General features: G+C 64.2%; 52 protein-coding genes and 1 pseudogene (2 of these 53 cut by a window edge). 13 read left to right on the top strand and 40 right to left on the bottom strand.

The genetic code is table 11. The features are described 5' to 3' along the window. The 7 genes from tsf to IVB41_RS23485 all read right to left on the bottom strand — a co-directional run. Positions 1-718, bottom strand: partial view of a translation elongation factor Ts gene (tsf, locus tag IVB41_RS23515; RefSeq protein WP_027567156.1) — the 5' portion only. It extends 206 nt beyond the left edge of the window; 718 of the gene's 924 nt are visible here — the first part of the coding sequence; its start codon is at positions 716-718; the stop codon falls past the left edge of the window. A 131-nt stretch (positions 719-849) separates the two neighbouring features. Beyond that, positions 850-1842: a 30S ribosomal protein S2 gene (locus IVB41_RS23510; protein WP_027518198.1), complete on the bottom strand. Its 993-nt coding sequence runs from the start codon at positions 1840-1842 to the stop codon at positions 850-852. Between the two features lie 221 nt (positions 1843-2063). Beyond that, complete coding sequence (locus IVB41_RS23505) at positions 2064-4571, bottom strand: caspase family protein (RefSeq protein WP_247435400.1); 2508 nt, start codon at positions 4569-4571, stop codon at positions 2064-2066. A gap of 209 nt (positions 4572-4780) precedes the next feature. After that, the gene (locus IVB41_RS23500; RefSeq protein WP_247435396.1) at positions 4781-5521 is read right to left on the bottom strand and encodes a carbonic anhydrase; all 741 of its coding nucleotides are present in this window, start codon (positions 5519-5521) and stop codon (positions 4781-4783) included. A gap of 109 nt (positions 5522-5630) precedes the next feature. Beyond that, on the bottom strand, positions 5631-6122 hold the full coding sequence (locus IVB41_RS23495; protein ID WP_247397549.1) for a DUF2846 domain-containing protein: 492 nt from the start codon (positions 6120-6122) through the stop codon (positions 5631-5633). A 143-nt stretch (positions 6123-6265) separates the two neighbouring features. Then, on the bottom strand, positions 6266-9769 hold the full coding sequence (dnaE, locus tag IVB41_RS23490; RefSeq protein ID WP_247435392.1) for a DNA polymerase III subunit alpha: 3504 nt from the start codon (positions 9767-9769) through the stop codon (positions 6266-6268). A 455-nt stretch (positions 9770-10224) separates the two neighbouring features. Then, positions 10225-10950, bottom strand: a complete 726-nt coding sequence (locus tag IVB41_RS23485) for an outer membrane protein (protein WP_247435389.1) — start codon at positions 10948-10950, stop codon at positions 10225-10227. Between the two features lie 252 nt (positions 10951-11202). On the opposite strand from IVB41_RS23485, the gene IVB41_RS23480 reads away from it, so the two are divergent. The 3 genes from IVB41_RS23480 (at position 11203) to IVB41_RS23470 (ending at position 13298) form a co-directional block, all read left to right on the top strand. Further along, positions 11203-11523: a DUF3551 domain-containing protein gene (locus IVB41_RS23480; RefSeq protein ID WP_247435386.1), complete on the top strand. Its 321-nt coding sequence runs from the start codon at positions 11203-11205 to the stop codon at positions 11521-11523. 1 nt (position 11524) lies between these two features. Continuing rightward, on the top strand, positions 11525-11773 hold the full coding sequence (locus IVB41_RS23475; RefSeq protein ID WP_247435383.1) for a DUF3551 domain-containing protein: 249 nt from the start codon (positions 11525-11527) through the stop codon (positions 11771-11773). A 145-nt stretch (positions 11774-11918) separates the two neighbouring features. Beyond that, on the top strand, positions 11919-13298 hold the full coding sequence (locus IVB41_RS23470; RefSeq protein WP_247435380.1) for an MFS transporter: 1380 nt from the start codon (positions 11919-11921) through the stop codon (positions 13296-13298). Between the two features lie 10 nt (positions 13299-13308). On the opposite strand, the gene map is transcribed toward IVB41_RS23470, so the two are convergent. The 3 genes from map to IVB41_RS23455 all read right to left on the bottom strand — a co-directional run bounded on the left by map (position 13309) and on the right by IVB41_RS23455 (position 18311). Next, on the bottom strand, positions 13309-14058 hold the full coding sequence (map, locus tag IVB41_RS23465; protein WP_247435378.1) for a type I methionyl aminopeptidase: 750 nt from the start codon (positions 14056-14058) through the stop codon (positions 13309-13311). Between the two features lie 78 nt (positions 14059-14136). Continuing rightward, the gene (locus tag IVB41_RS23460) at positions 14137-17286 is read right to left on the bottom strand and encodes a GAF domain-containing protein (protein ID WP_247435375.1); all 3150 of its coding nucleotides are present in this window, start codon (positions 17284-17286) and stop codon (positions 14137-14139) included. Positions 17287-17537: 251 nt separating this feature from the next. After that, on the bottom strand, positions 17538-18311 hold the full coding sequence (locus IVB41_RS23455) for a helix-turn-helix transcriptional regulator (protein ID WP_247435372.1): 774 nt from the start codon (positions 18309-18311) through the stop codon (positions 17538-17540). 108 nt (positions 18312-18419) lie between these two features. On the opposite strand from IVB41_RS23455, the gene IVB41_RS23450 reads away from it, so the two are divergent. After that, positions 18420-19499, top strand: coding sequence for a zinc-binding alcohol dehydrogenase family protein (locus IVB41_RS23450; protein ID WP_247435369.1), 1080 nt, complete (start codon positions 18420-18422; stop codon positions 19497-19499). A gap of 83 nt (positions 19500-19582) precedes the next feature. Here the strand turns inward: IVB41_RS23450 and IVB41_RS23445 are convergent, their stop codons facing one another. From IVB41_RS23445 to IVB41_RS23410, 8 genes are all read right to left on the bottom strand, one after another. Then, entirely contained in the window at positions 19583-20284 is a 702-nt protein-coding gene (locus IVB41_RS23445; RefSeq protein WP_027567170.1) for an ABC transporter ATP-binding protein, read from the bottom strand. A gap of 6 nt (positions 20285-20290) precedes the next feature. Then, the gene (locus IVB41_RS23440) at positions 20291-21571 is read right to left on the bottom strand and encodes a lipoprotein-releasing ABC transporter permease subunit (RefSeq protein ID WP_007603606.1); all 1281 of its coding nucleotides are present in this window, start codon (positions 21569-21571) and stop codon (positions 20291-20293) included. 91 nt (positions 21572-21662) lie between these two features. After that, positions 21663-22982 carry a proline--tRNA ligase gene (gene proS / locus IVB41_RS23435; RefSeq protein WP_247435366.1) on the bottom strand — a complete coding sequence of 440 codons (1320 nt, stop codon included), beginning with the start codon at positions 22980-22982 and terminating at the stop codon, positions 21663-21665. A 153-nt stretch (positions 22983-23135) separates the two neighbouring features. Continuing rightward, on the bottom strand, positions 23136-24698 hold the full coding sequence (locus IVB41_RS23430) for a CopD family protein (protein WP_247435363.1): 1563 nt from the start codon (positions 24696-24698) through the stop codon (positions 23136-23138). Further along, positions 24698-25216 carry a YcnI family protein gene (locus tag IVB41_RS23425; RefSeq protein WP_247289510.1) on the bottom strand — a complete coding sequence of 173 codons (519 nt, stop codon included), beginning with the start codon at positions 25214-25216 and terminating at the stop codon, positions 24698-24700. Before IVB41_RS23425 ends, IVB41_RS23430 begins: the two co-directional genes overlap by 1 nt. 32 nt (positions 25217-25248) lie before the next feature. Next, entirely contained in the window at positions 25249-25767 is a 519-nt protein-coding gene (locus IVB41_RS23420) for a copper chaperone PCu(A)C (protein ID WP_247435360.1), read from the bottom strand. Positions 25768-25907: 140 nt separating this feature from the next. Then, positions 25908-28115, bottom strand: a complete 2208-nt coding sequence (locus IVB41_RS23415; RefSeq protein ID WP_247435743.1) for a TonB-dependent receptor — start codon at positions 28113-28115, stop codon at positions 25908-25910. Between the two features lie 84 nt (positions 28116-28199). After that, complete coding sequence (locus tag IVB41_RS23410) at positions 28200-28574, bottom strand: DUF2946 family protein (RefSeq protein ID WP_247289504.1); 375 nt, start codon at positions 28572-28574, stop codon at positions 28200-28202. 478 nt (positions 28575-29052) lie between these two features. Here IVB41_RS23410 and IVB41_RS23405 point away from each other — a divergent pair, with 478 nt between their 5' ends. The 4 genes from IVB41_RS23405 (at position 29053) to IVB41_RS23390 (ending at position 33170) form a co-directional block, all read left to right on the top strand. Beyond that, positions 29053-29457: a globin gene (locus IVB41_RS23405; RefSeq protein WP_247435357.1), complete on the top strand. Its 405-nt coding sequence runs from the start codon at positions 29053-29055 to the stop codon at positions 29455-29457. Between the two features lie 140 nt (positions 29458-29597). Continuing rightward, the gene (locus IVB41_RS23400) at positions 29598-30620 is read left to right on the top strand and encodes a sugar ABC transporter substrate-binding protein (RefSeq protein WP_247435353.1); all 1023 of its coding nucleotides are present in this window, start codon (positions 29598-29600) and stop codon (positions 30618-30620) included. Between the two features lie 6 nt (positions 30621-30626). Continuing rightward, positions 30627-32129, top strand: coding sequence for a sugar ABC transporter ATP-binding protein (locus tag IVB41_RS23395; RefSeq protein WP_247435350.1), 1503 nt, complete (start codon positions 30627-30629; stop codon positions 32127-32129). A 12-nt stretch (positions 32130-32141) separates the two neighbouring features. Further along, positions 32142-33170: an ABC transporter permease gene (locus IVB41_RS23390; protein ID WP_247435348.1), complete on the top strand. Its 1029-nt coding sequence runs from the start codon at positions 32142-32144 to the stop codon at positions 33168-33170. A 253-nt stretch (positions 33171-33423) separates the two neighbouring features. Here the strand turns inward: IVB41_RS23390 and IVB41_RS23385 are convergent, their stop codons facing one another. Further along, positions 33424-34194: an IclR family transcriptional regulator C-terminal domain-containing protein gene (locus tag IVB41_RS23385; protein WP_247398147.1), complete on the bottom strand. Its 771-nt coding sequence runs from the start codon at positions 34192-34194 to the stop codon at positions 33424-33426. Positions 34195-34291: 97 nt separating this feature from the next. Between IVB41_RS23385 and IVB41_RS23380 the strand changes: the two genes are divergently transcribed. From IVB41_RS23380 to IVB41_RS23370, 3 genes are all read left to right on the top strand, one after another. Continuing rightward, positions 34292-34768: a MaoC family dehydratase gene (locus IVB41_RS23380; RefSeq protein ID WP_027518223.1), complete on the top strand. Its 477-nt coding sequence runs from the start codon at positions 34292-34294 to the stop codon at positions 34766-34768. A 27-nt stretch (positions 34769-34795) separates the two neighbouring features. After that, positions 34796-35257 carry a MaoC family dehydratase gene (locus IVB41_RS23375; RefSeq protein ID WP_027567182.1) on the top strand — a complete coding sequence of 154 codons (462 nt, stop codon included), beginning with the start codon at positions 34796-34798 and terminating at the stop codon, positions 35255-35257. An 88-nt stretch (positions 35258-35345) separates the two neighbouring features. Then, positions 35346-36335: a tripartite tricarboxylate transporter substrate binding protein gene (locus IVB41_RS23370; protein ID WP_247435345.1), complete on the top strand. Its 990-nt coding sequence runs from the start codon at positions 35346-35348 to the stop codon at positions 36333-36335. Positions 36336-36410: 75 nt separating this feature from the next. Here IVB41_RS23370 and IVB41_RS23365 read toward each other — a convergent pair whose 3' ends face one another. Together IVB41_RS23365 and IVB41_RS23360 are read right to left on the bottom strand one after the other, a co-directional pair. Further along, positions 36411-37115: an L-2-amino-thiazoline-4-carboxylic acid hydrolase gene (locus IVB41_RS23365; RefSeq protein WP_247435340.1), complete on the bottom strand. Its 705-nt coding sequence runs from the start codon at positions 37113-37115 to the stop codon at positions 36411-36413. Between the two features lie 42 nt (positions 37116-37157). Continuing rightward, on the bottom strand, positions 37158-37550 hold the full coding sequence (locus tag IVB41_RS23360; RefSeq protein ID WP_247435338.1) for a RidA family protein: 393 nt from the start codon (positions 37548-37550) through the stop codon (positions 37158-37160). Between the two features lie 129 nt (positions 37551-37679). On the opposite strand from IVB41_RS23360, the pseudogene IVB41_RS35740 reads away from it, so the two are divergent. After that, positions 37680-38314: pseudogene (locus IVB41_RS35740) on the top strand (LysR family transcriptional regulator). Positions 38315-38364: 50 nt separating this feature from the next. Then, a complete protein-coding gene (locus IVB41_RS23350; protein ID WP_247435335.1) occupies positions 38365-39492 on the top strand; it encodes a serine hydrolase in 1128 nt (375 codons plus the stop codon). Positions 39493-39507: 15 nt separating this feature from the next. Here the strand turns inward: IVB41_RS23350 and IVB41_RS23345 are convergent, their stop codons facing one another. The 19 genes from IVB41_RS23345 to nuoG all read right to left on the bottom strand — a co-directional run. After that, a complete protein-coding gene (locus tag IVB41_RS23345) occupies positions 39508-40560 on the bottom strand; it encodes an ABC transporter ATP-binding protein (protein WP_247435332.1) in 1053 nt (350 codons plus the stop codon). Beyond that, on the bottom strand, positions 40553-41533 hold the full coding sequence (locus tag IVB41_RS23340) for an ABC transporter ATP-binding protein (protein WP_247435328.1): 981 nt from the start codon (positions 41531-41533) through the stop codon (positions 40553-40555). Before IVB41_RS23340 ends, IVB41_RS23345 begins: the two co-directional genes overlap by 8 nt. Continuing rightward, a complete protein-coding gene (locus tag IVB41_RS23335) occupies positions 41530-42351 on the bottom strand; it encodes an ABC transporter permease (protein ID WP_007603580.1) in 822 nt (273 codons plus the stop codon). Before IVB41_RS23335 ends, IVB41_RS23340 begins: the two co-directional genes overlap by 4 nt. Continuing rightward, entirely contained in the window at positions 42348-43271 is a 924-nt protein-coding gene (locus tag IVB41_RS23330; protein ID WP_247435739.1) for an ABC transporter permease, read from the bottom strand. Before IVB41_RS23330 ends, IVB41_RS23335 begins: the two co-directional genes overlap by 4 nt. Before the next feature lie 60 nt (positions 43272-43331). After that, complete coding sequence (locus IVB41_RS23325) at positions 43332-44921, bottom strand: ABC transporter substrate-binding protein (protein WP_247435323.1); 1590 nt, start codon at positions 44919-44921, stop codon at positions 43332-43334. A gap of 132 nt (positions 44922-45053) precedes the next feature. Then, positions 45054-46334: an S-methyl-5-thioribose kinase gene (mtnK, locus tag IVB41_RS23320; RefSeq protein WP_247435320.1), complete on the bottom strand. Its 1281-nt coding sequence runs from the start codon at positions 46332-46334 to the stop codon at positions 45054-45056. 31 nt (positions 46335-46365) lie between these two features. After that, positions 46366-46713, bottom strand: a complete 348-nt coding sequence (locus IVB41_RS23315) for a hypothetical protein (RefSeq protein WP_027518238.1) — start codon at positions 46711-46713, stop codon at positions 46366-46368. Between the two features lie 30 nt (positions 46714-46743). Next, positions 46744-47019, bottom strand: coding sequence for a DUF1467 family protein (locus tag IVB41_RS23310; protein ID WP_027518239.1), 276 nt, complete (start codon positions 47017-47019; stop codon positions 46744-46746). Between the two features lie 9 nt (positions 47020-47028). Beyond that, entirely contained in the window at positions 47029-47433 is a 405-nt protein-coding gene (gene mce / locus IVB41_RS23305; protein ID WP_007603572.1) for a methylmalonyl-CoA epimerase, read from the bottom strand. Positions 47434-47446: 13 nt separating this feature from the next. After that, positions 47447-49117 carry a ribonuclease J gene (locus IVB41_RS23300; protein ID WP_247435317.1) on the bottom strand — a complete coding sequence of 557 codons (1671 nt, stop codon included), beginning with the start codon at positions 49115-49117 and terminating at the stop codon, positions 47447-47449. Continuing rightward, positions 49117-49923: a biotin--[acetyl-CoA-carboxylase] ligase gene (locus IVB41_RS23295; protein ID WP_247435313.1), complete on the bottom strand. Its 807-nt coding sequence runs from the start codon at positions 49921-49923 to the stop codon at positions 49117-49119. Before IVB41_RS23295 ends, IVB41_RS23300 begins: the two co-directional genes overlap by 1 nt. Position 49924: 1 nt before the next feature. After that, positions 49925-51361, bottom strand: coding sequence for an NADH-quinone oxidoreductase subunit NuoN (gene nuoN / locus IVB41_RS23290; RefSeq protein WP_247435308.1), 1437 nt, complete (start codon positions 51359-51361; stop codon positions 49925-49927). A gap of 22 nt (positions 51362-51383) precedes the next feature. Further along, a complete protein-coding gene (locus IVB41_RS23285; RefSeq protein WP_027567194.1) occupies positions 51384-52892 on the bottom strand; it encodes an NADH-quinone oxidoreductase subunit M in 1509 nt (502 codons plus the stop codon). 1 nt (position 52893) lies between these two features. After that, positions 52894-54993 (bottom strand): NADH-quinone oxidoreductase subunit L, encoded by a 2100-nt coding sequence (nuoL, locus tag IVB41_RS23280; protein WP_027567195.1) that lies wholly within the window; start codon positions 54991-54993, stop codon positions 52894-52896. Between the two features lie 61 nt (positions 54994-55054). Continuing rightward, on the bottom strand, positions 55055-55363 hold the full coding sequence (nuoK, locus tag IVB41_RS23275; protein ID WP_007603558.1) for an NADH-quinone oxidoreductase subunit NuoK: 309 nt from the start codon (positions 55361-55363) through the stop codon (positions 55055-55057). Further along, positions 55360-55998: an NADH-quinone oxidoreductase subunit J gene (locus IVB41_RS23270; RefSeq protein ID WP_027518246.1), complete on the bottom strand. Its 639-nt coding sequence runs from the start codon at positions 55996-55998 to the stop codon at positions 55360-55362. The genes nuoK and IVB41_RS23270 overlap by 4 nt, the downstream gene beginning before the upstream one ends. Before the next feature lie 9 nt (positions 55999-56007). Then, on the bottom strand, positions 56008-56496 hold the full coding sequence (gene nuoI / locus IVB41_RS23265; RefSeq protein WP_026232873.1) for an NADH-quinone oxidoreductase subunit NuoI: 489 nt from the start codon (positions 56494-56496) through the stop codon (positions 56008-56010). 14 nt (positions 56497-56510) lie between these two features. Then, on the bottom strand, positions 56511-57578 hold the full coding sequence (gene nuoH / locus IVB41_RS23260; RefSeq protein WP_007603555.1) for an NADH-quinone oxidoreductase subunit NuoH: 1068 nt from the start codon (positions 57576-57578) through the stop codon (positions 56511-56513). A gap of 4 nt (positions 57579-57582) precedes the next feature. Continuing rightward, on the bottom strand, positions 57583-57671 hold the 3' portion of the coding sequence (nuoG, locus tag IVB41_RS23255) for an NADH-quinone oxidoreductase subunit NuoG (RefSeq protein ID WP_247435305.1). It continues 1987 nt past the right edge of the window; 89 of the gene's 2076 nt are visible here — the last part of the coding sequence; its start codon lies beyond the right edge, outside the window; it ends in the stop codon at positions 57583-57585.

Below are 57671 nucleotides of genomic sequence, written 5' to 3'. Positions count from 1 at the left end.
TCTTCAGGCCGGACTCGACGATCTTCTCGATCACGTTCTCGGGCTTGCCCTGCTGGCGATATTTGTCGGCGAGCACGTCCTTCTCGCGCTTGACGACCGCCGGATCGAGACCGGACGGATCGAGCGCCAGCGGGTTGGCGGCCGCGACATGCATCGCGATCTGGCGGCCAAGCGTTGCGAGCTCGTCGGCCTTGCCCGGCGATTCCAGCGCCACGATCACGCCCATCTTGCCGGCGCCCTCGACGACGGCGCCGTGGACGTAGCTCGACACCACGCCCTGGCTGACTTCGAGCGAAGCTGCGCGGCGCAGCGTCATGTTCTCGCCGATGGTGGCGATCGCGTCATTGATTGCAGTTTCGATCGTGACGTCGCCGACCTTGGCGGCCTTGATTTTCTCGACATCGGCGCCGACGTTGAATGCGACCTGGGCGATCATCTTGACGAGGCCCTGAAACTGGCCGTTGCGCGCGACGAAATCGGTCTCGGAATTGACCTCGACCACGACGCCCTTGTTGCCCTTGACGAGCGCACCGATCAGACCCTCGGCGGCGACGCGGCCCGACTTCTTGGCGGCCTTCGACAGGCCCTTCTTGCGCAGCCAATCCTGCGCCGCTTCCATGTTGCCTTCGTTTTCGGTCAGCGCGGCCTTGCAGTCCATCATGCCTGCGCCGGTCGACTCGCGCAGGTCCTTGACCATCGCAGCTGTGATCGTTGCCATCGTTCAAAATCCTTTTTGCCTGCCGGTTTGCCGCGGCGTGGCCAGATCGCCTCGCCGCGGTCCATCTCAGGAATTCGCGTCAACTGAAATGGTGGCCGGAGCTTGTCCGGCCAACCCATCGCTCTTTTTGACTATTCCGCTTCCGCGGTCAGCGCCTTGGCCTTGGCCACCCAGGCGTCCGCGCGGCTCGGCAGGCCGACTTCTTCGCCGATCTTGTGCGCAGTGTCGTGATCGAGCTCGGCCAGCTGCCAGAAGTGGAAGATGCCGAGGTCGTTGAACTTCTTCTCGATCGCGCCCGACACGCCAGGGAGCTTCTTGAGGTCGTCGGAGGTGCCGCGCGGACCGGCGAGGCCCTGGAAGCCGCTCGTGGCGGTCGGCAGCTCTTCTGCGACCGGCCGAACCGAAGCGCCGACGTCGATGCCGGAATCGCCCTGGGCGCGCGAAATGCCGTCAATCGCTGCACGCGCGATCAGATCGCAATAAAGCGCGATCGCGCGGCCGGCGTCGTCATTTCCCGGCACCACATAGGTGATGCCCTTCGGATCCGAATTGGTGTCGACGATCGCGGCCACCGGGATGTTGAGCCGCTGGGCTTCCTGGATCGCGATGTCTTCCTTGTTGGTGTCGATCACGAAGATCAGGTCGGGCAGACCGCCCATGTCCTTGATGCCGCCGAGCGAGCGGTCGAGCTTGTCGCGCTCGCGCTGAAGCGTCAGGCGCTCTTTCTTGGTGTAGGAGGAGGCATCGCCGCCGGCGAGCACGTCGTCGAGATGACGCAGGCGCTTGATCGAGCCCGAGATCGTCTTCCAGTTGGTCAGCGTGCCGCCGAGCCAGCGCGAATTGACGAAGTACTGAGCGCAGCGCTTGGCCGCGTCGGCAACGCCGTCCTGTGCCTGGCGCTTGGTGCCGACGAACAGGATGCGGCCGCCCTTCGCGACGGTGTCGCTGACCGCCTGCAAGGCGTTGTGCAGCAACGGCACGGTCTGCGCGAGGTCGACGATGTGGATGTTGTTGCGAGCGCCGAAAATGAACGGCGCCATTTTCGGATTCCAGCGGTGAGACTGGTGACCAAAGTGCACGCCGGCTTCGAGGAGCTGACGCATAGTGAAATCGGGTAGTGCCATCGTTCTAATTCTCCGGTTGGTTCCTCCGGAAGCGTGTGAGCAGGACAGAGCGTTGTCGCCCCGGCTGCCACCGGACGGCCTTGTGAGCCATGCTTCCGTGTGAGATGGCGCGGTGTATAGCGCGATTTCGACCAGAAGCAAGGAAATAAGGGCCTTTCGGGGCGGCTTTCGCCCGCGAGAGGCCCCCTTCCGTAAAGACCACGCTGCGGCCTAGCCCCTGCCTAGCATCTGGGCTGGTTCGGCGGGCACTTCTTTGCCGCCGGCGGCGGAGCCGGAGGACGCGGTGGGGGGGCTGCCGGGCGCGGCGGCGGCGGTGGCGCGACGGCCATCCGGGGCGGCGGAGGTGGCGCCGGCCGGGCGACCGGCGGCGCCGCGGGTCGCGCCATTGGCGGCGGCGCCGGCCGAGCGACCGCCACGGGCGGAGCTGCCCGTGGCGGTGGCGGCGGCGCAATACGCGGCGGAGGCGGAGGCGCCGGCCGGGCCACTGCCTGAGGCCTCGGTGGTGGTGCCGACGGCCGGGCAGCTTGGGCGGGAGCAGCGGTCGGTTGATGCTGCGGCCGGATCGGCTCCCGCGCCGCCGAGGACGGCGGCGTGACCGGTCGTCCAACTGGGCCAGGAGGCGGAGGCGTGCGGGCAGCAGACGGCGAACCAGCCGGCTCGCGGATCGCGGACTTGCCATGGTCCCCAGGCCCGGTCCCGGGCGGGGTCTGGGCCACCGGCGGCTTCGGCAGTTGGCCGGGGACAGCGGCCGGGTTTGTCGCCGTTGGCGCCGTCGCCGATGCGCCGGTCGGCGCACCGGGATGGGCTGGCGGCGTGGTGCCGGGAGCAGCAGTGGTCGGCGCCCCCGGATGGTTCGGCAGCGGCGCGCCGGGTGCAGTGGCCGTGGGCAGCACGGGTCTGCCGCCCGGCAGAGGCCCGGCTCCCGCTGGCGGTACGGGCGGACCGCCATGGGTGCCGGGAACCGGCAGCGTGTTGGCTTGGGGCAGCTTGGCCGCTGGCGTGGCAAGTGGACTGACAAGTGGACTGACAAGTGGACTGGCAGGTGAAGCGGTCGGTGGCGTCCCGGTCGGCGCGGCATTGGCGGGCGTCGCCGGGGGCGTTCCTGGCCTCGCCGTCGGCTGCATCGTTGCGCTCGCTGGCATCGGCGCCTTGCCCTGCTGAATCAGGGCGGCGCGCTGCACGGCCGCCTGCGGCATGGCGGGACCAGCCGGATTGGTGCGCCCGGCAATGGCCGGCGTGAGATTGCTCGCTCCGGCACCCGCGCCCGCCGGCGGTGCCGGCGGCTGGTTGATCACCGTGTTGATGACCGTCCGATTATGGATGTTCTGATAGATGATGTTGTTCGGCGGCGGAGCAACATAGAGCGGCGTCCTGACGAACACAGGAATCGGCACGAACATCGGCTGCGGCAGCACGAACAGGCCGATCACCGTCATCGGCGGCGACAGCACGACGAAATCCGGCGGCGGCGGCGGCAGATAGTAGACCGGCGGCGGCGGTGGCGGCGCGAAGCCAAAATCCGGATCGCTGAAATACAGCACGGGACGGTCGACATAGACCACCTCCTCCGGCGACGGTGGCGGCACGTCGTAGTCGATCATCGCGAAGCTCGGCGGCGGCTCGGCCGGCGCGGTGAGAATCGCCAGGCGCCGGCGCGCATCTGCCGCATGCGGACCGCGCGAATAGCGACGCAGGTACGACCAATAGGCTTCCGGCGTGTCGGTACGATAGGTTCGCCGCCAGGTGATGGCCTCACGGCGCGCCGCGACGATGGCCATCACGCGCTTCGACAGCGGGTCGCCGGGATAGGCGGTGAGAAATTCTTCGTAGGCCGGCAGCGTGTCGCGCGTGAGCGCGGCGGCATAGGCATCCTGCACGCCGAGATCGCGGATCGGCTTGTTGCGGATCGCGGCGACCTGGTCGGGTGCGGCCTCAGGCGGCGGCGCGTCGGGCCCGCGCTCGAAGAACGAGAATTGGGCGGAAATCTTCTGCTCGTTCCAGGGCACTTGCGCGCCCTTGCTGGCCTCGTTGACGCGCAGGCGAACGCGGTCGAACACCTCGGGCAGCGGCAGGCCGCCGGTGCGGATCATCTCCGCCAGCGACTGCGCATAGATGCCGTAAGGTCCGGGCTCCTCGGGCGCCACCGTGCCCGGCGCGGCGTTGAAAGCGATCAGCATGTTGGCGTCGGGCTCGACCAGCGCAAGTCCGCTCGCGATCTGCTGGCCGCCCTCCACGAAGGGCTGCGCCCGCGCAGCGTCGAGCACGACGATGTTGGCCTTGAGCGGAACGGAAGCCAGCTGGCGGAGATAGTCGCCGATGCGCAGGCCTTCGGTCGGAATGTCGGTGTCGCGGGTGATGTTGGAATCGACCGGGATGAAGTAGTTCTCACCCGCAAGCTGCACGCCATAGCCGGCGAGATAGACCATCGCAACGGTGCCCGGGCCTGAGGCCTGCGCCTTCTGGATGAAATCGCGAAAGCTCTTGCGCAGCGTGTCGCCGTCGAGATCGCGCGCGCCGACGACGTCGAAGCCCGCCGCCTGCAGCGTCTGCGCGATCAGGCCGGCATCGTTTGCCGTCGTCGCCAGCGGCGACTTGGCGTAGGCGCCGTTGCCGACCACGAGCGCGATACGCTTTTCCTGCTGCTGCGCACGCGCCGGATCCGGCGCGCCTGCGGCAAGGACCGCGACCGGCAGGAGGAGGCAAATGAAGGCTTTGAGCGTCCCACGCATGGCTTGCTTGCCCGTTTTTGTTGTTGAGGTGCCGCCACGCATCAGACGCGTGGCCAGCTGAATGGCACTTGAACGAAAGGCTTCCAATTGAACGAAAGGCTTCCAAATAGCGAAGGCTTGGATTGAGGCGGCGGCATGGCGCCCGGCACCAACGCCGGGCGCCTGCGTCAGCCTCGCGACAACGAGCCGGCGCGAGCCGGTCCGTCTCGTCAGATCTGCGCGATCAGGTCGACCGTTCCCGTCGTGAGCCGATAGATGCCGCCGACGACCTTCAGCTTGCCCTGCTCCACGGCCGCATTGAGGATCGGCGCTGCCGACTTCAGCTTCGCGACGTTGTCGATGACGTTCTGCCGGATCGCCTTGTCGAGGACGTCCCCACCCTGCTGCATCGCAGCCTTGGCGGCGGGCGCGATCGCATCGACCAGCGAGGGAATATGGCCCGGCGGCGGCTTGTTGTCCTTGATCACCTTCAGCGTGGCATCGACCGCACCGCAAGCGTCATGGCCGAGCACGAGGATCAGCGGCGTATTCAGCACGGCGACCGCGTATTCCATGCTGGCGATGGTCTCGGTGCCGGCGAAATTTCCGGCAACGCGGCAGACGAACAGATCGCCGCGGCCGGCGTCGAAGGCATATTCCGGCGCGATGCGCGAATCGGCACAGCTCAGCACGGCCGCGAACGGATTCTGTCCGCCGGCCAGCGCCTCGCGCTCGTGCTTGAAATCGTGCCGCCGCGAAACGCCGTCGACATAGCGCGCATTGCCTTCCGTCAGGCGCTTCAATGATGCGTCGGGCGACAGCACGTTCTGCGGCTTTGGCGGCGTCTTGGTCTCCTTGGCGAAGGCTCTGCCGGTCAGGGCGAGGCCGAGCGCCGAGGCGCCCAACAACATCGCGGACCGCCGCGACGGCGCGATCCTCTCATGTGGGGATTCATTGCACTTGTCGCACATGTCACGATCCCTCCCGGCGCGATGGGCCAACGGCCTCACGGTGATCATAGCCGCAACGCTGTGACGACACCACAAATGACGGTGCGGGCGGGACCGAATTCGCGCGGGGCTATTCCGCCAACCGAAGCTCTGCGATCGTCGTCCGGGCGGCCGGTTCATCCAAAGGCAGGAAATCCAGCGGCCCCTGGTTTTTATAGCCGGACGTCATCGCAAGCGTGAGACCCCAGCCCAGCACCCCAGTGCTCGCATTCGCGATCATGGCGCTCTTGCGCTGACTGAAGCGCGCTACGAAGAACACGGTCTGGCCCGACTGCGCCGAGAAGTCCACGCGCGTGACACCGAGCGCTGCTTCCTCTGCTACGAACTGGTGCTGGCCTGCCGGGCGATCGACATAGACATATGTCCCGGTCTTCAGGCCCTTGATCGGCGTACCGTCGAGGGAAAATTCCCAGTCCGGATCGCCGATGCCGCCGAAGCCCTTCTCGCGAAACACGACGACGCGGGCCTGCCCGGCTTTCGGCGGACCCAGCTTTCGTACCGTTTCCGAATATCCCAGCCCGCTCCTCGCCGTCTCACAGCCGCACAGCAGTGCCGCAGCCACGAGCAATACCAGCCCACGCAATAGCATCACGACCCCAGGTTTTTTCCCCGAGCGCATGCTAACGGAAAACAGCGACAGGTTGCAACAGGGCGGCGGCATCCCCCACGCAAAACATGCAATCGCCTGCAACAGCGTGCGTGTGGCTAGAGCTGCTGCACGTCCACGACGCCGGCGACCGCCTTGATGGCGCCGGCGATCTGCGGCGAGACCTTGAAGCGGCCGGGCAGCTTCATCTCGACCTCGGTCTCGAGGTCGAGCATCATGACCAGCGAGACCTCGCCGTCGCCGTTGGAGCGGGGCGCGGTGCCGGGACTGCCTACCTTCGGCGCGGCGCCGTTCGAAGCGGCCATGTCGGGGCCGGCGAGACGCTTGGCGATCGATTCCAGCGGCTTGGTATCGCGCACGAAGATGCGCAGGCCCTTCTGCGTCTTGGCCGCGGCCTCGTCCAGCGGCTCGGCGTGGAGCACGCGCGCGCGGACGTCCTCGCCCTGAAGCTCGGCGCCGAGCTGGAGCAGCACCGCGGCGCCCGGCTCCAGGACGTCGCGATATTGCGCGAGGCCTTCGGAGAACAGCACCGCCTCGAAGTGACCCGTGGGGTCAGAGAGCCCCATGATGCCCATCTTGTTGCCGGTCTTGGTGCGCCGCTCCATGCGCGACACCACGGTGGCCGCGACCTTGCCTGCCGTGGCGCCGGTCTTCACCGCGCGCGAGAACTCGGCCCAGGATTGGACGCGCAGCCGCTTCAGCACGGTGGCGTAATCGTCGAGCGGATGTCCCGACAGGAAGAAGCCGATCGCGTCATATTCACGGCGCAGCCGCTCGGCCGGCAACCAGGGCTCGATCTGCGGCAGCATGATGGTCGGCGCGTCGGCCGAGCTGCCGAACATGTCGTTCTGGCCGATGGTTGCGGCTTCGTTCGCCCGCTGGCATGCGGCGAGAATCGAATCGGCGCCGGCGAAGACCCGCGCCCGGTTCGGCTCCAGCGTGTCGAATGCGCCGGCGGCGGCCAGGCTTTCGATGATGCGCTTGTTGATCGCGCGCGGCGACACCCGCGCGGCAAAGTCGGCGAGCGAGGTGAACAAGCCGTTCTTGGTCCGCTCCGCGATGATCTGCTCGACGGCCGCAATGCCGACGCCCTTCAGCGCCGCGAGCGCGTAGTAGATGGTCTTGTCGCCGACCTCGAAAGTCGCGCCGGAACGGTTGACGTTGGGCGGCTCGACCTTGATGCCGAGGCGCTGCGCCTCGGCGCGGAATTCGGAGAGCTTGTCGGTATTGTTGAGATCGAGCGTCATCGACGCCGCGATGAACTCCACCGGGTAATGCGCCTTCATGTAGGCGGTGTGGTAGGACACCAGCGCATAGGCCGCAGCGTGGCTCTTGTTGAAGCCGTAGTCGGCGAATTTCGCCAGCAGCTCGAAGATGGTGTCGGCCTGCCCCTTCGGCACGCCGTTCTTCACTGCGCCTGCGACGAAGATCTCGCGCTGCTTCTCCATCTCGGCGCGGATCTTCTTGCCCATGGCGCGGCGCAGCAGGTCGGCGTCGCCGAGCGAATAGCCCGACATCACCTGCGCGATCTGCATCACCTGTTCCTGGTAGATGATGACGCCGAAGGTCTCCTTGAGAATCGGCTCCAGCACGGGGTGGAGATATTCCGGCTCCTCGTCGCCGTGCTTGCGCGCGCAATAGGTCGGGATGTTCGCCATCGGACCCGGTCGATAGAGCGCGACCAGCGCGATGATGTCTTCGAAACGGTCGGGACGCATGTCGACCAGCGCGCGCCGCATGCCCTGGCTTTCAACCTGGAACACGCCGACCACCTCGCCGCGCGCCAGCATCTGGTAGCTTTCGGCATCGTCGATCGGCAGCGTGGCGAGATCGACATGGATGTCGCGCGGCTTGAGCAGTTTGCACGCGACGTCGAGCACGGTCAGCGTCTTCAGACCGAGGAAGTCGAATTTCACGAGGCCGGCCGGCTCGACCCATTTCATGTTGAACTGGGTCACCGGCATGTCGGATTTCGGATCGCGATACATCGGCACGAGTTCGCTCAGCGGCCGATCGCCGATCACGATGCCGGCCGCATGCGTCGAGGCGTGGCGGGTCAGGCCTTCGAGGCGCTGCGCGATGTCGAAGGCGCGCGCCACCACCGGGTCCTCGTCGCGGAACGCCTGCAGCTTCGGCTCGCTCTCGATCGCCGCCGCCAGCGTCACCGGCGCGGCCGGATTCTGCGGCACGAGTTTTGTGAGCTTGTCGACCTGCCCATAGGGCATCTGCAGCACGCGGCCGACGTCGCGGAGCACGCCGCGGGCCTGCAGCGTACCGAAGGTGATGATCTGCGCGACCTGGTCGCGGCCGTAGCGCTCCTGGACGTACCTGATCACCTCGCCGCGGCGGTCCTGGCAGAAGTCGATGTCGAAGTCCGGCATCGAGACGCGTTCCGGATTGAGGAAGCGCTCGAACAGCAGGCCGAACTTGATCGGATCGAGGTCGGTGATGGTCAGCGCCCACGCAACCAGCGAGCCTGCGCCGGAGCCGCGGCCCGGCCCGACCGGAATGCCCTGCCCCTTCGCCCATTTGATGAAGTCGGAGACGATCAGGAAGTAGCCCGCGTATTTCATGCGCATGATGACGTCGAGCTCGAACGCAAGCCGCGCGTTGTAATCTTCTTCCGTCGTGCCTTGCGACAGCCCGTGCACGCGCAGACGGTTGGCGAGCCCCTCCTCTGCCTGCCGCTTCAATTCGGCCGCCTCGACGGAGGCGGCATCGGAGCTTGCGGCAGCGCCGACCGTGAAGAACGGCAGGATCGGCTTGCGCGTCATCGGCCGGAACGAGCAGCGCTCGGCGATTTCGACCGTCGAGGCCAGCGCCTCCGGAATGTCGGCGAACAGCACCGCCATCTCGGCGCGGGTCTTGAAGCGATGATCGGGCGTGAGCTGCTCGCGCTCGGTCTCCGCGATCAGCCGCCCGCCGGCGATGCAGAGCAGCGCGTCATGGGCTTCGTAATCGTCGGTCGCGGCGAAATACGGCTCGTTGGTCGCAACCAGCGGCAGGCCCTTGGTGTAGGCGATGTCGATCAGGCTGCTTTCGACCCGCCGCTCCTTCTCGGTGTTGTGGCGCTGCAATTCGATGTAGAGGCGGTCTCCGAACAGGCTGGCGAGACGCTCGCAGCGCGCCGCCGCGAGCTCGCTATAACCGCCGGCAAGCGCCAGCGAGATCGGCCCGTCCGGACCGCCCGTCAGCGCGATCAGGCCTTCGGTCTCGCCTTCGAGCCAGTCGAACTTGATGTGGGGGGCATGAGTGTCGGGCGTCTCCAGGAACGCGCGCGAGTTCAGCCGCATCAGACTGCGGTAGCCGCGCTCCTGCGCGGCCAGCAGCACCACGCGCGAGGGCAGAAGCGCGTTGCGGGCAGTGGGATCCTGGTCGCCGAATTCGATCGCGAGTTCGCAGCCGACGATCGGCTGGATTCCGGAGCCCGCCATCTTGTCGGAGAACTCCAGCGCACCGAACATGTTGTCGGTGTCGGTCAGCGCCAGCGCCGGCTGATGGTCTTTCTTGGCTAGCTCGGCGAGCTTGGCGATCTTGATCGAGCCCTTGAGCAGCGAATAGGCCGAGTGAACGTGAAGGTGGACAAATCCGGCGCTCGGCATGGTCGCGTGACGGCCTCTTGCAGATGAGATGGAGCGGTCGCCGGCACCGGAGGCATCCTGCACTCGCCTGGCCGACTCGCCCCACAATGGTGGGGCGCCACGCTGCCAGAGTCCACGCCGGAGCGGCCGATCAGCCGCGTCGTCCTGCTTTTCCCCAACCTAGGCCCGCGCCTAGAGCTGCGGGAGCACCTGGGCCCAGATCGCGATCATCCCGACAAACAGCGCGATCGAGGCCAGCGCGGCGGCTTCTTCGACGAAAATCCTGAACATGGCTTGCTCCATGGCGAGAACGTATGAAGAACATTGTTCTCATTTCGTTCTCAGGAGTCAAGCCGTCTTCGCCACCTCGAAACCGAATGGTTAACCCGCTGAACTTGAACAACAAAAAAGCCCCGGCCGATGGCCGGGGCTTCCGCCGACCGCTCGAAGTCGAGCGATCGAGATCAGGCTTCTGCTCAGTAACGGCCGAGGCTCGGGCCGCCGAACTTGTAGTTCAGGCGGACGAGGCCCATGTCGACGTCCTGACGGATGCGGTCGGTCGAGGGCACCAGCGCGAAGGTGACGTTCTTGTCCTGCAGGAAGATGTGGTTGTACTCGACGCCGACCGACCAGTTCGGCGCGAAGCCGTACTCGAGGCCTGCACCGATCGTACCACCCCAGCGGGTCTGGTCGGCCGACGAGAGCAGCGCGCCGCCAATGGTCGAGACTTCGTACTTGCCGCCGACGACAGCCGCACCGCCCTTGGCGTAAATGAGGACGTTGTTCCAGGCGTAGCCGATCTGACCGGTGATCAGACCAAACGAGTCGATCTTCGAGCGGTTGCGAGTCCCGAACCCCGGGATCGCGCTGACGTTGTCGCCCGAGAAGTCAGCCCAGTTGCCCTGACCTTCGATGCCGAACACCCACTGGCCCGACTGCATGCGGTAGCCGATCTGACCGCCGACCGTGCCGCCGGTCGCATCGTGCGAACCCTCGCGGCCACCGCCGACGAGATCCCAGGTCGAATGCGCGGAACCGCCGCCGCCGTTGACACCGATGTAGAAGCCGCTCCAGTCGTAGATCGCGGCAACCATCGCCGGCGCCTTGGTGTAAGGCCGCGCAGCGAGGTCAGCAGCCACCGCCGGTGCAGCCGCGCCGAGCGCGACAAGGCTCACAGCAGCAAGCAACAGATTCTTGTTCATTTGATTCCCGTTCCAGTTTCGTCGTTAGGCCCCCGGGCCGTGGCGTCGTCATAACAGCGCTCGATGGAATTGCTGTAACCTCGACGCCACAGTCCGCGCCAAAGGATCGCGCTTCATTAATGAAGATTTACCAGCGCGCGCGAGAAACCCTTTGAAACAAGTGTTTTCATGAGTTCCATCGTCGGCTACACGATATCTGCGGCACGTGCGCGTGACAAAGTCGCGTGCACGTTCGCGTGATTGGAGAATTGAATGCGCAGACGAACTACTCTCCCCATTGTCGCCACATTTTCGCTCGCACTCGCCACATTTGCGCTCACGCTCGACGCAAGCACGCCGGCGCGCGCGTTCGGCACTCACCATGCCTTTTGTCTCACCGGCGATGAATGGCCGGGGCTGAGCAATTGCACGTTCGATACTTACGCGCAGTGCCAGGCGAGTTCATCGGGCCGCGCTCTCACCTGTATCGCGAACCCGTATTTCGCAGGCCAGAGCGACGATCCCTATGCGTATCAGAACAGGCCGCGGGCCCAGGTGCCGGGTTATTCGCCCGGTTATTACGTGCCGCGCTGAGATGCGCCGCGCTCGCCTCGCGCTGTTCGTGATTGGCCTGCTCCTCGCGGGCGCGCCTGCGCACGCCCAGACCTACGATCCGAGCTATCCGGTCTGCATGCAGATCTACGGTCCCGTCGGCTATTTCGATTGCCGCTACAGCTCGCTCGAGCAGTGCAGATTCTTGGCCGTCGGTCGGTCGGCGACGTGCGTGGCGAACCCGTATTTTGCGCAGAAGAAGCCCCCTCGCCGCCCGAGTCGCGTCAACTAAATCGGGACGCTGATATGCGGCCTGCCCTGCATTGAGCGTCCAGTGTTGACGCGGGCTGATCCGGGTTTAAGTACGACAGAGAAATCTTGCAGGGGTGGCGACGTTCGCTGGGCTGGTTCCCGTTGACGCCACCATTGCAGGACATATGACGACATCGAAGCAAGCGACATCGCAGCAAGCGACCTCGCCCCGCGCGACCGCGGCCTCCAGGCCCCCTCATCTCGCCATCGTCCTGTTCTCGCTCGCGATGGGCGGCTTTGCGATCGGAACCACCGAATTCGCATCGATGAGCCTGTTGCCGTTTTTCGCCGCCGACCTTGGGATCGACGAGCCGACCGCGGGACACGCGATCAGCGCCTATGCACTCGGCGTCGTGCTGGGCGCGCCGCTGATCGCCGTGCTCGGCGCACGGTTGGCGCGGCGCGCACAGCTCTTGCTTCTGATGGCCGTGTTCGCGCTCGGCAATGCCCTCACCGCGCTGGCACCGGGCTTTGGCTCAATGATCGCGGCGCGATTTCTCTCGGGCTTGCCGCATGGCGCCTATTTCGGCATCGCCGCGCTGGTCGCCGCCTCGCTGGTTCCCCAACATCGTCGCTCGCAGGCGATCGGCCAGGTGATGCTCGGCTTGACCGGCGCCACCATCATCGGTGTGCCTCTGGCCAATCTGATTGGGCAGGCCATCGGCTGGCGCGCGAGCTTCGGCCTCGTCTCGGTGCTGGCGTTGCTTACGGTGCTGCTCTGCGCCCTGTTCGCGCCGCGCGACCAGGCTGGCCGGTCCGATCCGCTGCGGGAGCTCGGAGCGCTGCGAAGCGGCCGCGTCTGGATCACGCTGGCGATCGGCGCCATCGGATTCGGCGGCATGTTCGCAGTCTACACCTATCTGGCGACGACGCTGATCGAGGTGACCAAGGTCAGCCCCGCGCTCATACCGCTTTTTCTGGCCGTGTTCGGCATCGGCGCCACGCTCGGCAATCTGGTCATACCGCGCTTTGCCGACCGTGCGCTGATGCCGACGGCGGGCGGCATCCTGCTGTTCTCGGCGGTCGCGCTGCTGGTGTTTCCGCTTGCCGCCGGCAATCCCTGGGCGCTGGCGGCAGACGTCTTCGCCATCGGCGCCGGCGTCTCGCTCGGAGCCATCCTCCAGACGCGGCTGATGGACGTCGCCGGAGACGCGCAGGCGCTCGCCGCCGCACTCAACCATTCGGCGTTCAACACCGCCAATGCGCTCGGCCCGTTCCTCGGCGGCCTCGCCATCCGCGAGGGGCTGGGGTGGACCTCCACAGGTCCCGTCGGTGCCGCGCTGGCGATGCTTGGTTTCCTGATCTGGATCGTCGCCTATCGGGACGCCAAGTCTGTTGAAGCCAAGTCTGCTGAAGCCAAGTCTGTTGAAGCCAGGTCTGCTCCGGGCGATGTCAGCTCAGGAAAAAGCGCGGCCCCACCGGGGAATCCTCCGGTGAGACGGGCACCGCCGCTGGCGCCGGATGATCGAAGCCGTTCGGATGCTGCCCGAGATCCGGTGGCTTGAGGACGCCTCCTTAACCAGCCAGCGTCACGATCAACGGTCCGCTTCGAGTTGCGATCACGGTGTGCTCGTATTGAACGGTCGGCGCCTCGGGGCTGCTGTAGAGCGTCCACGGATCAACGCCATCCTGTGCCCATTCGGCGCCAAGGGACAGGAACGGCTCGACGGTGAACACCAGGCCTTCGCTCATGATGCGGCGTTCGGAGCGGTCGGGCCATGTTGCGATCTCCGTCGGCTCCTCATGGAGCGACAGGCCGACGCCGTGACTGGCAAGGTTCCTGACCAGGCTGTAACCGTTCTTCCGCGCAAAGGTCCCGATGGCCTGACCGATACCGGCAATCGATTTGCCGGCTCCGACCTGCTGCAGGCCCGTCCACATCGCGCGCCGGCCATCCCTGCAAAGACGTTCGACGGCGCGGGTTGCGGGCGGAACGGCGAACGACGCTCCCGTGTCCGCAAAGAAGCCGTTCTTCTCGGCTGACACGTCAATGTTCACGAGGTCCCCGCGCGCGATCCGCCGATCGCCCGGGATGCCATGAGCGATCTCCTCGTTCACGCTGATGCAGGTCGCCCCGGGAAAGTCGTAGGCCAGCTCCGGAGCCGAACGTGCGCCCGCAGCCTCCAGCAGTGTTCGCCCGATCCGGTCGAGCTCGGAGGTGGTCATGCCCGGCTCGAGCGCCTTCCCCATTGCCTCCAGGATATTGGCGACGATGCGCCCGATCTCTTTCAGGCGCGCGAGGTCCTCGTCATCCGAGATTGTCATGTCATGCTCTTCCGAAAGCCGGGACATAGCCCTTGGGAAGGCGGCTTGCAAACGGAAGAGATCGCTTCCAAGCCGCGTTCAGATCTCGTCGAGCAAGATGCGGACTTTAGCAGCCAGGTCTTCGATAGCGAAGGGCTTTGGAAGCAGATGCTTGCCGGCATCGAGCACGCCATTGTGAACGATTGCATTGCGCGTGTAGCCGGTGGTGAACAGCACTTTCAGCGCCGGGTATCGTCTCGACAGCTCGGCCGCAAGCTCGGCGCCGGTCATGTCGGGCATGACGACATCCGTGAACAGCAGATCCGGAACGAAACCATTTTCGATCGTCCTGATCGCCTCTCTGGCACTGGCTGCCTCGATGACGACGTAGCCGAGTTCGCGCAGGCTTTCGGAAGACATGCTGCGGACGCGCTCGTCGTCTTCCACGACGAGAATGGTTTCGTTCTGATGGCTCGCACCGGCGGGTATCTCTTGCTGCGACAGGTCCGAGCCCGCCTCCTCGCCGGCGAAGCGTGAAAGATAGATCTTCACGGTCGTGCCAACGTCGACTTCCGAGCCAATTTTGACATGGCCGCCCGACTGCCGCACGAAACCGTAGACCTGACTGAGGCCGAGGCCGGTGCCCTTGCCCACGACCTTGGTCGTGAAAAACGGATCGAACACCTTGCCGAGCACATCGGCCGGAATTCCCGTGCCGTTGTCCGTCACGGCCACCAGAACGTACTGCCCGGGTGCGAGTGCATACTCGCGCGCATACTTTCGATCGATCGAGGCGTTGCTGGTTTCTATCGTCAGCCTGCCCCCCTTTGGCATGGCATCGCGCGCATTGACCGCGAGATTGATCACGGCGCTTTCCAGCTGGGCCGGGTCTACCTTGACCCGCCAGAGGCCAGCCGCCAGCACCGTCTCGAGGCGGATAAGCTCGCCGAGTGACCGCTCGAGCAACTCGCTCATCCCGCCGACCATCTTGTTGATGTCCACGACCTCAGGCGCGAGAGGCTGTTGGCGCGAGAACGCGAGCAGCCTCTGCGTCAACGTGGCTGCGCGATTTGCACCGTCGATCGCGCCCTCGATGAAGCGGTCTATGCTGACCTCTCCCCTGCCGAGCCGCCGCTTGGCAAGGTTCAAGCTGCCGAGGATCACGGCCAGCATATTGTTGAAGTCGTGGGCAATACCTCCGGTCAATTGCCCGACGGCTTCCATCTTCTGGGATTGCCGCAACTGCTCTTCGGCTTTCATGCGCTCGGCGATTTCGTCGGCAACACGTTGCTCCAATCCCGCATTGAGCGCCTCGAGCCGGGTCAAGAGCTGGGCGTTGTCGATAGCGGTGGCGGCATGGCCGGCAATACCAAGCAAGGCGGCCTCATGCTCGGCCTGGAATTTACCCGTCTCGGCGTGGCCGAAGAAAAGTCCGCCGAGGACTTCGCCGGTTCGCGAGATCACGGGGACCGCCAGGTAGGATCGGACCGGAAGATGGCCCTCGGGCATGCCTTTCCGCGGCACGTTCTTGCCATAGCGGGGGTCCTGCAGGATGTCGTCGGACCTCACCACGCCAGAGCCCTCAAAGGTCGGGCCAAAGACCGCGGTGTTGCGGGGCATCGGAAAGTTTTCAAACGCAGATCGCGGCGCACCCGACAGCGAATACAACACGTAGCTGCCGCCATCCGGCGCCAGAACGTTGTAGAAAAAGGCGCCGAATTGAGCACCCGTGAGGCCGACGCCGGCATCCGTCACGATCTGGACGATTGTCTCGAGGCCGCGTTCGCGAGAGACCGAAGCCCCGGTATCATTCAGTATTCTGAGATGACGCTCGGTTTTCTTTTGCGCGGTGATATCCAGAACCGTCCCGATGAACCGAACAGCCTGGCCGTTGGCAAAGATGGCTTGACCGGTCGCGGCGATCCAGCGTTCGACGCCGTCCTCGATGCCGATGGTTCGGTATTCCATATTGTAATGTGCCGGCGCGTGCGGCGTCAGCGCTGCGGACACGGCCTCGTGGGCGCGCTGCCTGTCTTCGGGATGAAGGCCCTTCAGGAACGACCCTTCATAGCTGACTTCGGCGTCCGGCGGTAAACCGAACACCTCCTTGCAGCGGCTGTCCCATCGAAGAACGTTGTTGACCGGGTCGTAGTCCCAGGTGCCGATACCAGCGGCGTTGTTCGCAAGCGTCAGTCGTTCGGCAGCCTCCCGCGCGGCCTGCTCCGATCGGACGCGCTCGATGTGAGCCCACGACCGCTCGGTCACCTCGGTGAGCAAGGCGAGTTCCCGCGGCGTCCACTGGTGCGGGCCCCGGTGATGAATCGCCATCAGGGCGGTCAGGCGCCCTTCTTTCACCAAGGGCATGCAAATCGTCGAGCCTATCCCGATGTTCTGGAAAGTGGCGGCTTCCTCAGGCGCAAGCTCCTTCAAATTATCGTTGATGATAAGGGGCCTGCCGGCGCCGAGCTCTCGCACCGCCTTCTTGCCGAAGTCAGCCAGACTGTAGTGCCCGAGGATATGCACCGCGCCCGGCGCCGCCCAATCCCCGCGGATGGTGAAGCCGTCCTGGTCGGGATCCATATCGGCATAGGCGCAGCTCGATACGTCGAGATGCTCGCCGACCATTTTGGTCGTGACCGCCATCACGCTGTCGGCATCGCGAGTCCTGGCCGTCTCCTTGTTGAGTGCGTCCAGGAAAAGTAGCCGGGCTTCGTTCTCCCGGACGGCCGTCTCCGCACGTCGGCGCTCTACGGCCGTGCGCGTGCGCTCGGCAACATCGCGGATAAGCTCCAGCTCTTCGGGGCTCCATTCGCGCGGCCTGGCATTGTTCAGATACAGCAGCGCCACCACCCCGTCGGGTTCGGAGATCGGCATGTTGACGAGCGCGCGCGCAGAGATCGCCTCGAGAGCCTCGGCACGATCGCCGACGCGAGGGTCTTTTTCCGCATCGGCACAGATGACGGTCTCGCCCCGCTTGAGATCTTCGATGTAGCTGCCATAGTCGCGGAAGCGCAGCACGCCTGCGAGGCTCAGGATGCCCGGTGCGTTCCAGTCGCGGACAATGGTGATGGTCTCGGCTGAGGTGTCGACCGTGCCGTAGCCTGCCCTGCTGACGTTCAGGCTGCGGCCAAGCAGCTCTGCCGCGGCATAGGCGAGATCGTCCGGATTGTTGATCTCTCGGATGTAGTCGCCGAGCGTGGCTAAGACGGAATTGCGATCGGCCGAGCGGACCCCGGTCGCTGTCGTCATTGGTCTTCCCCTGCCACTTTCCTGGCTCCACGATGAGCCAGTGTTTGATCGTCCCGCTGCTGCTCGCTTCGACCGTGAGCCCGCCTGACCCTGTGAGTGATGCAGGCAGGTGGCACAAATTGTCTGCGCGATAACCGCATGATGGCATTTAGGTTCCCGTCATCACCGTCCCCTGGAAGCCTGGCCATCGACCCGGACTTCCACCAGGTCGGTCCAGCTGCCGCCAGGCGGCTCCAAGCCCCACGCCCACCCTACACCGGCGTATAGATCACGAGCTTCAGCGCCGGATCGTCGTTGGCCTGAAAGCTCGTGTGCTCGAACCGGAGCACGCCCTTGGTCGGATGGTTCATGGTCTTGAGGCCCGCGGCAGTGCTGCGGATCTCGTGCGCTTCCCACCATTTGACGAATTCCGGACTGCCCTGGCGCAGCCGCGTCAGCAATTCCGTAAAGGCGGGATCGCCGGCCCAGACGTCGTGAGTGGCGCGAAACATCGCGACCATGCTCTTGGCGACGTCGCTCCAGCCCGCGCCGTAGAACTTTCGCGTCTGCTTGTTCGTCAGCACCAGCAGCAGCGTGTTGCGGTCCTGCTCGGGCAATTGTCCGAACCCAAAGATCTCCTCGGCCGCCGCGTTCCAGGCCAGCACGTCCCAGCGCCGCCCCGTGATGTAGGCCGGCTGCTTCAGGCTTTCGATCATCCGCCGAATTGGCGGCGGCACGATCTCGCGCGTGAACGCGCGCCTGTCGCCGTCGCGGGCCAGTGCCTTGAGATGGGCGTGCTCGGTCTTGCTGAGGCGTAGCGCACGCGCCAGCGCGTCGATGGTGGTGACCGAGGGGCTGACGGTGCGCCCCTGCTCGAGGCGGATGTACCAGTCGACGCCGATGCCGGCGAGCTGCGCCACCTCCTCGCGGCGCAGGCCCGCGGTGCGGCGCCGCCGGCCGGCAGGAAGCCCGACCGTCTTCGGCGACAGCTTTTCGCGGCGGGACCTGAGAAAGTCGCCGAATTCGACGCGGCGTGGGTCGGCCATGGTGACGTGCCTCGATGGAGGGCCTAGGGAATACTAGGATAATACCAGGCCTTCCTGGGCCTGGGAAGGCGGTGCATATGGGCATCACCCGAATATGAGGTGACCACCATGAAAGCCGCCGTACTCAAATCCCTGGGATCTCCGCTCGTCATCGAGAATGCACCCGAACCGGTGCTCGGGACCGGCGAGGTCATCGTGGACGTCATCGCAACGCGGGTGCTGTCCTACATGAACGAGGTCTTCAGCGGCGAGCGGAACTATGCGCTCGAGCTGCCGATCATCCCGGGACCTGGCGGCATCGGCCGGGTGCGCGCCATCGGCCCGGACGCGACGAAGCTCAGCGTCGGCGACTGGGTGTTCTGCGACCCGACGGTGCGTTCGCGCGATGATGTCGTTTCGCCCGACATCGCCCTGCAAGGCCTCACGGCCGCCGGTGCGGGCGGCATGCGCCTGCAACAGCATTTTCGCCACGGCTCGTTTGCCGAGCAGATGCGGGTGCCGACGGAGAACGTCAAGCGGCTCGGCACGATCACGCCGGAGGACGCCACGCGATGGTGCGCGCTGGGGACGCTGCTGGTGCCCTATGGCGGCTTTCTCGCCGCCAACCTTCAGCCCGGCGAGACCGTGCTGGTGAGCGGCGCCACCGGCAATTTCGGCAGCGCCGCCGTCTCGGTCGCGCTCGCGATGGGCGCGGCCTGTGTGGTCGCACCCGGCCGCAACGACGAAATTTTGGCCGACCTCGTCCGGCGTTTTGGTGACCGCGTGAAGCCGGTCAAACTCACCGGCAACGAAGACGACGACCGTGAGCGCATGAAGCGAACGGCGCCCGGACCGATCGACTGCGTGCTCGACATCATGCCGCCCTCGGTGAGCACGAATGTGGTGCGCGCGGCGATCATGACGGTGCGCGCTTACGGCCGCGTCGTGCTGATGGGTGGCGTCGGCATGGCCGGCGGCACTGGCCTCGAGCTGCCTTACCCCTGGATCATGCGCAACTGCATCAGCATCCACGGCGTCTGGATGTATCCGCCGGATGCGGCAGGCCGCCTGATCGCGCTGGTGCGCGCGGGACTGCTCAGGCTGGAGGAGTACGAAGCCACCGCGTTCGACCTCGACCACGCCAACGAGGCGGTAGCCCATGCCGCCGCCAATGGCGGGCCGTTCAAATTGACGGTGATCCGGCCCTGAGCGCCCCGGGCGTGCGGCCGCCCATTTTTTTCGTCAGCCCGGCCAAGCACTTGGCTACTGTGCATGGGGTTGTTTTCGCGGTTTTATTCGAGCTCGATCACCTGGCCGTTCGACAGCGACACGCGGCGGTCCATGCGGCCGGCGAGCTCCATGTTGTGGGTCGCGATCAGCATGGAGACCTTGGTCGCCTTCACGAGCTGCATCAGGGCCTGGAAAACGTGGTCCGCGGTGTGCGGATCGAGATTGCCGGTCGGCTCGTCCGCAAACAGCACCCGCGGAGCATTGGCCACCGCGCGCGCGATCGCGACGCGCTGCTGCTCGCCGCCCGACAGCTCGGACGGACGGTGCGTGATGCGCTCGCCGAGGCCGAGATAGCCAAGGATCTCCTTGGCGCGCTTGACGCTCTCGGATTTCTTGAGGCCGCGGATCATCTGCGGCAGCATGACGTTCTCCAGCGCCGAGAACTCCGGCAGCAGCCGGTGCGACTGGTAGACGAAGCCGATATCGGTGCGGCGAAGCTGGGTGCGCTCGATGTCCGGCAGTTGCGAGGTCGGCGCGCCATTGACGTAGACCTCGCCGGAATCGGGCGCTTCCAACAGACCCGCAATGTGCAGCAGCGTCGATTTACCCGAGCCGGACGGCGCCACCAGCGCGACGGACTGGCCCGCCCACAGCGCGAGCTTGGCGCCGTCGAGGATCGTCAGCGGCACCTCGCCCTGCAAGTACTGCCGCTTTATCTCGTGGAGATAAATGACCGGCACATCTTCCGCCCCCTGCTGCTCCATCAGCCCTCACTCGTACCGCAGCGCTTCGACGGGATCGAGGCGCGCGGCGCGCCAGGACGGATACAGCGTCGCCAGGAACGACAGCGTCAGCGCCATGATGACGACGGCCGAGGTCTCGCCGATGTCGATCTCGGCGGGCAGCTTCGACAGGAAATACAGCTCTGGCGAAAACAGCTCGGTGCTGGTCAGCCAGGACAGGAATTGCCGGATCGATTCGATGTTGAGGCAGATCACCAGCCCGACGATGAAGCCGACCATCGTACCCACCACGCCGATCGAGGCGCCCGTGATCAGGAAGATGCGCATGATCGAACCTTGCGAGGCTCCCATCGTGCGCAGGATCGCGATGTCGCTGCCCTTGTCCTTCACCAGCATGATCAGGCCGGAAACAATGTTGAGCGCCGCGACCAGCACGATCATGGTGAGGATCAGGAACATCACGTTGCGCTCGACCTGGAGCGCGTTGAAGAAGGTCGAGTTGCGCTGGCGCCAGTCCACCAGGAACACCGGCCGGCCCGCCGCCTCCGTCACGGCCTGACGGAACGCGACGATCTGATCCGGATTGGTGGTGAAGACCTCGATCGAGGTGACGTCGTTGCTGCGGTTGAAATAGGCCTGCGCCTCCGCAAGCGGCATGAACACGAAGCCGAGATCATACTCCGACATGCCGATCTCGAACACCGCGGCGATCTTGTACGGTTTTATGCGCGGTGTCGTGCCCATCGGGGTGACCGCGCCCTTCGGCGCCACCAGGGTGATGCTGTCGCCGGCGTGCAGCGACAGCTGGTCAGCGAGGCGCCGGCCGATCGCGACCCCCTGCCCGTCGTCAAAGCCCTCGAGCGAGCCCTGCTTGATGTTCTTGGCGATCGAGGTGAGGTTGTTGAGGTCGTCGGAACGGATGCCGCGCACCAGGACGCCGGAGGCGTTCCAGGGCGATGACGCCAGCGCCTGGCCATCCACCACGGGCGCTGCGAGCCGGATGCCCTGGACCTGGCTGAGGCGGTCGGCGACGTCCTTCCAGTCCGTCAGCGGCGATTCCAGCGGCTGGACCAGGATGTGGCCGTTGAGCCCGAGTATCTTGTCGAGCAGCTCCTTGCGGAAGCCGTTCATGACGGCCATGACGATGATCAGCGTCGCCACGCCCAGCATGATGCCGAGGAAGGAGAACCCGGCGATGACCGAGATGAATCCCTCCTTGCGGCGCGCCCGTAAGTAACGCGCCGACAGCATCCACTCGAATGGCGCAAAAGGCGCGGTTTGAACGGTTTCGGTCATGGTCTCATCCATCGCTCGATAGTCCCATGATTCGGGGTCAAATGTGGCCGGATTGGCGGCCGCGATCTCGGGCGATGAACAATATTCAGCCGACCCAGCCTTATCAGCCCACAAGTCTTGCGACCGCGTCCGCAGGCGACATGGTCTCGCGGGCGCCGTCACTTCGCCGCTTGAGCTCGACCTTGCCGTCGGCGAGCCCTTTCGGGCCGATCATGATCTGCCAGGGGATGCCGATCAGGTCGGCGGCGGCGAATTTGGCTCCGGCGCGCTGGTCGGTGTCGTCGTAGAGCACGTCCACGCCTTTGACGGACAGCTCCGCATAGAGCTTCTCGCAGGCCGCATCGACCGCGGCATCGCCCTGCTTGAGGTTGAGAATCGACACGCGGAACGGGGCAACCGCCTCCGGCCATTTGATGCCGGCATCGTCATGGCAGGCCTCGATGATGGCGCCGAGCAGGCGCGAGACGCCGACGCCGTAGGAGCCGCCGTGGATCGGCACGTCGACACCGTCGGGGCCCGCCACCAGCGCCTTCATCGCGTCGGAATACTTCGTGCCAAAATAGAAAATCTGCCCGACCTCGATACCGCGGGTGTTCACCCGCTTGTCCGCGGGCACTTCCTGCTCGAAGCGCGTGGCGTCGTGAACGTCTTCCGTCGCCGCATAGACCGAGGTCCATTGCTTGATGATCGGCGTCAAATCGCTCTCGTAGTCGACGTCCTCGCCCGGCACCGGCAGGTCGAGCACGTCGCGATTGATGAAAACGCCGGATTCGCCGGTCTCGGCGAGCACAATGAACTCGTGGCTGAGATCGCCGCCGATCGGGCCGGTCTCGGCGCGCATCGGGATCGCCTTCAGCCCCATCCGCGCGAAGGTGCGCAAATACGCCACGAACATCTTGTTGTAGGCGACGCGCGCCGCGGTCTCGTTGAGGTCGAACGAATAGGCGTCCTTCATCAGGAACTCGCGGCCGCGCATCACGCCGAAGCGCGGGCGCTGCTCGTCGCGGAATTTCCATTGAATATGATAGAGATTCAGCGGCAGGCTCTTGTAGGACTTCACATAGGCGCGGAAGATCTCGGTGATCATTTCCTCGTTGGTCGGCCCGTACAGCAGCTCGCGCTTGTGCCGGTCGGCGATGCGCAGCATCTCGGGGCCATAGGCATCGTAGCGGCCACTCTCGCGCCAGAGATCGGCGAGCTGGAGCGTCGGCATCAACAGTTCCAGCGCGCCGGAGCGGTCCTGCTCCTCGCGCACGATCTGCTCGATCTTCTTCAGGACGCGGAAGCCGAGCGGCAGCCAGGCATAGATGCCGGCGGCCTCCTGCCGGATCATGCCGGCACGCAGCATCAGCCGATGCGAGACGATCTCCGCCTCTTTCGGATTTTCCTTCAGGATGGGCAGAAAGAACCGCGACAACCGCATGGCAATACTCGAGGAATCAGTGATGGCTTGCAGTGAAACCGGATTGGGAGCCAAAACACAAGACCGGGAATGAGGAAAACCCGCTAACACAGCGGAATTCCTGTCATTTTTCCGTCGACTTCAGGTTCGGCGCGAGGTGCCGAAGAGCCGGGTTCAGGGCGCCGCCACCTCGAGTTCGTCCTCCAGCGTGATCTTCTCGAAATCGGTCACGAGCGCGTCGATCCGCACATGCCAACGGCCGGCAAAGGGCAGCTCGACCTTGCGCACGTGCCAGTAGCGGTCCGGCCCCAGCAAGGCGTTCCGCTCCATCGGCTCAATGCCGCGTTCGGGCAGGCTCAGCGTCAGCGTCACCTCCTTGGCCTCGAGAACCGCCCCCTCGCCGGTCATGAGCTGCAGGACGAAATCGTCGATACCCGCCTTGCCCGGCGAGACCAGGACCTGAAACATCGCCCTGTCGGTGTGGATATGGATCGCCAGCGGCGTCTCCGGAGCGATCGTTCGCGGCGGCGGCGTGAAGCGCCAACCGGCCACGACGGCGAAGATGCCTAGCGCGATCGCGCATTCGAGTACGATCGAGCGCTTCAGTGCCGGCGCGGCCTTGTGATCCCCCGCCAGAGCTGGAGTCAGGCGGAAGCGGTTGAGCGCGGCAAGCGCCAGCAGCACGAGGACCAGTGCAAGCTTGATCGAGAGGATCAATCCATAGCGGGTCTCGACCAATGCAGACGGCTTTTCGAGCTGGACGATGGCGAGCGCGAGGCCGGTCAATGCGAGAACGCCAACGGCCGGCGCCGCGATACGAGAAAAGCGGTTCACGACGGGCAATGTCGCGACGGGTCGCTTTGACAACAGGGCGCCCAGCGGCGCGAGGGCCCCAATCCAAAAGGCGACACTGAGGCCATGGAGAAAGATTGCGGGCCGGGTCAACAGTTCGGGCGGTGCCGTAGCAGCGTGCCCGGTCATGGCCAGCGACAAGCCGACGCCGACGAAGGCAATGATCGCCAGAGCGCGCGCGCACCACGCGCTGCCTAGCGCCAGCAATGCGAACAGCATTGCAGCGACGGCCACGAGCAAGGCCGGGCCCGCGCTGGTCCCGGATGCGACTTTCCAGGGAGCCATCGTCGCGAGAGCGGATAGCGGTAGGCCGAGGAGATCCAGCCCCAGCACACCAAGGGACACCACCGCGCTCGGGACGCCGATGGCGAGCGCCACGCACGGAATGGTTATGCCGGTCATCGACCACGCAACCCAGCGTGCAAAGAAAACGCCGCCGACGCCGACGAACAGGCCAAGATAGAGACCGACTCGCGCCAGCCAGATCAGCACGTTCAATCCGCCATCGGCGTTTGCGGGAGGTTGCGTCCCCGTCGGCGTGCCGATCGAGAAGACCACCGATCCAGCGATGGGATGGCCATCCTGCGAGATCACGCGATAGCTGACGACGGCCGTGCCTTGCGGCAGGTCCGCCGGCATCGCGACCGAGATGGTCGCGCCCGATGCGTCGACGCGCACGTCATCCCGCGCCGTGCCCGCGCCGTCGATCAGCCGGATCGCGCCCGGCGTCACCGTCTCGTTGAAGCGCAACTCCACCATCTTCGGCGCGCTCGCGAGCATGCTGCCGCTCGCCGGCTCGACCGCGACGAGCGCCGCGTGCGCCGCGGCGCCGGTCGCGAAGCCGACAACGAGGAGCAGCGTCGCGAGCGCGGCGAGCAGGCGCATCAGGGTTTCGGCAGGAGTTTCACGCCCGGAGCCGGCGATTTGCTCTCATGCGAATGCCCTGCGCCCTCCGCGGGGATCTCGATCCAGCGACTGACGCCGGTCTCGCATTCCTGGACGACGGGGAAGTACAGGATCGTGTTCGGCTTGAGCGTGTCGGTCAGGGCCGTGTGCATGACGAACTCGTCATAGTTCTTGTCCGGCAGCTTGCCGCCAGACCAAGTCACCTCCTTGACGCCGGAGGAGAGCTTGTTGCCGTGATAGTCGTATTCGCTGGCGTATTTGCCCTCGACCACGTCAACACTCCAGCCCGCCTTCGGCATCGGCTTTACCGCGATGACGCCTTCAGGAATCTGCACCCGGATTTTCACCGTGGGCGAGCCCGCGCAACCGTGCGGGACGGCGAAAACGGCTTTGTACGATCCCCCCACTGTCGCCTGCTTGCCTTCGAGGAAGACGTGCGCAGTCGCTGGCGTTGCCGCAAATACGCCCAGAAAGATCAGCCAGGTTCGCTTCGACATATTGGGTCTCCCGAAGGTCCAGATCACGCGCGTCACATCTTCATTCCCGAATGATCAGGCATTTTCTTCATCATGTGCCCGCCCTCGCCGGGCGCCTGCGCGCCGACCCCCTGGACGTCGAGAGAGACGGCGACCTTGCCGGCCTTCTCGAACTGAAGCGTCACCGGCACCTTGTCGCCCTGCTTGAAGGGGCCCTTCAGTTCCTGGAGCATCAGGTGGTAGCCGCCGGGGGCGAACTTCACCGTCTTGCCGGGATCGATCACGAGCCCCTTGTCGAGCAGGCGCATCTTCATCACGCCATTGTCCATCGCCATCTCGTGGACCTCAGCCTTCCCCGCGATATCGGCGGAAACGCTGACCAGCTTGTCTGCCACTGTGCCCTTGTTCTCGATGGTCAGATAGCCGCCGGCCACCTTGGCTCCGCCTGGTGTCGCCCGGCTCCACGCCTGCGAGATGACGAGATCGCCGGCCTTGATGTCCTCGGCCTGCGCGACGGCACAGGCGGTCAGCAACAGTGAAATTGCAAGGAGAGTTCGTCCGATAGTCTTCATGTTGATTGCCTCTTTCACGATTGATCGGGCCGAGAATGGCCCTGCATTCTTCCGCGACGATCTTCCGCCGCCACCCGCATCGGCATTCGGAATGCCGGCCTGCCGCGGAGCCGAATATAGACCCAAGCGCCATTTGCACGTCACCATCGATACCTCATTCCAGCATACACTGCCCGTCCCGTGCCCGGCTCAAACAATGCTGACGTCGCCGTCGCTCGATCGATGATGCTCGCGCTGGCTATGTAGGTTTTGTTGGTGAGATTGCGCCCCTCGATGTAGGCAGACATCGGGCCACCATTGTCGAAGCCGGCTTTCAATCCCAACAGGGCGTAAGGCTCTGACGTCAGCGTGTTCATGCTGTCGACGAAGTAGGCCTGTGGCACCCATTCGACGTTGGGTCCAACATAGAACCCGGTAGGGTGTTTGTAGAGAAGCTCCGCGCGCAGGTAGTGATTTGGAGCTCCCGGCAATCGATTGTTTCCGAAGGTCGGATCTTTGTCGAAGCGGAAGTCGTTGAAGGAATAAGCCAGATTCAGCCAGATCTTGTCCGGAGCCGGGCCGTTGACGAAGATGTCACGAAAGATTGCTGCGCCCGCGCCGGCCTCGATGCCTTGATGGATGGTGCGGTCGGCGTTGGTCACATTGCAATTGCCGAAAGTACTATAGAGGCATTGCAATTCGTCGCGAATGTTGGCCCGGTAGGCCGTCAGTTCCCAGGCATAATCAGATCGCTTCATGCGAGTCCCGATTTCGTACGTGGTGGCAATCTGCGGGCGGATGCTGGTGAACGGGATCGTCGGAATGCCGAGACCGATCGCGCTTTCGCCAAAGCTCGGCACCTCGGCACTCCGCGAGACATTGGCGAAGGCTTGCCAGGCCGGATCGATTTGCCACAACAGACCGCCTTTCGGTGACCAGAGATTAAAGCGCGTCGCCCCCGATTGATCCCCGTCGCTGAGGAAACGATCCTGCCGATTGCGGGTCGCGTACAGAAATTGCGTGCCGCCGATCAGCGCAAGATTTGGAAGGACGTAGAAGCTGTCTTCAACGTAGGCGGAGGTATTCTCCGACCGATCGATCGAGGAAGAAAGCAGTGCACCCTTCTGCCCGCCAATGTTGGCGAACTGCTGGTTGTCGATGCTGCCGTTCAGCACATTGACGCCTGCGACCAACTTGTTGCGGAAGCCGCCAATGGTACGGTCATCCGTGATCTTCGCGAATCCGCCGTAGTCCTTGTAACGGTAGTCCAGCCACTGGAAAATCGGGTGCATCAAATGCCGATCGACGCCAAAGGCGCCGAATTCGACTTTGGTGTCATCGAAACGAACGGTGGTTTTGTTGGCGAGCCTGACAGTATCGATGTTGCGCTGCTGATCCATCGCAACATTCGCGGGTGCAGCAGCTTCCGGATCGGTCAAAGCGGACGTTTTGGTCACGGTACCCGGAATTCGCTGCCGCACTTCGTTGGCATTGAGGTAGAACCGTGTCTCGACATCCGGGGAGAACTGATACCCAACATTGCCGCTCAAGCGGTTGCTCGAGCCGAAGCTGTGATCGCGAAATCCGTCTGCGGCCTGCGTGGAAGCGGTCACGAACCCGTCCCACGGCCCGTTGACGCCGCCTGCGTTCGCCTGAAGTCGTTTGTAGCCAAATCCTCCGACATCGAAGGACACACCATTCGGAAACGAGTCGCGGCCGGTCGGGGTCACGAAGTTGATCGCGCCTCCCAGCGAATTGGCGCCGAACTGAAGCGCGTTGCCGCCCTTGAAGACTTCGACATATTTGTAGGCGCTCGGATCGATCTCCTGGAAATCGCCATAGCCATCCGCAGTGTTGATCGGAATGCCGTCCATATAGAGCTGCACACCGCGCAGATGAAAATTGCGCGACAGGCCGGACCCGCGAATCGAAAGGCGGGTGTCGTCGCCCCATTTGGGCTGGGCGTACACGCCGGGCACGTAATCCAGAACATCCTTGATCGTGTTGGACGGCGTCGAGTTCCTGTACGCCTCGGCCGACACGAGCGCCACGCCGCCCGGAGTCTGGTTAATCTCCGCCAGCGCTTGTTGCGCCGTCAGAACCGTCAGGGCACCCGGAGCCCCGGCACTCTGTTCTCTCGCGGTTTGCTGCGGTGATGGGGTCGTTCGCGGGCTTCGCGTGACGCGCGCCGATCGCGCCGTATTGCGTGGCGGTCGGACCCCCGACGCGCGATTCTGCTGAGGCGCCTCGACGGTGATTGGCGGCAGCACTGCGCTGCTGCTTTGGGCAAAGGCGCCGCTCGACGATGCAAGCAGCGCGGCCTGAATGGCAACGACGCTCACACCACGGCGGGCATGACAACGTAACATGGGGCATTCCTGACGCCGGGCGTTCTCTCCGGCCATTCGACAGCATCAATCGCCTGCGGCGGACCGCGGCAATCACGAGAGTCGTCAGGAAAATTGAGGCGGTGCGCGCGCCTGCGCGTTTGTGCCTTTATGGGCCGCGCCGGCGGATGCCTCCGCCGCGTGCCACACCACGCGCTCGGCGTGGCGGAAGGGCACGGAAAGCGCGGCGTGCGGCGGCGAATCGAGCGACGCGCCCACCTGCGCCAGGCAACAGAGGGCGCATGCACCGGCATGTGCGACCGGCGTACCCGCCGGATCGTTCAGGCCGCCTTGCTCGCCTGCGCTGTGGCAGATGACGGCGGCGGACAACGGATCGGCCACGGCTTGGCCGGCCGCCAGACAGGCGGCAATCGGCGCCAGCACCTGCATCACCAGGGCGAGCAGGACCAGAGGTAGGAATTTTTGCAGCCGTGCGCGCATCCGCCGAACCATTCGTTCGTCTACCAACTAAACACCGGCGGATGGCCAAGTCGAGCCCGGTTCCGCCGCCTCCTTAATCCAGCGCAAATTTTCCGGAAAACTGTGGTCCGGCCGCGCGCGGAAGGGAACCTCCGGCATTTGAGGCAGTCGAGCACGCGGCCCCATCTACGGATTTCTTATATTTGTCATATGCTTACAGAGCCAAACGCCCGATCATTTCGTCAATTGCTCGAATTTTGAACATTCGTTGCCGAAAATGATGACAAGTGAGAAAAGTTGATCTAGCATCCTCTTGCTCAGGCTGGCCGCGAGGTCGAAGTCTGGTGGTCCAAGTCTCGGGAGGAGCCCCTGACGCGCAAAATGCAGCGTCGCCCCGCCAATCAAGATCAAATCTTAGAATCGGGGATAATAGGGTCGACACAATTTTCGAGCGGGGCTAGGGCCCCGCTCTTTTTTTGTCTGCGGGGCTAAAGTACCGATGAATGCTTCTCCCAATCCGATCGAACAGAGCTTTGAACTTGCAGCCTCGCGCTGCACCGATCTCACGCCAGACGTCTATCAGCGGCTGTTCGAACAGCATCCCGAAACACGGGCGATGTTCCGCACGCAAGGCAGCGAACTCGTGATGGGATCGATGCTGGCTCTCACGATCGAGGCGATTCTCGACTTCGCCGGTGATCGCCGCGGGCAATTCCGGCTGATCACGTGCGAGGTCGTATCGCACGATGGCTACGGCACGCCGCGCGAGCTGTTCATCGCCTTCTTCGCCGTCGTCAGGGACACGCTGCGCGATCTCCTCCGCGAGGAATGGTCGCCGGACATCGCGCAGGCCTGGGACCAACTGCTCATCGAGATCGACGCGTTCGCGGGTGTCCCGGCCTGACGCTTTGCGCTGCACCAACACGGGCTCGCGGCGACCCGCCGTTGATTGCGGATTGAGTGGCACCAACTCTTGTGAGACACTTTCGGACATCGGTCGCGCAATCAATGACGCGCCGAGATAAAATTGTATGGGAGCGAGCGATGTCCGGGACGAAAGATTTCTCGACGACGAGGCGCGATCTTCTTCAGGCGGCAGCAACCGCCGGCGCCGCGACTGCCATCCTCGGCAGCATGGGCATAAACCCCGCCCTTGCAGCCGAAGTCGGACGAAGCGAGAAGCCGCTGAAGGCGGCGTTCTCCAACGCAGGCCTCCAGGCGACCTGGTGCGCGCAGGGCAAGCAGGCCGCGGAATTCTGGGGCAAGCTGTTCAACGTCGAGGTCACCTGGTTCGACGGCCAGCTCGATGCGGTGAAGCAGCGCGCGGCGATCGACAACATGGCCTCGCAGAAATGGGACTTCGTCGCGATCCAGGCCTTTGGCATCGGCACCCTCACCCAGCCGGTGCAGAAGATGATCGACGCCGGCACGCCCGTGATCGACATGGACACGCTGATCGCGCCGCTGGACCAGATCAACGTCCACTCCTTCCTCGCCCCCGACAACGAGTTCATGGGCGCCTCAGTGACGCAGGCGCTGTGCAACGCCATGGGCGGCAAGGGCAAGATCATCATGACGCAAGGAGCCCTCGGCCACACCGGCGCGCAGGGCCGCGCCAAGGGCTTCAACAATGTCGTGAAGCAATTCCCCGGGGTCGAGGTGCTCGACACCCAGCCGGCCGACTGGGATGTGTCGAAGACCGCGCGTCTCTGGGAAACCTACCTGACCAAGTATCCGCAGATCGACGCGGCGTTCTTCCACAATGACGACATGGCCCTCGCCGCCGCCAACATCATGAAGGCGGGGGGCCGCACCAACATCCTGATCGGCGGCGTGGACGCGATGCCGCCGGCGATCCAGGCCGTCAGCGAAGGCCGCATGTTCGCCACCGTTCGCAATCCGTCCTGCCGGATTCATGGCGGCGCCATCATCGCGGGCGTTTCCGCCGTGGTCGGCGGCGAAAAGAGCGGACAGGGCATTCCCAAGAACGTCGTCACCGACGGTCCTGTCGTGACCAAGGCCAACGCCGCCGGGATGCAGTGGATGCAGGATCACTTCCTGATCTGAGCCTCCATGCGAGAGGATCGTTCGCCTATCCTGGAACTGCAGGGCATCACGAAGAGCTTCGGCGGCGTCGAGGCGCTTCGTGGTGTCGACTTTGCGCTTCTCCCCGGCGAGATCCATGGTCTCGTCGGCGAGAACGGCGCGGGAAAAAGCACGCTGATGAAGATCATCGCCGGCGTGCACACCGAATTCTCCGGCCGCTTCCTGATCGACGGACAGGAGACGCATTTCCGCTCGGCCCGCGACGCCCACAGCGCCGGCATCGCCATGGTGCACCAGGAGCTGTCCGTCGCGCCCGACCTCACGGTCGCCGAGAACGTGTTCCTGGGCAACCAGCCGACCAACCAGCTCGGTCTGGTGCAGTGGCGGCGGATGGCGCGCGAGGCGGGCGAGCAGCTCGCCCGCTTCGGCATCGACGTCGATCCGATGAGCAGGCTCGGCGATCTCCCGATCGGGCTGCAGCAGCTGATCGAGATCGCGCGCGTGCTGTTCTCCGGCGCGCGCATCGTCATCCTGGACGAACCGACCTCCGCCCTCTCCCCACCCGAAGTCGAGCGACTGTTCGCGACGCTGCGGCGGCTGCGCGAGGAAGGCACGGCGATCGTCTTCATCTCGCATTTCATCGAGGACATCTTGCGCGTCTCCGACACGGTGACCGTGTTCCGCAACGGACGGAAGGTCGCGGAGACGGCAAGTGCCGCCACCAGCAAGGGCGCGCTGATCGAGGCCATGATCGGCCGCGGCGGCGAAGCGCTCGAGCACAGCTATAGCGACGATCTGATGCTGCCGCAGCCGAACGACAGCTCGGTGGTCCTGAAGGTCGACCAGCTGTCGCTGGCCCGCAGCCTGAAGGACATCTCCTTCGAGGCCCGTGCCGGCGAAGTGCTCGGCATCTACGGCTTCATGGGCTGCGGCCAGCAGGAGCTGTCGCGCATCTTGTTCGGCAAGCTGAAGCCGGACGGCGGCACGCTCGCGGTCGAGGGCAAGCCCAAGACGTTTGCCAGCACGGCAGCGGCGCGGCGCGCCGGCGTGGCGCTGGTGCCGGAGAGCCGGCGCGCAATGCTGTTTCACCAGGAGCCGGTTTACAAGAACATCTCGATCAGCATTCTCGATCGCATCTCGGCGTTGCTGCTCAAGCCGGCGCAGGAGCGCGACATCGCAAAGCGCCAGGTCGAGCAGCTCCAGATCAGGCCGCCGGTGGTCGGGCTCGATCTCGGCATGCTCTCCGGCGGCAATCAGCAGAAGGTCGCGCTGGCGAAATGGCTGACCTATCCGCCCAAACTCCTGGTGCTGTGCGAACCGACCCGCGGCATGGATGTCGGTGCCAAGAACGACGTCATCAACATCGTCCGCGATCTCCGCGCCAAAGGGCTTGCGATCATCGTGCTCTCGACCGAGCCGGAAACGGTGCTGTCGCTGGCCGACCGCATCCTCGTGCTCAAGCGCGGCGCATTGGTGCGCGAATTCAAGAACGAGCCGGTCAGCAAGGACCGCCTGCTGGAAGCGGCGTGACGGAGAAGCACCATGGCGAGCAGTGACACGGCTTTCGCGGCGGGGCAGCGGGCGCGAGGGCTTGCGCCGTTCCTGCGCTCGCAGATGCGCAACATCGCCCCGTTCCTGACGCTGATCTTTCTGTCCGGCTTCTTTGCGCTGGCCAGTCCCTCCTTCGCGACGCTGGACAATCTCGGCAACATCCTGACCCAGGTCTCGGTCACGGGAATCATCGCCGTCGGCCTCACCTTCGTGATTCTCTGCGCGGAGATCGACCTCTCGATTGCCAGCATCGCCAACGTCACCGGCATCGCGGTCGCCTACTTCACGCTCCAGGAATCCTACGTCAACATTCCCAACATTCCCCTGCCCGGCGCTGCAGCGATCCTGCTGGCCATTTTGCTTTGCGCATTGCTCGGCCTCGTCAATGCGCTGGGGCTGACCGTGATCGGCATCCCCTCCTTCATCATGACCCTGGCGATGATGCAGATCGCTGCCGGCATCTCGGCGCTGCTGGTGCGCGGCCAGATCGCCTACAAGGTGCCCGGCGTGATCATCACGCTCGGCTCCGGATCGATCGGCGGCATCCCATGGATCGTCATCGTCGCCGCGATCATGCTGCTCTTAGGACATCTGGTGCTGACCTACACGCGCTTTGGCCGCTACGTCTACATGGTCGGCGGCAACCGCGAGGCGGCCGAATATTCCGGCCTCAACGTCAAGCTCATCCTCGGCGCCGTCATGGTGATCTCGGCCGTGTGCTCCGGTATGGGCGGCATGCTCGGTGTGGCGCATTTCGGCAGCGCGCAGCAGAACGAGTTCGATACCTATCTGCTCGACTCCATCGCCGCCGTCGTGGTCGGCGGCACCAGCCTGTTCGGCGGTCGCGGCGGCATCGGCAACACCATCGTCGGGCTCTTCGTCCTCGGTGTCCTCAATAACGGCCTCGACCACGTCAACATCGACAGCTTCCTGAAAATCCTGATCCGCGGCCTGATCCTGCTGGCGGCGCTGGTCATCAACGTCTATGCGCAGCGGCTGAGGGAAAAGGCGGTGGAATAGCCACCCCTCAAAACAAAAAGCGCGAAAACAACCCCATGCACAGTAGATACTGTGAGGGAATTCAACGAGTTATAAAATCCGAAATTGCGATGATGCGACCGCAGCGACGGTTTGACTCGTCGGGCAAAACAGGAGCAGGATGTCACGATGGCGCTGGCCAATTGTCTGGTCAGATCTGCCACAGGGCGCGCGGCTTTCCGAAGCGAGCTTTACGCCCGGTTCGCTGCTCCGACTACTGCCGCGCAATCCTTGATCACGACAACGACACTGATTGAGTCCGAATGTCCTGGGCGGTCTTCTGAAGCCGCACGAGATATCGTTTCTTTGCGGCCGCCTCGTTCAGCGTTCCGGAGATCAGATTGATGCTGATCGCCGCAACGACGCTGCCGCCCTGATCGCGAATTGGAACGGCCATGCCGCAAATCGCCGGATCCAGCTCGCCATCGACCCAGGCGTATCCCCGCCCCTCCGTCAGTTGCAGTTCCTGAGCCAGGCGTTTGGGATCGATGATGGTCCGTGGCGTCACTGACTTGAGTGGCGTGGTTGCCAAATATTGGGCTTTCTGCTCCGGAGTAAGGTTGGCCAGAAGCACACGTCCCAACGAGACGAGATGCGCGGGTAGCCGGCTGCCGATCCCGAGATTGGCGGAGAGGATACGCCGCGCCGGAAGTCTCAGGGCATAGACGATATCAGTTTCATCGAGCACCGCGAGCGCGCAGGATTCGCCGATGTCGTTGCGAAGATCTTCGAGCGCACGCTGAGCATAGCCCCAAAACGGCAAGGCGTTCAGGTAGGACAAGCCCAGACCGAGAGCTCGAGGCCGCAAGCGGAAATAGCGGCCGTCGGCTTCGCAATATTTCAGCGTAACGAGGGTGGCGAGCATGCGTCGCGCCGTCGCGCGGTTGAGGCCGGCGTGGACGGCGGCCTCTGACAGCGTATGCCGCCCTGGGGACCGGCCAAGCGCCTCGATCAGGGCGAAACCTCGCTCAATCGCGCGAACGTATCCATCGCTCTCTTTTGGCAATGCCACGGCCCCCTTGCGGAGACGGACAAGCTCCGCGCATAGTGGTTCACAAAACGAATAATCTGTTCGCCTGGCGAACACTATGGGAGGGGACGCGATGACGCAAGCGCCGGCATTCGAGACCGATTTCTGGAAGGACGCCAATCTGCGCAAGGTGTGGGACGACATCGTCCCGGGTGAGCCGCGCAAGACGATCCCCTACAAGCTGACGCTGGAAGCTATCCAGCTCTACTGCCGCTCCGTCGGCGAAGATCACCCGCTCTATTTCGACGAGACCTACGCGAAGAAAACTCCTTATGGCGGGCTGATCGCACCGCCGTCGATCCACATTCTGCTGATGTTCGCCTGCACCCCCACCGACGACTGGATGCGAACGCCGGGGACCATTAATGCCGGTCAATCCTGGAGTTACAACAAGCCTGCACGGCCCGGAGACACCATCACGCTGCAGGCACGCGCACTGGACAAATTCATCAAGCGCGAGCGCCTCTTCGTCGTCCACGACAACGTCTTCTTCAACCAGCATGGCGACGTCATTTGTTCCGGCCGCGGCCAGACGATCCGCCCCGCTTGATCGCAACGGCAGACAAGGAAACATGGCATGAGCACCAGCTTCGAGAACCTCACCGTCGGCGACATGATCGACGGCCCAAAGTTCGACGTCTCGCGCGAATCCATCCGTCTGTTTTGCGACGGGTCGCTCGACTACAACCCCCTGCATCTCGACGACGATTACATGAAGAACAGTTTCGGCAAGACCAATTTCGGCGGCATCATCATGCATGGCATGAACAATTTCGGGCTGATCACCCGGATGCTGACGGATTGGGCCTATCCTGCCGGTGCCATTCAGCGGCGGCTTGAGACGCGCTGGCTCAAGCCGGTCAAGCCAGGGGACACCATCCAGCCGCTAGGCGTGGTGAAGTCGAAGCAGTCGACGCAGAAATCAAATTGGGTGCTGATCGACGTACTGGTCCGCAATCAAAGGGGCGAGCACGTCGCAGCCGGTGAAGCCATGGTCGAATTTCCGACATCCGGTTCAATCGCGGCCCGAGCCGGGTGAAAAGCCCGGCACCGGCGTCGATCTCGCCCAGCCTTTGCGACGACCATAACGAGATGAGCGCATTTCGACCGCTCGACGGGAGGACTTCATGAACCGGATGTCAAGGGTGAGAACGCTCTGGTTCGCTATCGGCCTGGTGCTGCTATCGTTGACGATCCCGCTGGGCTTGGCGTCAGCCCAGCAGTTTCCTCCGAGCCAGATCAAGATCGTCGTGCCGTTCCCGGCCGGCGGCACCACGGACATTCTGGCGCGCTTCATCGCGCAATACCTCGGTGACAGGCTCGGCGTTTCGACCATCGTGGAAAATCGCGCCGGCGCGTCAGGCACCATTGGGTCCGAGATGGTTGCGAAAGCGCCGGCCGACGGCAGCGTGTTGCTGATCGCCGCGACCCACCACGTCATCAATCCGAGCCTGTTCCGCCAGCTGCCCTATGACACGCAGGTAGCCTTCTCGCCCGTGGCCGTCGTCGCGAGCGCGCCCAACGCACTCGTGGTCACAAAGGACTTTCCGGCGAAAAACGTCGCCGAGCTCATCGCGCTGGCGAAGAAGGAGCCGGGCAAGCTTTCGTTCGGCTCCTCCGGAATCGGGGGCGCCAATCATCTGTCCGGCGAACTTTTCAAACAAATGGCGGGCGTCGACATCGTCCACATCCCCTACAAGGGAGCCGCGCCCGCGATGAACGATCTGCTTGGCGGCCATATCCCGATCATGTTCGACACGCTCCCAACCGTGCTTCCGGCCGCCTCGGCCGGCAACATTCGCGTCCTCGCCGTCACCAGCATGACGCGCGCGGCGTCGCTTCCCGACGTTCCGACGCTCGATGAAGCCGGCGTCAAAGATTTTGAAGCGACGGCGTGGTTTGGCATGTACATGCCGGCAGCGAATGGCAATCCTGCCTATGCCAGGCTGGTCGAGGTCATGAGCGAGATTCTGGCCTCCCCGGCAATTGCCGAGAAGTTCGCAACACAGGGGGTCACTCCCGGCAAATTATCGGGCGCTGAATTCACCCGCTTCGTGGATGCCGAGATCAGGAAATGGTCGGCCGTGGTCAAGCAGGCCAACGTGCCGCTCGAATAAGCGCGCGCAAGAACCACGCCTCCTTCAGCAGGCGAGCAATTCAGGGCCACCTGCATTGGAATAAGGGAGCGCGGCCTAACTCTCGGCGTTCTCATCCGGCGCAAGCCGCGAGAACCGGAAATTGCAATGGCTCGCACCGCCCGCGAGCGTCTCCGTCCTCTCCAGGTGGATGCCTCGCGCTGCGTAGGCGACGAAATCGAGCCCGCAAATATTCGGCAGGATGTCCTTGTCTCCATGGCGCGCTGCGAGCTTGCAGAAGCCGCAAGCCTTGTAGTTGATGCCGAACTCAAAACTGTCACCCGTATCGGGCTCGACGAAATCGTAGACGAAATCTTCCGGAAACTCGGTTTGATGGCTTTCGGTTGCGCTTCTTGCCGCCTGCTCGCGTAGCAGGGCCTGGTTCTCAGCCGACATGAACTGACGACCCGAGGCGAGACGTTCGGCTTCCGATACGGCGAGCAATTGCGCCTTGTAGGTTTCCCGCTCGATCTCGCCGATCACGGCCAGCGGCACGCCGTGGCGTCGCAGCACCCGGCTGATTGCCGTGAAGCCCATCAGACGCATGAAGAAATCACTCATGCGACTTGCCGCGCCGCCGACATAGGGCATCTGGGTGAGCACGATTTCGAATTCATCCATCACCTCCTGCCTGATCCCGTCGATCTCGGAAAGCTGCGCGCGCTCGCGCAACATCGCTTCGGCCAGGTCGAGCCGCTCGCGCATGGCAGCCTCCATTGCACCACGATGCGCTTCGTAAAACGGATGAATGATCTCAGCCATGGGACACCTTATATGATTGGCTCATTGCAATGTCGGCCGATTTCAATCGGCGGCGATCGCCTCGATCTCCAGCAGCCAATTGCTGTCGACGGTCTCGACGATCACGACCGTCAGCGCGGGTTGGTGTTCGCCCAGCATCGCGCGACGAATGGAGCGGTTGGTCACGAGTTGATTGCGGTCGGTCAGGAACGTGTTGACCTTGACCAGATGCGCGACGCCAAGACCGGCGGCGGCGAGGACCTCCTTCACGTTGCGCCAGGCCTGCTCGCACTGCGCCTCAAAACCGTCAGGAACGGTGCCGTCGGATCTCTGGGGCACCTGGCCGCTGATGAACAACAGGCGGCGATGCTGCGTCACCTCAAGTCCCATGCAGTAACCACCGGCGGGCGCGTGGACGGTTGCGGGATTGTGGCTGACGATGTGAGCTGGGGGCATAGGGTCTTCTCCGGATTGCGGGTCGACCGTATCCGGAGCCACCGCCGCTTCGCAAAGCATCATTGCTGCGGCTCAGCGCAAGAAAATCTATTGCAAGGCCAAGGTCCGCCGGTGTCAAAATGGAGCCCGATGACCCACGCCCTTCCCCCACTTAACGCGCTCCGCGCCTTCGAAGCCGCCGCGCGGCATCTCAGCTTCAAGCTGGCCGCACACGAGCTGCACGTGACGCCGGCCGCCGTGGGGCAGCAAGTGAAGGCCCTGGAGGCGCGCCTCGGCGTGCAGCTGTTCGAGCGGCTGCACAAGCAGCTCATCCTCACCGCGGCCGGTCAGGCCTATCTGCCCGGGGTCTCCGAAGGCTTTCGCCACATTGCGGAAGCGACCTCGCAATTGAGGCCGGCAGGTGCGGTGCTGCTGCAATTGGGGGTCCATGGCGGCTTCGACCTCCGCCGCCTCGATCTGGCAGAATTTCGCAGCACGCATGCGGAGATCGGCTTGCGGGTGCTGCATCCGGCCGGCCTGCACGAATTGGTCGAAGGCAAGGTCGACCTGCTGATCGCCCGCGGCCTCAGCCGCCATCCGGGCTATCGCTGCGACCGGATCGATGAGGGATCGGGTTTGGGCGATTGGCTGGTTGCGCCTGAAGGCACCGCGGATTGCCCGAGGTCGTCAGTTTTCGCGCGTGGCTGCGGGCGCTGCCGGTCGAGAAGGCGCTCGCAAATCGTCGCCCTCGTCTGGTAGGTGTCAGCGGATGGCGCATCCGGTGAGCGTTTGGCTCACGCTGAGGGCGCAGACTTCTCATATCGGAGACATTCGCATGACGGCAATTGGTCGCCGGGCCCTGCTTATGGGTGGAGGGGCGCTTCTCATGAGCGCAGGTCCGCTTAGCTCGGCTCCGTTCGACTGGCAATCGATGACGCCATCCGAGGCAGGCTTTGTGCCGGATCTCGATGCGCGGCTCGACAAACTGATTGCCGAAAATCGTGCTTGGGGTCTGCATGGTGTCTTCGTCACGCGAGCGGGCAAGATCGTGCTCGAACGCTATTTCGCCGGCGAGGACGAAGCCTGGGGCGCTTCTCTCGGCCGCGTCGCGTTCGGTCCCGACACCCTGCACGACCTGCGCTCCGTCACGAAGAGCGTTCTCGGCCTGCTTTACGGAATCGCCCTCGATCTCGGAAAGGTGCCTGCGCCGGATCAACCGCTGATCGCGCAATTTCCCGACTATGCCGATGTCGCAACCGATGCCCGCCTCAAGCGTCTGACCGTCGCGCACGCGCTCACCATGACCCTGGGGTTCGATTGGAACGAGGACATTCCCTACCAGGATCCCAATAACAGCGAAATCCAGATGGAGAGCTCGCCCGATCGTTTGCGCTACGTCTTCAGCCGACCGTTCATTTCCGATCCCGGAGCGCGCTGGATCTATGGCGCGGCTGGAACCGAGCTTATCGGCAATTTGCTGGTAAAAGGCGTCGGCCAGTCGCTACCCGACTTTGCGCGCACACGACTGTTCGATCCCATCGGGGTTGGTCCGACCGAATGGTCCAAAGGATTCAACGGCCAACCCGCACCCGCATCCGGCCTGCGCATGACGCCGCGCGACCTTGCGCGCGTTGGGCAATTGGTCCTCAACCGTGGCCAGTGGGATGGACGCCAGATCGTTTCGTCGGAATGGCTCGCGAAAGCGTTCCAGCCCTACGTCCCGTGCGACGAGCAGCGTCAATACGGCTACTTTTGGTACAGCGGCAACTTCCAGTACGGCCATCCGCCGAACCGGCCCATCACGCATTGGATCGGCGGCTTCGGTTACGGTGGTCAGCGGTTGTTCGCGATGCCCGACCTCGATATCGTGGTGGCCATAACCTGCGGAAATTACACCGATGAGAGGCAATGGATGCCGCCCATCCGGGTGGTCCGTGACGTTGTGTTGGCTGGACTGAAGTGAACCTCGCCTTCCACCCTAGAGCGGCTGGCCCTCAGGCAAGGCCAACGCCGCCTGCCCCGCAATCTCCTCCGCCCGCCAACACCTCACCGCGTGCCCGTCGGGGCGCGTCTCAAGCACCGGCCCCGGCTCGCTCCGACACGCAGCTTCCGCATACCGGCAGCGCGGGCTGAAGGCGCAACCGTTCGGCGGATTGAGCGGGTTGGGAAGGTCGCCGCCTGTCGTCGCCAGCGGTGCATGACGCAAGGGATCGGGGATGGCGGCGATCAGGGCTTGCGTATAGGGGTGCGCCGGCCGCTCGAAGATCTCGCGCCAGTGGCCGTTCTCGACGATGCGGCCGAGATACATCACGGCGACCTTGTCGCTCATGTGTTCGACGACGCCGAGATCGTGGCTGATCATGATGTAGGAGAGACCGAGGGTTTCCTTCAATTCCAGCAGCAGATTGATGATCTGGGCGCGGATCGAGACGTCGAGCGCCGAGACGGGCTCGTCGCAGATGACGATCCTGGGATTGAGGATCAGGGCGCGGGCAATGCCGATGCGCTGGCGCTGGCCGCCCGAGAATTCATGCGGGTAGCGGTCGGCCTGCTCCGGCCGCAGGCCCACATGCCGCAGCATCTTCGCGACGCGATCCTCGATCTCGCTCTTGGCCGTGACGCCATGCACGCGCAGGGGATCTTCCAGCGTGCGGCGAACGGTCTGGCGCGGATTGAGCGAGGCGTAGGGATCCTGAAACACGATCTGCACGATGCGGGCCAGCGCCTTGCGATCCCCGGATGGCCGGTTGGTCACGTCCTGTCCGTCCAGCACGATGCGGCCGCGCGTCGGGGTCACGAGGCCAAGGATCGACAATGCGACCGTCGACTTGCCGGAGCCGGACTCGCCGACGAGGCCGAGGCATTCGCCGCGCTTCAGGGTGAGATCGACCCCGTCGACGGCACGGAGCAGCCGCCGGCCGCGCCCCAGCAGGCCGCCTCCGAGCGGAAAATGGACCGCGAGATCCCTCACGCTGAGAATGACATCGTCGTCCGGCCGCGTCTCACCCAACCTGTCTTGCGGCTCATGCATGGTGATGACACCTGACCAGACCGCCGGCGTCGAGCAAATCCGCTTCCGGCGGGGTGGTCCGGCAAATATCGGTCGCCTGCGCGCAACGCGGATTGAACCGGCAGCCGTTGGGGAAATTCGTGATGGCCGGAACCACACCCGCGATCTCCGTCAGCCGGGTCCGGCCAAGCGCGGCGCGACTGCCGAGCCGCGGCAGCGAGGCGACCAGGCCTCGCGTATAGGGGTGCGAGGGTGCCCGGAAAATATCGGCCGAGCCGCGCTCCTCGACGATGCGGCCGGCATACATCACGGCCACGCGGCGGCAGACATTGGCGACCAGCCCCAGATCGTGGCTGATCATCAGGATTGCGGTTCCCCGCTCGGCGCATAAATTCCGCATCAGCTCGATGATTTCGGCTTGCACGGTGACGTCGAGTGCCGTTGTTGGCTCGTCGGCGATCAGGAGATCCGGACCGCAGGCGAGCGCGATGGCGATCATCACGCGCTGGCGCATGCCGCCCGAGAGCTGGTGCGGGTAGTCCTTCACGCGCCGCTCCGGCGCGGGAACGCGGACGCTCGCCAGCGCCTCGACCGCCAGCCTGTCGGCTTCCCGCCAGCTCTTGCCCTTGTGCAGCACGAACATCTCGGCGATCTGCCGGCCCACCGGCGAGACCGGGTTCAGCGCCGTCATCGGCTCCTGGAAGATCATGGCGATGCGATTGCCGCGCAGCTGGCGCTGCTTGGCCGCGGAAAGGTGCTGGATCTCCCGCCCCTCAAACCGGATGACGCCGCCGCCGATCGACAATGGCTGCCGCAACAGGCCGATCAAGGCGAGCGCCGTGATGCTCTTGCCGCAGCCGGATTCGCCGACCAGGCCGAAGGTCTCGCCGCGATCGATGCGGAATGAAATGCCCTCGGCCGCCGCAACGCGTCGCGATCCATCGTCGAGATCGATCCGCAGATCCTCGACTTCGATCAGCGGCGCGCCGGTCATGTGCGCCGGCTCCGCGATTGTGGATCGAGGATGTCGCGCAGGCCGTCGCCGAGCAGATTGAGCCCGAGCACCGTCAGGAAAATGGCAAGGCCGGGAAACACCGAGAGCCACGGTGCCGTCGTGATCTGGTCGCGGGCATCCGACAGCATGCTGCCCCAGCTCGGAAACGGCGGGCGGACGCCGAGGCCGAGGAACGACAACGCGGCTTCGGACAGCACCGCGCTGCCCATGCCGAGCGTGCCGATGACGACGATCGGCCCTAGCATGTTCGGCAGCAGCTGCGTGATCATGATGCGCAGATCGCCGTAGCCGAGCACGGTCGCGGCCTGCACATAGCCCTGGCTCCTCAGCGACAGCGCCGAGGCCCGCGCGATCCGGCATGTGAAGGACCAGTTGGTCAAGCCGAGTGCGATCAGAAGGCTGGTGAGGCCGGGACCAAGCACCGCCATGATGGCCAGCGCGAAGATCAGGGATGGGATCGCGAGCATGAGATTGGTCAGGCCGTTGACGACATCATCCCACCAGCCGCCCCAATAGCCGGCGCTCAGGCCCAGCGCCACGCCGATGACGCTGTTGATGAGCTGCGAGACGATGCCGACCGTCAGCGAAACGCGCGCGCCATAGACGACGCGGGAATAGATGTCGCGGCCCTGGTCGTCGGTGCCGAACCACCAGGTCCAGCTCGGAGGCTCCTCCGCGTTGAGCAGATTGGCATCCAGGACGGGATCGGTATGCGCCAGCCAGGGCGCGAGCAGACCGACCAGGATCGCAAGCGCGAACAGCGCGCCACCGATGATGAGATTGGCGCGCAGCTTCATGCGTATCGGATCCTGGAATCGATCACCCCATAGAGCACGTCGATCAGCAGATTGATCGCGAGAAAGGACAGCACCACGACAAGAATGGAGCCCTGGACGGCCGGAATGTCGCGCTGCAGGACACTGTCGACCAGCAGCGAGCCGATGCCCGGCCAGGAGTACAGTTTCTCGACCACGACCGCCTGCCCCATCAGCGCGCCGAACTGGAGGCCGACGGTGGTGAGAATGATGACGAGCGCGTTGCGCATCACATGCCACTTCACGACCCGGGTCTCGCTCATGCCCTTGGAGCGCGCGGTGCGGACGAAATCCGCGGTCATGATCTCGAGCACGGCGGCGCGTGTCGTCCGCGCGAACAGCGCCATCGGCGAGACGCCGAGCGTCACGGCCGGAAGGATCAAATATTTCAATCCGCCATCGCCATAGCCGAAACTCGGCAGCCAGCCGAGCTTCAACGCAAACAGATACATCAGCACCAGTCCGAGCCAGAATTTGGCGATCGAAAGGCCTGACACCGCCACGACCATGGCCAGCGTGTCGACGATGCCTCCCGGCTTGAGCGCGGCGATGAAACCCAGGGGTACGCCGATCACGACGGAAAACGCCATGGCGGTGAAGATGAGCTGGAGCGTCGGCCATATCCGTTTGGCGATCATGAACGTCACAGGCTCCCGCGTCCGGAACGAGGTTCCGAAATCGCCGGTCGCAAGCTTGGCGATGTAGGTGCCGAAACGGACATAGACGGGATCGTCGAGGCCGAGCTGCTTCTTCATGCGCAGCTCGACCTGCGGATCGGCATCGTCGCTCATGGACGAGACGATGCTTCCGGGAACGACGCTGAACAGCACGAACACCAGAGCCACCACGGCGAGCACGGTCGGAATGGTCTGCAGGAGGCGGCGGAACAGGAAGGAGAGCATCGGCACTTTTCCTCTCTCCCTCCGCCGCTCATGGCGACGGAGGAAGCGCGAGAGCGCGTGTCACTTCGCGGGCGAGGTCTCGTCGACCCAGAGGTCTTCGACGTTCTGATGGGTCAGCTCCGTCGCGTTCAGCTGAATCCCCTTGAGCCACGGCTGCACCGCCATGACCGCCTTGTTGTAGTTGAAGAACCAGACCGGCGCCTCTTCGTAGAGAACAGCATTGGCCTTTTGCAGCAGCTGGGTACGCTTTGCAGCGTCATCGGACTGCCCGGCCTCGTCGATCAGCTTGTCGAACTCGGCATTCTTGAAGTTCATGTAGTTGCAGGCCGACTGCGGCGTCGATGAGTGGAAGCATTTGAGGGCGGCCTGGGGATCGGGTCCGGTCGCTTGGGAATAGACAAAGGCCTGATAGTCGCCGCTGCGGACCACCTCCGCCAGCACCGCTGTTTCGACCTGCTTGACCTTGGCTTTGATGCCCACCCGGTCGAGCATCGGGATCACGGCCGAGACGATCGGCAGGCCCCAGCTCTCGTTCTGGCTGGTGGTCCATTCGAATTCGAAACCTGAGGGATAGCCGGCGTCAGCGAGCAGCTGCTTGGCCTTGGCAGGATCGAAGGCGTAGGGCTTCAAGGCCTTGTCGTAGGCGGGAGAGGTCAGCGGCAGCCAGCTGGTCGCGCGATAGGCCTTGCCCTTGACCAGCTTGTTGATGATCAAATCGGTATCGATCGCGTAGTTGATCGCCTGCCGGACCCGCTTGTCGGCAAATGGCTTGAATGCGGGATTCATCCCCATGTAGCGGGTGAAGACCTCGGCGACTTCGACGACGGTGCCCTTGAGGTCGGCGTCGTTCTGATAGGCGACATATTGCGCCGGTCCCAGCACGGAGGTGTCGATCTCCTTGTTGCGGAAGGCGACATCGCGGGCCGCGGCCTCGCCCATGACCGACACGATGATCTTGTCGGCGTAGGGCTTGCCGGGCTTGTAGAACCGGTCCCATCGCTCCAAGACGATGCGCGATCCCGGCACGTGCTCGACGAATTTGAAAGGCCCAAGACCGATTGGCTTCTGGAGAAAGCTCTCCTTGGCGGCTTCGTCGGCGGGATAGATCGACGTGATCGCGTTCCAGAAGTAGAAACCCGGATCGACTTTCTCGGTCAGCTTCATCTCGATGGTGAAGTCGTCGATTTTCTTCAGGCCGGAGATCTCCTTGGCCTGGCCCTTCTCAACCGCCGCCGCGCCCTCGATCACGCGGACATAGCGCGCGCCGGGATAAGCCTTGGTGCCGTCCATGATGCGGTTGTAGGTCCAGATGACGTCGTCGGCCGTCATCTTGCGGCCGTTGTGGAAATAGGCGTCGTCGCGCAGCTTGAAGGTGTGGACGAGACCTCCGCCCGAGACGACGTCCTCCTTGGCAAGCTCCAGCACCGGCTTGCCTTCCGTGGAATTCCAGATGTAGAGCGACCGGTGCAGGGCCTTGGCGTAGATCTCGTCCTGGGCGCGTTGCGTGGTGTGAATGTCCAAGCTTGTGAAGCTCGACCCATAAGGCGCGGTCATGCGGACGGTTCCGCCCTTGCGCGGCGTCTGGGCCTCCGCCGAGGCCGCCAGTGCCAGCCCCAGACCCGCGACGATCGCCACTATCCTGAACATCATGGTCCCTCCGACAACGCCAAGCCGTGCTCTGGTCCGAGAGTTGACCATCCACGGCGGGTCGAGCGCAAGCGCCTTGAAGGGGTTGACGTATGCGAGCGTCGCGCGGGCCCCGCCGATTTGCGAAGACGCCCGCTAGAACTCCGGCTGCCAGTCGCGCAATTTTCGCGCTGCAGAAGTAACGTCCGCGATGGCCGGAAACGCCCCCGCCTCCAGCATCAGCGCGCGCGCCAGCCGCACCGCGCGTGCTTCGCTGGTGGCGCGCCGGCGCGGATCATCGACCAGCTCGAAATCGATATTGTGGGCGAGGCCGAAGATGCGGCGGATGGTTTTTGCCGCGGCGAAACCGACCGTATCCGCGAACAGCCGCTGCATGTAGGCCTGCCGCTCGGCCTCCAGCCGTGCCGCGCCTGTCTCGCCGGCGAAGAGCGAGGCGGGATAGGCATCGCCTGCGGCGCCAGCGCGCCAGAGATCGAGGAACTTGCGGGCGAACGCGTTCCAGACCTGCTCGACCGTTTCCAGCACCCAGGCTTCGAAGGCACGCCGCTCGCCCGGCACGCGCTCATGGCCGGCGGAGGCAAAATAGGCCATTAGCAGGTTGGCCAGCACGGCGCCGACATCGAAACCCATCGGGCCGTAGAATGCGAATTCGGGGTCGATCACCCGCGTCTCGCCGTCCGTGACCATGATCGAGCCGGTGTGAAGGTCGCCGTGGAGCAGCGCCTCGGGGCTCGCCATGAACTTCAGCTTCAGCCGGGAGATCGCGACATGCAATTCCATGTCCTCGCGCAGCTCTGCGGCGAGCGCATCGAGATATGGCGCGGTCCAGCGGTTCTGCTCGGCGATGCGGTAGGGATCAGTGAAGATCAGATCCTCGGTGATCTTGCACAGCGCATGGTTGCCGGCGAAGGCTGCGATGCCCTGCTTCTTCTCGGCCGCCGACAGCGCGAGGTCGGAGGTGAAGAACAAGGTCTGCGCCATGAAGGTGGTGATGTCATCGACAAAGCGCGGATATTGCGAGCCTGCAACCATCCCCTTGCGCATGATGATGTGGGGCTCGAGCAGCTCCATCACCGTCAGCGCCAGGGCCTCGTTGTGATGCAGCAGCGCCGGCGCGAGGCCGGGCGCGAGCTCGGCCTGCCGCGACAAAGCGAGATATTCGTAATGAGCCCGGGACAGCGGCAGCGGCCAGCTCTCGCCAACCAGGCGGACATAGGGCAGCGCCTGCTTCACGGCGACGCCGCCACGGCCGCCCTTGACGATGAAAACGAGATTGAGATTGCCGTCGCCGACTTCGGTGATCGACCAGGAGGCCGGCTCGCCACCGAGGGTCGCAGCGATATCCGGAACGCCTGCGAGATAATCCCGCAAGGCCGCCTCATGCAGAATCCGGTAGTCCCCCTGCCCCTGCGCCATGACGATCCCATCCCATATAGGGGCCGGATCGTTACTCCCGCTCCAGGAAGCTCGAGCCGATCTCGGCCTTTCTTTTGATCGGATCGTAATCACAATAGACGCTGTCCGCCACCAGCGTGTAGCTGGCGCTGACAGTGTATTTGTCTGTTTTGACCGAGTTCAGGCCGATCACCGCGGTGCTCTTGCCGCCGTTCCATTTGAACGGCGTCGAGCTCTTGGCCTGCTCGCAGGCGACCACAGCCTCGTTGAAGACGTAGCCCTCGACGAACGCCTTCAGGGTGCGCACCTGCACGGCCATCTTCCACTCGAAATAGCCGATGGCACCGAGGCCGGCGACGATCAGCACCAGAAGCGCGACGACGATCCGCTGAAAAGTCATTGGTCCCCCAACAAAGCCAACCAAAAATTCTTAGAACGGCATGCCCATCAATTTCGACAGGCGTTCGATCGAGAGATAGCCGGCGTGATAGGCGACCATGGCGATCCCGTAGATGATGGCAGAGATGATGGTGGTCCAGATCAGCTTGCTCCTCATTCGCGTCAGGATCGGCGCACCGGGGTCGCTGCCCGGCACTCCGACGCCGTCCTCGTGCTGGCTGCGCACGCCGAACGGCAGCGTCAGGAACAGCGCGACCCACCAGATGACGAAGTAGATCGCGATTGCGGTTGAGATCTGGATGGCCATGGTTTCGGCCTATGCCTGCTCGATTTCGACCAGCGCGCCGGAAAAATCCTTCGGGTGCAGGAACAGCACCGGCTTGCCGTGGGCGCCAATCTTCGGCACGCCGTCGCCGAGCACCCTGGCGCCCTCCTTCACCAGCGTGTCGCGCGAGGCGATGATGTCGACCACCTCGTAGCAGACGTGGTGGATGCCGCCGTCGGCGTTGCGGTCGAGGAACTTTGCGATCGGCGAGGCTTCGCCGAGCGGCTCGATGAACTCGATCTTGGTGTTGGGCAGCGTCGCGAAAACCGTGGTGACGCCATGCTCGGGCAGCGCGACGGCCTCCGAGATCTGGGCCCCGAACGCGGCGCCATAGATTTTGGCGGCCTTGACGGCGTCCTTGGTCGCGATCGCGACATGGTTGAGCCGGCCCAGCATTGTGCTTCTCCCGTTACACTGTCAGGACGTGTACCAGACAGGGGGGCTTTTTACCCCAATGTTCGTTGATCACGGAGCGGACAGCGCGTCGCACCGACTCCGCCAGCGCATCCGCGTCGCGACGGCGCGCCTTCGGCAGGCCTTCGACAGTGGAGACCACGGCGTCGAACACGATGTCGTCGAAGGGCTCGCCCGCTTTGTTCTTCTCGGGGATGCCGACCAGTTCGACCGCGGGATCGTCGGCAAGCTCGCCCTGCTCCGTCATGACGATGGCGACAAAGGCGCAGCCGGAGAAGGCCATGCGGCGCCGCTCGACCACCGCGCGAGACTTGGAGTCCTCCAGAATCGTGCCGTCCTTGTAGAGACGGCCCGCAGGCACTTGCCCAATGATGCCGGGATCGCCGGGGCCGAGCTTGACCAGATCGCCATTGCGGCAGACCAGCACGCGCGGCACGCCGGCGGCACGCGCGAGCTTGGCGTGCTCGTTCAGGTGCAGGGCCTCGCCATGGACCGGAATCAGGAGCTGCGGCCGGGTCCATGCGATCATGTCGCGCAATTCGTCGCGGCGGGGATGGCCGGAGACATGGACCAGCTGGTCGCGGTCGGTGATGACCTCCACGCCCTGCAGAACCAGGCCATTGATGATCGCGCCGACCGCCTTCTCGTTGCCGGGAATGGTGCGCGAGGAGAAGATGACGCTGTCGCCGCGGTTGAGCGTGATCTCGGGATGGTCGTCATTGGCGATGCGCGCCAGCGCGGCACGCGGCTCGCCCTGGCTGCCGGTGCAGAGCGCCAGCACCTTGTCCTGCGGCAGGTGACCGTAGACCTCAGCGGAGCGGAAGCTCTGCACGCCGTCGAGATAGCCGGTCTCGCGCGCGACCTGCACCACGCGTTCCATGGCGCGGCCGACCACGACGACCTCACGGTCGGCGGCCTTCGCAGCGATGGCGACGGCCTTGAGGCGCGCGACGTTGGAGGCAAAGGTCGTGACTGCGACGCGGCCCTTGGCGGCCTTGACCAGCTCGGTGATGGATTTGGCAACCTCGGCTTCCGAGGGCGAGCGGCCGTCGCGCACGGCGTTGGTGGAATCGCCGATCAAGGCGAGCAGGCCCGCATCGCCGAGCTCCCGCAGCCGCTTTTCGTCGGTCGGGCGGCCGATGATCGGGGTCGGATCGATCTTCCAGTCGCCGGTGTGCAGCACCGTGCCAACGTCGGTGTGAATCGCCAGCGCATGCGACTCCGGAATCGAATGCGCGACCGGAATGAACTCGACGTTGAACGGGCCGATATCGACGCGCCCGCCCGACGGCACCACCGTCACCGGGATCTTCGGCGCATTGCGCTCGGCGGCGCATTTGGCCTCGAACAGCGCGGCGCTGAACTGCGTCGCGTAGATCGGGCATTTCAGCTTCGGCCACAGGTCGATGATGGCGCCGAAATGGTCCTCATGGGCATGGGTCAGCACCAGCCCCATCAGGTTCTTGCGTTCCTTCTCCAGGAAGCTGACGTCCGGCATGATCAGGTCGATGCCCGGCAGATGCTCCTCGTCGCCGAAGGAGACGCCGAGATCGATCGCCAGCCAGGCCCGCTGCTGGCGGTTGCCGAGGCCGTAGATCGACAAATTCATGCCGATCTCGCCGACCCCGCCGAGCGGTGCAAATACCAGTTCTTCAGGCTTCGCCATCACGCAGCTCCCACGGAGGCGACCGTGCCGAAGAACACCTCGCCCGCGGCCACCGGCACGCGCCGACCCTCCGCGGTGCGGACGATCAGGCAGCCGGTTTCGTCGATCGTGTCAAAAATGCCTTCCAGCGTCATCACTCCCGTGTGGATCGCGACCCGCTCGCCGAGGCCGGCGGCGCGCTCCAGCCACAATTTGCGAATTTCGGCAAAGCCGCGACCATTGTCCCAGATACCGCGGAATTCCACCCAGGCGTCCGAGAGCGCCGAGAACAACTCCTCCGCGCTGATCTGGACGCCGAGCGCGGCCAGTGACACCGCCGGTGTGGGCGTGCCCTCGGGCGCGGCGACGACGTTGGTGCCGATGCCGACAACGATGGCAAGACGCTCGGCGATGGCTTCGGCCTCCAGGCCGATGCCGACCAGCTTCTTGCCGCCGGCCAGCACGTCGTTAGGCCATTTCAGGGTGTAGCGGGGACGGCCCTCGCCGAGGCGCAGTGCCGCCTCCAGGCTGACCTTCTCCAGGGCGGCCTCCTCGGCCAGCCCGGCCGCAAAGCCGATCGTCGCGGCGACGGAAGGGGCGACATCGAGGACTTCGAGGACGCTGGCTGCTAGGTTACCCTTCGGTGCGATCCAGGCGCGTTGGCGGCGGCCACGGCCGGCGGTCTGCTCCGACGTCACGAACCACATCGGGTCGCGTTCGCCGCCCCTTGCGTGCTCGATCGCCTCGGTATTGGTCGAGCCGGTCCGTTCGAAAGCTGCGAGCTTGTAGCCCGCCGACGCCGCACGAGGACCGAGCGCGAATGCCATCCTAGAACAGCGACTTTGCCGCGGCGGAGGCAACGCTCACCACGGGACCTGCGAACAGGGCGAACAGAATGTTGAACAGGCCCGCGACCGCCAGCACCGTCTTGACTTCGACGCGCACCGGATCGACCTGTCCGGCCGGCTCGTCGAAATACATCGTCTTGACGATGCTGAGATAGTAGTAGGCGCCGACCACGCTGGTCAGCACGCCGATGACGGCGAGCGTGAACAAATTCGCCTTGATGGCGGCGACGAAGACGTACCATTTGGCGAAGAAGCCGGCGAGCGGCGGAATGCCGGCGAGCGAGAACAGCAGCATCGCGAACATGAAGGCGAGCAGCGGATTGGTCCGCGAGAGCCCCGCGAAATCGCTGATCTGCTCGACCGGCTGGCCGTTGCGCTTCATGGCCAGGATGATGGCGAAGGAGCCCAGCGTCATCGCGACATAGATCACGATGTACATCAACACGCCCTGCGCGCCCTCGACCGTGCCTGCGGCAAGACCGACCAGGGCAAAGCCCATATGGCCGATCGAGGAATAGGCCATCAGGCGCTTGATGTTGCTCTGTCCGATCGCGGCGAACGAGCCGAGCGCCATCGAGGCGATCGACACGAACACCAGGATCTGCTGCCACTGCGAGACGATGCCCGGGAATGCGGTCAGCGTAACGCGGGTGAAGACCGCGAGCGCGGCCACCTTCGGCGCCGAGGCGAAGAAGGCTGTCACGGGCGTCGGCGCGCCCTCGTAGACGTCGGGCGTCCACATGTGGAACGGCACCGCCGAGACCTTGAAGCAGAGGCCGGCGAGCAGGAACACGAGGCCGAACACCAGGCCGACATTCGAGATCGTCGCGGCCGCCGCGATGCCGGTGAAGGCGACCGTGCCGGTGAAGCCGTAGATCAGCGAGGAGCCGTAGAGCAGCATGCCCGAGGACAACGCGCCGAGCACGAAGTACTTCAGGCCGGCTTCGGTCGACTTGGCGTTGTCGCGGTTGGAGGCCGCCACGACGTAGAGTGCCAGCGACATCAATTCGAGGCCGAGATAGAGCGAGATCAGATCGCCGGCCGAGATCAGCACCATCATGCCGAGCGTCGAGAGCAGCACCAGGATCGCGTATTCGAAGATGCGGCGCGACGGATCCGACAGGAACTCGGTCGACAGCACCAGCGTCACCGCCGAGCCGATCAGGGCCAGGATCTTCATGAAGCGGGCAAAATCATCGACGATGAAGCTGCCGCCGAAGGTCACGTGCTTGCCCGCGGGCAACATGTATTCGAGCGCGCCGACCACGATCAGGAGCAGCACCGCGAGCGTTGTGACCGTCTTGGTGGTCTCCTGCCCGCGATAGGCGCCGAGCATCAGGAGTGCCATCGCCCCGACCGCGAGCACGAGCTCGGGCAGCACCGGCGCCAGTTGATAACCTGCAGTCTCAAAGCTCATGGCGATATCCTGACCTGCCCGCTCACTGGAGCAGTGCGGCGGCCTTCACGGCCGTCACAGCGGTGTTGTAATTGTTGACGAGTTGCTGGACCGAGGCCGCCGACATGTCGAGCACCGGCTTCGGATAGATGCCGAACAGGATCGTCAGCGCGATCAGCGGGAAGAGCGTCAGGCCCTCCCGGAAGGTGAGATCCTTCATGCTCGCCAGCGACGGCTTGACCAGCGCCCCGAACACGACCTTGCGGTAGAGCCACAGCGCATAGCAGGCCGACAGGATCACGCCGAAGGTGGCGAAGAACGCGGTCGGGATCGAGACCTTGAAGGTGCCGAGCAGCGTCATGAACTCGCCGACGAAGCCGGAGGTGCCGGGCAGGCCGACATTGGCCATGGTGAAGACCATGAAGGTCAGCGCGTAAAGAGGCATCCGGTTGACGAGGCCGCCATAGGCCGCGATCTCGCGGGTGTGCATGCGGTCGTAGACGATGCCGACGCAGAGGAACAGCGCGCCGGAGACGATGCCGTGCGAGATCATCTGGAACACGCCGCCGGCGACGCCCTGCATGGTGCCCGCGAAGATGCCCATGGTGACGAAGCCCATATGCGCCACCGAGGAGTACGCGATCAGCTTCTTCATGTCCTCCTGCATCAGCGCCACCAGCGAGGTGTAGATGATGGCGATGGCCGAGAGCGTGAACATCAGCGGCGCGAAGTCATGCGAGGCGAGCGGGAACATCGGCAGCGAGAAACGCAGGAAGCCGTAGCCGCCCATCTTCAGCATGATCGCAGCCAGGACCACCGAGCCTGCGGTCGGCGCCTCGACGTGGGCGTCGGGGAGCCAGGTGTGCACCGGCCACATCGGCATCTTCACCGCGAACGAGGCGAAGAAGGCAAGCCACGCCCAGGTCTGCAGCGAGCGCGGCACGGCGGTGTGCATCAGGGTCGGGATGTCGGTGGTGCCGCCGTTCCAGTACAGCGCCATGATGGCAAGGAGCATCAGCACCGAGCCGAGCAGCGTGTAGAGGAAGAACTTGAAAGACGCATAGACCCGGCGCGGACCGCCCCAGACGCCGATGATCAGGAACATCGGGATCAGGCCGCCTTCGAAGAACAGGTAGAACAGCACGAGATCGAGCGCCGAGAAGGTGCCGATCATCAGCGTTTCCAGAATCAGGAACGCCATCATGTATTCGCGGACGCGGTTGGTGATCGCCTTCCAGCTCGCGATGATGCAGAACGGCATGATGGCGGTGGTCAGGATCACCAGCGGCAACGAAATGCCGTCCACACCCATGTGGTAGGTGATGCCGGTGGCGAGCCAGTTCGCCTTCTCGACGAACTGGAAGTCGGCGCTCGACGCATCGAACCGCATGACCAGGATCACCGACACCGCGAAGGTGATCAGCGTGGTCCACAGCGCGATCCAGCGCGAGTTGCGCCGGGCCGCCTCGTCATCGCCGCGGCTGAGATAGACAATCAGCGCGCCGACCAGCGGCAGGAACGTCGTGACGGATAGAATTGGCCAGGTCGTCATTTTACTGGCCCCCAAAGCCGAACATGAACCAGGTGATCAGGCCGGCGGCACCGATCAGCATGGCGAACGCGTAGTGGTAGAGATAGCCGGTCTGGATTTTCACGACGTTGCGGGTGACATCCAACACCCGGGCAGAGACGCCGTCGGGACCGAGGCCGTCGATGATGAAGCCGTCGCCCTTCTTCCAGAGCTGGTAGCCAATCCACTTCGCCGGACGGACGAAGATGATGTCGTAGAGCTCGTCGAAGTACCATTTGTTGAGCAGGAACTTGTACAGCATCGGCTGCGTGTTCGCGAGCTCGACCGGCAGATAGGGCCGGCGGATGTAGAACAGGTACGACACCAGGAAACCCAGCACCATCATCACCGTCGGCAGGAAGGCGATGGTCTCGGGGATGTGGTGCATCTCCTCGATGATGTGCGGGTTCATCTTCACGGATTCGCGGAAGAACTCCTCGATGCCGTGACCGGCGAACAGCTCCTTGAACGGGAAGCCGGCCAGGATGGAGCCGACCGCGAGCACACCGATCGGGATCAGCATCCAGATCGGCGCTTCATGCGCAGCCTCGTAGTGATGATCGTCATGCGGCTCGCCGTGGAAGGTCTTGAAGATCAGGCGCCACGAGTAGAACGAGGTCAGGCCGGCCGCGACGACCGTCATCAGGAAGCCGTACATCGCGAACGGATTGTGCGAGGCGTAGGCCGACTCGATGATCGCGTCCTTGGAGAAATAGCCGGCGGTGAGCGGGAAGCCGGTGAGCGCGAGCGTGCCGACCACCATCACTGCGTAGGTGTAGGGGATCTTGCGCCACAGGCCGCCCATGTTGCGGATGTCCTGCTCGTGGTGCATCGCGTAGATCACCGAGCCGGAGCCCAAGAACAACAGCGCCTTGAAGAAGGCGTGCGTGAACAAATGGAACATGCCGACCGAATAGGCCCCTGCCCCCATCGCCACGAACATGTAGCCGAGCTGCGAACAGGTCGAGTAGGCGACGATGCGCTTGATGTCGTTCTGGACCAGGCCGATGGTCGCCGCGAAGAACGCCGTGGTGGCGCCGAAGAACATCACGACGGCCTGCGCGTTCGGCGCGAGCTCGAACAGCGGCGACAGGCGCGCCACCATGAAGACGCCGGCGGTGACCATGGTCGCGGCGTGGATCAGGGCCGACACCGGGGTCGGGCCTTCCATCGCGTCCGGCAACCAGGTGTGCAGCAGGAACTGCGCCGATTTGCCCATCGCGCCCATGAACAGCAGCAGGCAGGTCAGGGTCAGCGCGTCGGCGTGCCAGCCGAGGAAGTCGATGGTCTTGCCGGTCAAGCCCGGCGCGGCGTGGAAGATGGTCTCGAAATCGGTCGAGCCGGCCAGCAGGAAGATCGCGAAGATGCCGAGCGCGAAGCCGAAATCGCCGACGCGGTTGACCACGAAGGCCTTGATGGCGGCGGCGTTCGCCGACGGCTTCTGGTACCAGAAACCGATCAGGAGGTAGCTCGCCAGACCCACGCCTTCCCAGCCGAAGAACAGCTGCACGAGGTTGTCGGCGGTCACCAGCATCAGCATGGCGAAGGTGAACAGCGAGAGATAGCCGAAGAAGCGCGGCCGGTTCGGATCCTCGTCCATGTAGCCGATGGAATAGAGGTGCACGAGCGAGGACACGGTGGTCACGACCACCAGCATCACGGCGGTGAGCGTGTCGACCCGCAGCGTCCAGTAGACCTGGAGATCGCCGGAGAGGATCCACGGCAGCAGCGGAATGCGGATGTCGTGGTGCATGAAGCCGACATCGACCAGCGTCATCCAGGACAGCGCAGCCGACACGAACAGCAATGCCGTGGTGATCAGCTCGGCGCCGCGCGAGCCCGCCGCGGGCGGCTCGGAGACGTGGTGGTCGTCGTGGCCGTCACCGGGTTCGTGGTGAGTTTCGTGGATGACCGACGCATCCTCGTTGATCGTATCGGACGCATGGGCGTGCGCGCCATGACCGTGATCATCGTGATGCTCGACCGTGTCGCCCGAGGGGTTGCGGGCATGCGCGCCGAACAGCGCGATGAGGCCGGCCAGAATGGCGCCCAGCAGAGGCAGAAAGACGATTGCCTGGACCATGATTTAATCTTTCCGCATGATCTGGTCGGAAAACCGGTGTCCACTTTTCCGGATCATGCGATCAGCCCTTCATCAGATTGACGTCCTCAACCGCAATCGAGCCGCGGTTGCGGAAATAGACCACCAGGATGGCGAGACCGATTGCGGCTTCAGCGGCCGCCACGGTGAGCACCAGGAGCGCGAAGACCTGCCCGACGATGTCGCCGAGGAAGGTCGAGAACGCCACGAGGTTGACGTTGACCGCGAGCAGGATCAGCTCGATCGACATCAGGATGACGATGATGTTCTTGCGGTTCAGGAAGATGCCGAGGATCCCGAGCGTGAACAGGATCGCGCCGACCGCCAGATAGTGTCCGAGCCCGATCGTCATTTCACCCACTCCGCCGCGTCAGAATCCTGGAGCCCCTGCCCCGGCGCCACCTTGCGGATCGCCATCGCTATTTCGGGCGTGCGCGCGTTCTGAACGTTGATGTCCTGCCGCTTGACACTGGCCTTGTGCCGCAGCGTCAGCACGATGGCGCCGATCATCGCGACCAGCAGCACCATGCCCGAGAGCTGGAAGTAGTGGATGTACTTGGTATAGAGCACCAGGCCCAGCGCCTCGGTATTGGAGACGTTGGCCGGGATCGCCGCCGTGATCGTCTTGGCGACGCCGGGGTTGATGACCCAGAAGCCGACGGTGAGCAGCAGCTCGAACAGGAAGATGCCGCCGATCACGAGCCCGACCGGCAGGTACTCGATGAAGCCCTCGCGCAGCTCGAGGAAGTCGACGTCGAGCATCATGATCACGAACAGGAACAAGACCGCGACCGCGCCGACATAGACGACGATCAGGATCATCGCGAGGAATTCGGCGCCCATCAGCACGAACAGGCCGGAGGCGTTGACGAAGGCCAGGATCAGGTACAGCACGGAGTGCACGGGATTGCGCGAGACAATCACCATCACCGCCGAGGCGACGCAGACGCCGGCGAACAGATAGAAGAACAGCGCGGGAAGGATCATGCTCTCATCTCACCGGTACGGCGCGTCGAGTTCGATCGCTTTCGCGATCTCGCGTTCCCAGCGGTCGCCATTGGCGAGCAGCTTGGCCTTGTCATAGAACAATTCCTCGCGGGTCTCGGTCGCGAACTCGAAGTTCGGACCTTCGACGATGGCATCGACCGGACAGGCTTCCTGGCAGAGGCCGCAATAGATGCACTTCACCATGTCGATGTCGTAGCGCACGGTGCGGCGTGTGCCGTCGTTGCGGCGCGGACCGGCCTCGATGGTGATGGCCTGCGCCGGGCAGACCGCTTCGCACAGCTTGCAGGCGATGCAGCGTTCCTCGCCGTTCGGATAGCGGCGCAGCGCATGCTCGCCGCGGAAGCGCGGCGAGATCGGGCCCTTCTCGAAGGGATAGTTCAGCGTCGGCTTCGGCTGGAAGAAATAGCGCATCGCGAGGAAGAACGCCGAGACGAATTCCGACAACAGGAGCGAGCGTGCAGTGGCGTTGATGTTGATACCCATGACGGCCCTCACTTCGGCGCGATGCCGGCAAAGTGCAGCACACCGGCCACCACGATCACCATCGCCAGCGACAACGGCAGGAACACCTTCCAGCCGAGACGCATCAGTTGATCATAGCGGTAGCGCGGCACGATCGCCTTGGCCATCGCGAACAGGAAAAACATGAAGAACAGCTTTAGCGAGAACCAGATGATGCCCGGCACCCAGTTGAAGGGCGGCAGGTCCACCGGCGGCAGCCAACCTCCGAGGAACAGGATCGTCGCCATCGCGCACATCGTGGCAATCGCGACATACTCGCCGAGCATGAACAGAAGATACGGCGTCGAGCCGTACTCGACCATGAAGCCGGCGACGAGCTCGGATTCCGCTTCGACGAGGTCGAACGGCGGGCGATTGGTTTCCGCCAGCGCCGAGACGTAGAAGATCACGAACATCGGGAACAGCGGCCAGACGTACCAGTTCAGGATGGTGAGCTGCGGCAACCCGATCAGGCTGGCGAGGCCGCGGACATGCTGCGCCTCGACCACGGCCGAGAGGTTCAGCGTGCCGGCGCAGAGCAGCACCGTGATGATGACGAAGCCAATCGAGACCTCGTAGGACACCATCTGCGCCGCGGAGCGCAGCGCCGCCAGGAACGGATATTTCGAGTTTGACGACCAGCCGGCCATGATGATGCCGTAGATCGACAGCGACGAAATCGCGAAGATGAAGAGAACGCCGACATTGATGTCGGAGATCACCCAGCCGAGATTGGTCGGGATCACCGCCCAGGCGGCGAGCGCGAGCACGCATGAGACCAAGGGAGCAAGGAGAAACACGCCCTTGTTGGCGCCGGAAGGGATGATCGGCTCCTTCAGCACGAACTTGAGGAGGTCGGCGAAGGATTGCAGCAGGCCCCAGGGACCAACCACGTTCGGGCCGCGGCGGATCTGCACCGCCGCCCAGATCTTGCGGTCGGCGAGCAGGATGTAGGCGATCGCCACCAGCAGGACGACCAGCACCAGGACGCTCTCCGCGATCATGATGATCAGCGGCCAGAGGAACCCGGTCCAGAAGGCGCTTTCGAAGAATTCCATCAGCTCACTCCGCTGCGGTCAGCATCTGCCCGGAGGCAAGCCGCGAACACTCCGCCATCACGGCGGACGCACGCGCGATTGGGTTGGTCAAAT

Origin of the sequence: Bradyrhizobium sp. 44 (assembly GCF_023073095.1) — a bacterium.
Classification (GTDB): domain Bacteria; phylum Pseudomonadota; class Alphaproteobacteria; order Rhizobiales; family Xanthobacteraceae; genus Bradyrhizobium.
This window is presented reverse-complemented; position numbering and strand designations above follow the sequence as displayed.

Coding starts and splice junctions, on each gene's coding strand:
- IVB41_RS23460 (WP_247435375.1), bottom strand. CDS start 17,286: ATGACGACAGCGACCGGGGTCCGCTCGGCCGATCGCAATTCCGTCTTA.
- IVB41_RS23380 (WP_027518223.1), top strand. CDS start 34,292: ATGACGCAAGCGCCGGCATTCGAGACCGATTTCTGGAAGGACGCCAAT.
- IVB41_RS23295 (WP_247435313.1), bottom strand. CDS start 49,923: ATGGCATTCGCGCTCGGTCCTCGTGCGGCGTCGGCGGGCTACAAGCTC.
- IVB41_RS23360 (WP_247435338.1), bottom strand. CDS start 37,550: ATGCCCCCAGCTCACATCGTCAGCCACAATCCCGCAACCGTCCACGCG.
- IVB41_RS23500 (WP_247435396.1), bottom strand. CDS start 5,521: ATGTGCGACAAGTGCAATGAATCCCCACATGAGAGGATCGCGCCGTCG.
- IVB41_RS23405 (WP_247435357.1), top strand. CDS start 29,053: ATGAATGCTTCTCCCAATCCGATCGAACAGAGCTTTGAACTTGCAGCC.
- nuoN (WP_247435308.1), bottom strand. CDS start 51,361: ATGAGCTTTGAGACTGCAGGTTATCAACTGGCGCCGGTGCTGCCCGAG.
- IVB41_RS23480 (WP_247435386.1), top strand. CDS start 11,203: ATGCGCAGACGAACTACTCTCCCCATTGTCGCCACATTTTCGCTCGCA.
- IVB41_RS23350 (WP_247435335.1), top strand. CDS start 38,365: ATGACGGCAATTGGTCGCCGGGCCCTGCTTATGGGTGGAGGGGCGCTT.
- dnaE (WP_247435392.1), bottom strand. CDS start 9,769: ATGCCGAGCGCCGGATTTGTCCACCTTCACGTTCACTCGGCCTATTCG.
- IVB41_RS23285 (WP_027567194.1), bottom strand. CDS start 52,892: ATGACGACCTGGCCAATTCTATCCGTCACGACGTTCCTGCCGCTGGTC.
- IVB41_RS23345 (WP_247435332.1), bottom strand. CDS start 40,560: ATGCATGAGCCGCAAGACAGGTTGGGTGAGACGCGGCCGGACGACGAT.
- IVB41_RS23485 (WP_247435389.1), bottom strand. CDS start 10,950: ATGAACAAGAATCTGTTGCTTGCTGCTGTGAGCCTTGTCGCGCTCGGC.
- IVB41_RS23415 (WP_247435743.1), bottom strand. CDS start 28,115: ATGTTACGTTGTCATGCCCGCCGTGGTGTGAGCGTCGTTGCCATTCAG.
- map (WP_247435378.1), bottom strand. CDS start 14,058: ATGACAATCTCGGATGACGAGGACCTCGCGCGCCTGAAAGAGATCGGG.
- mce (WP_007603572.1), bottom strand. CDS start 47,433: ATGCTGGGCCGGCTCAACCATGTCGCGATCGCGACCAAGGACGCCGTC.
- IVB41_RS23370 (WP_247435345.1), top strand. CDS start 35,346: ATGAACCGGATGTCAAGGGTGAGAACGCTCTGGTTCGCTATCGGCCTG.
- IVB41_RS23365 (WP_247435340.1), bottom strand. CDS start 37,115: ATGGCTGAGATCATTCATCCGTTTTACGAAGCGCATCGTGGTGCAATG.
- IVB41_RS23450 (WP_247435369.1), top strand. CDS start 18,420: ATGAAAGCCGCCGTACTCAAATCCCTGGGATCTCCGCTCGTCATCGAG.
- IVB41_RS23410 (WP_247289504.1), bottom strand. CDS start 28,574: ATGCGCGCACGGCTGCAAAAATTCCTACCTCTGGTCCTGCTCGCCCTG.
- IVB41_RS23425 (WP_247289510.1), bottom strand. CDS start 25,216: ATGTCGAAGCGAACCTGGCTGATCTTTCTGGGCGTATTTGCGGCAACG.
- IVB41_RS23335 (WP_007603580.1), bottom strand. CDS start 42,351: ATGAAGCTGCGCGCCAATCTCATCATCGGTGGCGCGCTGTTCGCGCTT.
- IVB41_RS23440 (WP_007603606.1), bottom strand. CDS start 21,571: ATGGATGAGACCATGACCGAAACCGTTCAAACCGCGCCTTTTGCGCCA.
- IVB41_RS23270 (WP_027518246.1), bottom strand. CDS start 55,998: ATGATCCTTCCCGCGCTGTTCTTCTATCTGTTCGCCGGCGTCTGCGTC.
- IVB41_RS23395 (WP_247435350.1), top strand. CDS start 30,627: ATGCGAGAGGATCGTTCGCCTATCCTGGAACTGCAGGGCATCACGAAG.
- IVB41_RS23325 (WP_247435323.1), bottom strand. CDS start 44,921: ATGATGTTCAGGATAGTGGCGATCGTCGCGGGTCTGGGGCTGGCACTG.
- IVB41_RS23445 (WP_027567170.1), bottom strand. CDS start 20,284: ATGGAGCAGCAGGGGGCGGAAGATGTGCCGGTCATTTATCTCCACGAG.
- nuoK (WP_007603558.1), bottom strand. CDS start 55,363: ATGACGATCGGGCTCGGACACTATCTGGCGGTCGGCGCGATCCTGTTC.
- IVB41_RS23510 (WP_027518198.1), bottom strand. CDS start 1,842: ATGGCACTACCCGATTTCACTATGCGTCAGCTCCTCGAAGCCGGCGTG.
- IVB41_RS23340 (WP_247435328.1), bottom strand. CDS start 41,533: ATGACCGGCGCGCCGCTGATCGAAGTCGAGGATCTGCGGATCGATCTC.
- IVB41_RS23470 (WP_247435380.1), top strand. CDS start 11,919: ATGACGACATCGAAGCAAGCGACATCGCAGCAAGCGACCTCGCCCCGC.
- IVB41_RS23420 (WP_247435360.1), bottom strand. CDS start 25,767: ATGAAGACTATCGGACGAACTCTCCTTGCAATTTCACTGTTGCTGACC.
- nuoH (WP_007603555.1), bottom strand. CDS start 57,578: ATGGAATTCTTCGAAAGCGCCTTCTGGACCGGGTTCCTCTGGCCGCTG.
- IVB41_RS23330 (WP_247435739.1), bottom strand. CDS start 43,271: ATGCTCTCCTTCCTGTTCCGCCGCCTCCTGCAGACCATTCCGACCGTG.
- IVB41_RS23475 (WP_247435383.1), top strand. CDS start 11,525: ATGCGCCGCGCTCGCCTCGCGCTGTTCGTGATTGGCCTGCTCCTCGCG.
- IVB41_RS23315 (WP_027518238.1), bottom strand. CDS start 46,713: ATGACTTTTCAGCGGATCGTCGTCGCGCTTCTGGTGCTGATCGTCGCC.
- IVB41_RS23505 (WP_247435400.1), bottom strand. CDS start 4,571: ATGCGTGGGACGCTCAAAGCCTTCATTTGCCTCCTCCTGCCGGTCGCG.
- IVB41_RS23455 (WP_247435372.1), bottom strand. CDS start 18,311: ATGGCCGACCCACGCCGCGTCGAATTCGGCGACTTTCTCAGGTCCCGC.
- IVB41_RS23300 (WP_247435317.1), bottom strand. CDS start 49,117: ATGGCGAAGCCTGAAGAACTGGTATTTGCACCGCTCGGCGGGGTCGGC.
- IVB41_RS23430 (WP_247435363.1), bottom strand. CDS start 24,698: ATGCGCCTGCTCGCCGCGCTCGCGACGCTGCTCCTCGTTGTCGGCTTC.
- IVB41_RS23375 (WP_027567182.1), top strand. CDS start 34,796: ATGAGCACCAGCTTCGAGAACCTCACCGTCGGCGACATGATCGACGGC.
- mtnK (WP_247435320.1), bottom strand. CDS start 46,334: ATGGCGCAGGGGCAGGGGGACTACCGGATTCTGCATGAGGCGGCCTTG.
- IVB41_RS23400 (WP_247435353.1), top strand. CDS start 29,598: ATGTCCGGGACGAAAGATTTCTCGACGACGAGGCGCGATCTTCTTCAG.
- proS (WP_247435366.1), bottom strand. CDS start 22,982: ATGCGGTTGTCGCGGTTCTTTCTGCCCATCCTGAAGGAAAATCCGAAA.
- IVB41_RS23310 (WP_027518239.1), bottom strand. CDS start 47,019: ATGGCCATCCAGATCTCAACCGCAATCGCGATCTACTTCGTCATCTGG.
- nuoL (WP_027567195.1), bottom strand. CDS start 54,993: ATGGTCCAGGCAATCGTCTTTCTGCCTCTGCTGGGCGCCATTCTGGCC.
- IVB41_RS23390 (WP_247435348.1), top strand. CDS start 32,142: ATGGCGAGCAGTGACACGGCTTTCGCGGCGGGGCAGCGGGCGCGAGGG.